The sequence below is a fragment of the Bacillus sp. ISL-78 genome (assembly GCF_018613455.1).
Lineage (GTDB): Bacteria > Bacillota > Bacilli > Bacillales > DSM-1321 > Peribacillus > Peribacillus frigoritolerans.
The window spans coordinates 1-57,671 of the sequence record NZ_JAGGQC010000017.1; the positions used below are offsets into that span (position 1 = coordinate 1).

Annotated in this window: 55 protein-coding genes and 1 riboswitch (1 of these 56 running past the window's edge); of the genes, 8 read left to right on the forward strand and 47 right to left on the reverse strand. The window is 38.5% G+C overall.

The window, feature by feature from the left end; all coding sequences use genetic code 11:
- Positions 1-594 precede the first annotated feature (594 nt).
- Positions 595-1,212: a hypothetical protein gene (locus J7I96_RS16855; RefSeq protein WP_214772856.1), complete on the reverse strand. Its 618-nt coding sequence runs from the start codon at positions 1,210-1,212 to the stop codon at positions 595-597.
- A gap of 876 nt (positions 1,213-2,088) precedes the next feature.
- A complete protein-coding gene (locus J7I96_RS16860) occupies positions 2,089-2,685 on the reverse strand; it encodes a serine/threonine protein kinase (RefSeq protein WP_214772855.1) in 597 nt (198 codons plus the stop codon).
- 296 nt (positions 2,686-2,981) lie between these two features.
- Between J7I96_RS16860 and J7I96_RS16865 the strand changes: the two genes are divergently transcribed.
- The 3 genes from J7I96_RS16865 to J7I96_RS16875 all read left to right on the forward strand — a co-directional run bounded on the left by J7I96_RS16865 (position 2,982) and on the right by J7I96_RS16875 (position 5,885).
- On the forward strand, positions 2,982-3,455 hold the full coding sequence (locus tag J7I96_RS16865) for an NUDIX hydrolase (protein ID WP_057277580.1): 474 nt from the start codon (positions 2,982-2,984) through the stop codon (positions 3,453-3,455).
- Entirely contained in the window at positions 3,455-4,543 is a 1,089-nt protein-coding gene (locus J7I96_RS16870) for a glycosyltransferase (RefSeq protein WP_311315189.1), read from the forward strand. The genes J7I96_RS16865 and J7I96_RS16870 overlap by 1 nt, the downstream gene beginning before the upstream one ends.
- Positions 4,544-5,096: 553 nt before the next feature.
- Positions 5,097-5,885: a HipA family kinase gene (locus J7I96_RS16875; RefSeq protein WP_214772854.1), complete on the forward strand. Its 789-nt coding sequence runs from the start codon at positions 5,097-5,099 to the stop codon at positions 5,883-5,885.
- Between the two features lie 61 nt (positions 5,886-5,946).
- Here the strand turns inward: J7I96_RS16875 and J7I96_RS16880 are convergent, their stop codons facing one another.
- On the reverse strand, positions 5,947-6,516 hold the full coding sequence (locus tag J7I96_RS16880) for a protein kinase family protein (protein ID WP_214772853.1): 570 nt from the start codon (positions 6,514-6,516) through the stop codon (positions 5,947-5,949).
- 513 nt (positions 6,517-7,029) lie between these two features.
- Between J7I96_RS16880 and J7I96_RS16885 the strand changes: the two genes are divergently transcribed.
- A complete protein-coding gene (locus J7I96_RS16885) occupies positions 7,030-7,683 on the forward strand; it encodes a 2OG-Fe(II) oxygenase (protein WP_214772852.1) in 654 nt (217 codons plus the stop codon).
- Between the two features lie 179 nt (positions 7,684-7,862).
- On the opposite strand, the gene J7I96_RS16890 is transcribed toward J7I96_RS16885, so the two are convergent.
- From J7I96_RS16890 to J7I96_RS16925, 8 genes are all read right to left on the reverse strand, one after another.
- Entirely contained in the window at positions 7,863-8,642 is a 780-nt protein-coding gene (locus J7I96_RS16890; RefSeq protein ID WP_214772851.1) for a hypothetical protein, read from the reverse strand.
- A 519-nt stretch (positions 8,643-9,161) separates the two neighbouring features.
- Positions 9,162-9,587 (reverse strand): VOC family protein, encoded by a 426-nt coding sequence (locus J7I96_RS16895; RefSeq protein WP_057277574.1) that lies wholly within the window; start codon positions 9,585-9,587, stop codon positions 9,162-9,164.
- Between the two features lie 391 nt (positions 9,588-9,978).
- On the reverse strand, positions 9,979-10,407 hold the full coding sequence (locus J7I96_RS16900; protein ID WP_214772850.1) for a DoxX family protein: 429 nt from the start codon (positions 10,405-10,407) through the stop codon (positions 9,979-9,981).
- 71 nt (positions 10,408-10,478) lie between these two features.
- The gene (locus J7I96_RS16905; protein ID WP_214923033.1) at positions 10,479-11,330 is read right to left on the reverse strand and encodes a M56 family metallopeptidase; all 852 of its coding nucleotides are present in this window, start codon (positions 11,328-11,330) and stop codon (positions 10,479-10,481) included.
- Positions 11,330-11,746: a BlaI/MecI/CopY family transcriptional regulator gene (locus J7I96_RS16910; protein ID WP_048680873.1), complete on the reverse strand. Its 417-nt coding sequence runs from the start codon at positions 11,744-11,746 to the stop codon at positions 11,330-11,332. The genes J7I96_RS16905 and J7I96_RS16910 overlap by 1 nt, the downstream gene beginning before the upstream one ends.
- Positions 11,747-12,598: 852 nt before the next feature.
- Complete coding sequence (locus tag J7I96_RS16915) at positions 12,599-13,306, reverse strand: oxidoreductase (RefSeq protein ID WP_214772848.1); 708 nt, start codon at positions 13,304-13,306, stop codon at positions 12,599-12,601.
- A 69-nt stretch (positions 13,307-13,375) separates the two neighbouring features.
- The gene (locus J7I96_RS16920; protein WP_214772877.1) at positions 13,376-13,945 is read right to left on the reverse strand and encodes a histidine phosphatase family protein; all 570 of its coding nucleotides are present in this window, start codon (positions 13,943-13,945) and stop codon (positions 13,376-13,378) included.
- 27 nt (positions 13,946-13,972) lie between these two features.
- Positions 13,973-14,317, reverse strand: a complete 345-nt coding sequence (locus J7I96_RS16925) for an avidin-fold protein (RefSeq protein WP_214772847.1) — start codon at positions 14,315-14,317, stop codon at positions 13,973-13,975.
- Between the two features lie 242 nt (positions 14,318-14,559).
- Here J7I96_RS16925 and J7I96_RS16930 point away from each other — a divergent pair, with 242 nt between their 5' ends.
- Entirely contained in the window at positions 14,560-15,081 is a 522-nt protein-coding gene (locus J7I96_RS16930) for a DUF2179 domain-containing protein (protein ID WP_034306915.1), read from the forward strand.
- Positions 15,082-15,124: 43 nt separating this feature from the next.
- Here J7I96_RS16930 and J7I96_RS16935 read toward each other — a convergent pair whose 3' ends face one another.
- From J7I96_RS16935 to pdxS, 25 genes are all read right to left on the reverse strand, one after another.
- Positions 15,125-15,403: an HNH endonuclease gene (locus J7I96_RS16935; protein WP_214772846.1), complete on the reverse strand. Its 279-nt coding sequence runs from the start codon at positions 15,401-15,403 to the stop codon at positions 15,125-15,127.
- A gap of 15 nt (positions 15,404-15,418) precedes the next feature.
- Positions 15,419-15,823: a cytosolic protein gene (locus J7I96_RS16940; RefSeq protein ID WP_214772845.1), complete on the reverse strand. Its 405-nt coding sequence runs from the start codon at positions 15,821-15,823 to the stop codon at positions 15,419-15,421.
- 63 nt (positions 15,824-15,886) lie between these two features.
- Entirely contained in the window at positions 15,887-16,642 is a 756-nt protein-coding gene (locus J7I96_RS16945) for an exodeoxyribonuclease III (protein WP_214772844.1), read from the reverse strand.
- Positions 16,643-16,717: 75 nt separating this feature from the next.
- Complete coding sequence (gene cls, locus J7I96_RS16950) at positions 16,718-18,223, reverse strand: cardiolipin synthase (protein ID WP_214923035.1); 1,506 nt, start codon at positions 18,221-18,223, stop codon at positions 16,718-16,720.
- 123 nt (positions 18,224-18,346) lie between these two features.
- On the reverse strand, positions 18,347-19,786 hold the full coding sequence (glgA, locus tag J7I96_RS16955) for a glycogen synthase GlgA (protein WP_214772842.1): 1,440 nt from the start codon (positions 19,784-19,786) through the stop codon (positions 18,347-18,349).
- 23 nt (positions 19,787-19,809) lie between these two features.
- Positions 19,810-20,916 carry a glucose-1-phosphate adenylyltransferase subunit GlgD gene (gene glgD / locus J7I96_RS16960; protein ID WP_214772841.1) on the reverse strand — a complete coding sequence of 369 codons (1,107 nt, stop codon included), beginning with the start codon at positions 20,914-20,916 and terminating at the stop codon, positions 19,810-19,812.
- A gap of 17 nt (positions 20,917-20,933) precedes the next feature.
- Complete coding sequence (locus tag J7I96_RS16965) at positions 20,934-22,100, reverse strand: glucose-1-phosphate adenylyltransferase (protein ID WP_053535126.1); 1,167 nt, start codon at positions 22,098-22,100, stop codon at positions 20,934-20,936.
- Entirely contained in the window at positions 22,100-24,040 is a 1,941-nt protein-coding gene (glgB, locus tag J7I96_RS16970; protein ID WP_214772840.1) for a 1,4-alpha-glucan branching protein GlgB, read from the reverse strand. Before glgB ends, J7I96_RS16965 begins: the two co-directional genes overlap by 1 nt.
- A 245-nt stretch (positions 24,041-24,285) precedes the next feature.
- A complete protein-coding gene (locus tag J7I96_RS16975) occupies positions 24,286-25,299 on the reverse strand; it encodes a glycoside hydrolase family 15 protein (protein ID WP_214772839.1) in 1,014 nt (337 codons plus the stop codon).
- Between the two features lie 740 nt (positions 25,300-26,039).
- On the reverse strand, positions 26,040-26,558 hold the full coding sequence (locus J7I96_RS16980; protein WP_214923036.1) for a mismatch-specific DNA-glycosylase: 519 nt from the start codon (positions 26,556-26,558) through the stop codon (positions 26,040-26,042).
- Between the two features lie 677 nt (positions 26,559-27,235).
- Positions 27,236-28,135, reverse strand: a complete 900-nt coding sequence (locus J7I96_RS16985; protein ID WP_214772837.1) for a sulfite exporter TauE/SafE family protein — start codon at positions 28,133-28,135, stop codon at positions 27,236-27,238.
- A 152-nt stretch (positions 28,136-28,287) separates the two neighbouring features.
- Complete coding sequence (locus J7I96_RS16990; protein WP_214772836.1) at positions 28,288-28,920, reverse strand: NAD(P)-binding protein; 633 nt, start codon at positions 28,918-28,920, stop codon at positions 28,288-28,290.
- Positions 28,901-29,662: a sirohydrochlorin chelatase gene (locus J7I96_RS16995; RefSeq protein WP_214772835.1), complete on the reverse strand. Its 762-nt coding sequence runs from the start codon at positions 29,660-29,662 to the stop codon at positions 28,901-28,903. Before J7I96_RS16995 ends, J7I96_RS16990 begins: the two co-directional genes overlap by 20 nt.
- The gene (gene cobA, locus J7I96_RS17000) at positions 29,662-30,438 is read right to left on the reverse strand and encodes a uroporphyrinogen-III C-methyltransferase (protein ID WP_057277558.1); all 777 of its coding nucleotides are present in this window, start codon (positions 30,436-30,438) and stop codon (positions 29,662-29,664) included. Before cobA ends, J7I96_RS16995 begins: the two co-directional genes overlap by 1 nt.
- 19 nt (positions 30,439-30,457) lie before the next feature.
- A complete protein-coding gene (locus J7I96_RS17005) occupies positions 30,458-30,673 on the reverse strand; it encodes a DUF3906 family protein (RefSeq protein ID WP_034306935.1) in 216 nt (71 codons plus the stop codon).
- Between the two features lie 20 nt (positions 30,674-30,693).
- Positions 30,694-32,319: a nitrite/sulfite reductase gene (locus J7I96_RS17010; RefSeq protein ID WP_214772834.1), complete on the reverse strand. Its 1,626-nt coding sequence runs from the start codon at positions 32,317-32,319 to the stop codon at positions 30,694-30,696.
- A gap of 16 nt (positions 32,320-32,335) precedes the next feature.
- Positions 32,336-32,935, reverse strand: coding sequence for an adenylyl-sulfate kinase (gene cysC, locus J7I96_RS17015; RefSeq protein ID WP_214772833.1), 600 nt, complete (start codon positions 32,933-32,935; stop codon positions 32,336-32,338).
- A gap of 43 nt (positions 32,936-32,978) precedes the next feature.
- Complete coding sequence (gene sat / locus J7I96_RS17020) at positions 32,979-34,127, reverse strand: sulfate adenylyltransferase (protein ID WP_214772832.1); 1,149 nt, start codon at positions 34,125-34,127, stop codon at positions 32,979-32,981.
- A 57-nt stretch (positions 34,128-34,184) separates the two neighbouring features.
- Positions 34,185-34,901, reverse strand: coding sequence for a phosphoadenylyl-sulfate reductase (locus J7I96_RS17025; protein ID WP_214772831.1), 717 nt, complete (start codon positions 34,899-34,901; stop codon positions 34,185-34,187).
- 169 nt (positions 34,902-35,070) lie between these two features.
- Entirely contained in the window at positions 35,071-35,214 is a 144-nt protein-coding gene (locus J7I96_RS17030) for a YezD family protein (protein ID WP_082609336.1), read from the reverse strand.
- Positions 35,215-35,369: 155 nt separating this feature from the next.
- A riboswitch (SAM riboswitch) is annotated at positions 35,370-35,475 on the reverse strand.
- Between the two features lie 278 nt (positions 35,476-35,753).
- Entirely contained in the window at positions 35,754-36,287 is a 534-nt protein-coding gene (ssuE, locus tag J7I96_RS17035; RefSeq protein WP_214772830.1) for an NADPH-dependent FMN reductase, read from the reverse strand.
- A 188-nt stretch (positions 36,288-36,475) separates the two neighbouring features.
- Positions 36,476-37,063: a TetR/AcrR family transcriptional regulator gene (locus J7I96_RS17040; protein WP_214772829.1), complete on the reverse strand. Its 588-nt coding sequence runs from the start codon at positions 37,061-37,063 to the stop codon at positions 36,476-36,478.
- Between the two features lie 177 nt (positions 37,064-37,240).
- Positions 37,241-37,984 (reverse strand): SDR family NAD(P)-dependent oxidoreductase, encoded by a 744-nt coding sequence (locus tag J7I96_RS17045; RefSeq protein ID WP_214923037.1) that lies wholly within the window; start codon positions 37,982-37,984, stop codon positions 37,241-37,243.
- A gap of 144 nt (positions 37,985-38,128) precedes the next feature.
- Positions 38,129-38,728 (reverse strand): pyridoxal 5'-phosphate synthase glutaminase subunit PdxT, encoded by a 600-nt coding sequence (gene pdxT, locus J7I96_RS17050; protein WP_214772875.1) that lies wholly within the window; start codon positions 38,726-38,728, stop codon positions 38,129-38,131.
- 1 nt (position 38,729) lies between these two features.
- A complete protein-coding gene (gene pdxS / locus J7I96_RS17055; protein WP_214772827.1) occupies positions 38,730-39,617 on the reverse strand; it encodes a pyridoxal 5'-phosphate synthase lyase subunit PdxS in 888 nt (295 codons plus the stop codon).
- Positions 39,618-39,752: 135 nt separating this feature from the next.
- Between pdxS and pdxR the strand changes: the two genes are divergently transcribed.
- A complete protein-coding gene (gene pdxR, locus J7I96_RS17060; RefSeq protein WP_214772826.1) occupies positions 39,753-41,147 on the forward strand; it encodes a MocR-like pyridoxine biosynthesis transcription factor PdxR in 1,395 nt (464 codons plus the stop codon).
- 422 nt (positions 41,148-41,569) lie between these two features.
- On the opposite strand, the gene J7I96_RS17065 is transcribed toward pdxR, so the two are convergent.
- The 8 genes from J7I96_RS17065 to J7I96_RS17100 form a co-directional block, all read right to left on the reverse strand.
- Complete coding sequence (locus tag J7I96_RS17065) at positions 41,570-42,901, reverse strand: D-serine ammonia-lyase (RefSeq protein WP_285289438.1); 1,332 nt, start codon at positions 42,899-42,901, stop codon at positions 41,570-41,572.
- Positions 42,902-43,002: 101 nt separating this feature from the next.
- The gene (pabB, locus tag J7I96_RS17070; protein WP_214923038.1) at positions 43,003-44,751 is read right to left on the reverse strand and encodes an aminodeoxychorismate synthase component I; all 1,749 of its coding nucleotides are present in this window, start codon (positions 44,749-44,751) and stop codon (positions 43,003-43,005) included.
- Between the two features lie 93 nt (positions 44,752-44,844).
- The gene (locus J7I96_RS17075; RefSeq protein ID WP_214772824.1) at positions 44,845-45,867 is read right to left on the reverse strand and encodes an LLM class flavin-dependent oxidoreductase; all 1,023 of its coding nucleotides are present in this window, start codon (positions 45,865-45,867) and stop codon (positions 44,845-44,847) included.
- Positions 45,868-45,960: 93 nt separating this feature from the next.
- Complete coding sequence (locus tag J7I96_RS17080; RefSeq protein WP_214772823.1) at positions 45,961-46,959, reverse strand: LLM class flavin-dependent oxidoreductase; 999 nt, start codon at positions 46,957-46,959, stop codon at positions 45,961-45,963.
- A gap of 282 nt (positions 46,960-47,241) precedes the next feature.
- Positions 47,242-49,488, reverse strand: a complete 2,247-nt coding sequence (locus tag J7I96_RS17085; protein ID WP_214772822.1) for an AAA domain-containing protein — start codon at positions 49,486-49,488, stop codon at positions 47,242-47,244.
- 232 nt (positions 49,489-49,720) lie between these two features.
- Positions 49,721-51,517, reverse strand: coding sequence for an oligoendopeptidase F (gene pepF / locus J7I96_RS17090; protein WP_214772821.1), 1,797 nt, complete (start codon positions 51,515-51,517; stop codon positions 49,721-49,723).
- A gap of 116 nt (positions 51,518-51,633) precedes the next feature.
- Positions 51,634-52,260 (reverse strand): FMN-dependent NADH-azoreductase, encoded by a 627-nt coding sequence (locus J7I96_RS17095; RefSeq protein WP_052137253.1) that lies wholly within the window; start codon positions 52,258-52,260, stop codon positions 51,634-51,636.
- Positions 52,261-52,433: 173 nt separating this feature from the next.
- Positions 52,434-53,168: a YqcI/YcgG family protein gene (locus tag J7I96_RS17100; RefSeq protein ID WP_214772819.1), complete on the reverse strand. Its 735-nt coding sequence runs from the start codon at positions 53,166-53,168 to the stop codon at positions 52,434-52,436.
- 137 nt (positions 53,169-53,305) lie between these two features.
- Here J7I96_RS17100 and J7I96_RS17105 point away from each other — a divergent pair, with 137 nt between their 5' ends.
- Positions 53,306-53,560, forward strand: coding sequence for an alpha/beta-type small acid-soluble spore protein (locus tag J7I96_RS17105; RefSeq protein WP_214923039.1), 255 nt, complete (start codon positions 53,306-53,308; stop codon positions 53,558-53,560).
- A gap of 124 nt (positions 53,561-53,684) precedes the next feature.
- Here J7I96_RS17105 and J7I96_RS17110 read toward each other — a convergent pair whose 3' ends face one another.
- Both J7I96_RS17110 and J7I96_RS17115 read right to left on the reverse strand, forming a co-directional pair.
- A complete protein-coding gene (locus J7I96_RS17110) occupies positions 53,685-54,896 on the reverse strand; it encodes an iron-containing alcohol dehydrogenase (RefSeq protein ID WP_214772818.1) in 1,212 nt (403 codons plus the stop codon).
- A gap of 129 nt (positions 54,897-55,025) precedes the next feature.
- Positions 55,026-55,913 carry a R2-like ligand-binding oxidase gene (locus J7I96_RS17115; protein ID WP_214923040.1) on the reverse strand — a complete coding sequence of 296 codons (888 nt, stop codon included), beginning with the start codon at positions 55,911-55,913 and terminating at the stop codon, positions 55,026-55,028.
- A gap of 138 nt (positions 55,914-56,051) precedes the next feature.
- Here J7I96_RS17115 and J7I96_RS28075 point away from each other — a divergent pair, with 138 nt between their 5' ends.
- Positions 56,052-56,738, forward strand: coding sequence for a response regulator transcription factor (locus J7I96_RS28075; RefSeq protein ID WP_251025312.1), 687 nt, complete (start codon positions 56,052-56,054; stop codon positions 56,736-56,738).
- Between the two features lie 40 nt (positions 56,739-56,778).
- Here J7I96_RS28075 and J7I96_RS17125 read toward each other — a convergent pair whose 3' ends face one another.
- Positions 56,779-57,671, reverse strand: partial view of a branched-chain amino acid aminotransferase gene (locus J7I96_RS17125; protein ID WP_214772817.1) — the 3' portion only. It continues 196 nt past the right edge of the window; 893 of the gene's 1,089 nt are visible here — the last part of the coding sequence; its start codon lies beyond the right edge, outside the window — the gene reads right to left on this strand; the stop codon is at positions 56,779-56,781.

A 57,671-nucleotide genomic window follows, 5' to 3' on the forward strand; every position in this document is an offset into this window, starting at 1 on the left:
ATTTTAAACAAAGGCTCTTTTCGTAAAGATTGTTGTTTTTAAAACGAAACTATTTAAGGTTGATTGGAGCGGAAGTGCGAGACTCCTGCGGGAGCAGCGGGACAGGTGAGACCCCACAGGCGTTTACGCCGAGGAGGCTCACCGCCCGCCCCGCGGAAAGCGAGCATCTGGAGGGGAAATCAACCACACCTCACTACTTGGTAAATAGCAACAAAGTATGTGAAAACAGCCATTTTAAAATATATGACGGACTGTATTCATGATTTTGAGGTGGGAATTTTCAAATGAAAGGGGAGGTTTTTTTAACCCCATCCATTTTTAATAAGAATTCGATCTATGTTGAATGGATATAGTTAAGGAATTTCACTCCTAAAGCAACAACACTAATCATCCTTTTAGAGGCTATTGCAACACTTTTACTTTCTTTGTACGTGAAGAGCAAAACTTAGCATATTGGATACAATTCTAATGAATCATTTCGCTCCATTTGCAACCTTCGTCTAGTTTCGACGTATGGCAACTACTGTGCACCGAAATCCGATGAAAATGAACTTGTTTTCAAATAAAGAAGAAGAGGCTTTAACAGCCTCTTCTTTATTGAGTTTCATCTTCTTTATTATTACTTTTACTGCTATTTGCTATAAACATCGCAATTTGCGCCTTTTTTTCTACATCTAAATCAAGGGTATCGATTATGCTAAAAGGTGATTTTAATAAGGGGGGGTGTGGTTGTGAAATCTTCGTTATTTCTTGCAAGATTTTATCTGAAGTTTGATCTTGTTGTTTAATTAACTGATTCTGAAGTTGAATCTGAAGTTCCTTCTGTTGTTCTTCTTGGTGTTGGAGTTGGTCTTGAATTTTCTCTAGTGGCAGTGAACGCTTCGATATTTCGTGTAAGACTTTATCTAAATGCTCATCTTGTTGTTTAGATAATTTATTCTGGAGTTGAACCTGAAGATCCTTCTGTTTTTGTTCTTGGAGTTGGAGTTGGTCTTGAATTTTTTCCAGTGGTTGTGAAATCTTCGTTATTTCTTGTAAGATTTTATTTAAAGTATCATTTTGTTGTTTAATTAATTGATTCTGAAGTTGAACCTGAAGATCCTTCTGTTTTTGTTCTTGGAGTTGGAGTTGGCCTTGAATATTTTCTAATATATGGTTATATTTTTTCCTGTTGTCTTCCTTGTGATTATCTGTTTGATCATTTTTACCCATTAGGTTCCCACCCTTTTCACTATTTATTGGTTATGGAGGCACATTGTATTACATATTGTGTAGTTGGAAAAATCGTCTTCCCAATTGAAATTACTTTCACCTTTTTATGTTTCAAATAACTTTTGTTGCAGAATCAGTATATGGACAATCGGAGATAGGCTATTTCACTATTTCTTAGTATTGTCGACATGATTGTGTTGCCGTTGCCGATCATAATGATAGCAATGTACTGTAATTTATTGTGTCGGGACAACAACTGATCCATCGTAATCATTCTGGTCTATACTTCAAGAGTAATGGAAGCCCAAAAAATGGTACAGTTTAAGCAGTCTTAATCTAAATGTTTGGTATCAAATTTAGGGATGTTTGAAAATGATTCACCTCATTTTAGTTTAGGAAACCATACATGTGGTTTCCGATTTTTTTATTTGCATAGACAGATCTTTCATAGATAAATAACCATCACTTTCTTTCTATAGTTATTCAACACGCCTTTGAATGACTGAGCGTTTGTCATGTATAGACGTTAAACTTATACCATCATCAAAAAAAAATAAAAAAACCACTTTAATAAGGAAAAATCGTTATCTGGTTGTAAAAATGGTTTTACGAATATTGTAATTTGTCCTAATAAATGCCGAACGTGCACTTTTAGGAACGGGAGAAATAATGCATTTCCGCCCATATTGCGAATTTTAGAGTCTGGAGAATTCCAAACTAAAAAGTCGAACTCCTTTATGTTTAGGGTTCGACTTTCCTCTGTTGAATTTCCCTGCTTGTACAACATAATTGGTTTTGTAGGCAATTATCATGCACTTTTAGCGATACTGGCCAGCCCAAAATTTCGCATATTCTCATTTATACCGGTTTGGTTTCCTATACCGCATTGAAGTCGATATTTTTTTGCCATTCTTCATACGATTCAGGATCGATTTTCTTTGCTTGTTTCAGGAAAGTATCCAATAACCCCAATTTCTTTAAATCACGAAACATCTTTGGATTATATGGATCATTCATTGTGAGGCCATCTGAATGATCGATTGCTTTCAGCACATTTCCCTTTGTTACAACAAAATGTCCGATTGAGGTCTTGATTCTAATAAATCCAACTCTCTTCAGTTCCTTTCGAATCATTATGATTTGTTCTGTAATCGATTCGGGAATATCTTGCTTCCCTTTCAAAAAATCTTTTAGATTAGGACCTTTTAAATATTCCATAATTACATAGTTTGGTCCGACTTCATATAACCTCGGAACAATATGAGTATCCTTAGCTGCTTCAAGTGCTTTCCCCTCTTTAGTTGCTGCATTTGGATTGACATAGAGTTTTACGCAAATATCTTCATCAAGCTGAAAAACTGCACCTTGACTTCCTGCCCCAATTAGTTTTAATGTGGTTGGATTATGAATAAGAAGTTCCTTTTTACCGTTCTTTTCAATTCTTTCAACCCTAATTAATTTAAAATCATTCATCTGATCTACCACCTCTTTGCTACTTATTAATAACCATAATATCTATACTATGAAATCATCGAATAGTTGCTTTAGGATAATAACACTTTTTCATAAAATTAAGTCATACCTTCTTTTATTGAGTTCTTAAGGAAAGCCTTTCCTAGCATTTCTTCAGATTCTTATGCTCATACACATACAAATAAGAATTTTACAAAAAACAAACAAATATATGTACTTGTCCGTTTCAAATCTTTTCCATTTTGCATTTACTATAAAAGTGGATTAACCAGAAAATATCAGAAAGGGGACTTGAGATGGGGTACATTGAAGATTTACGTGCTCTCGTTGGAACTAGAGCTTTGATACTTACTGGGGTCACCGTTTTGGTTATCGATCAGAACAGCCGTTTTCTAATGGTACAATCCGAAAAAATGTGGAAATTGCCGGGCGGCTTCATCGAATTAGGAGAATCTGCGGAAGAGGCATGCAGACGTGAAATTTTGGAGGAAACAGGAATTAACATCGGAAACCTTCAATTAATTGGCGTTTTTTCAGGGAAGGACTATTTTACGAAGCTGCCTAATGGTGATCAATACTTTTCAGTCAACATTGCTTACGTTACCGAAGAAATACTCAGCGGAGATTTAAAACCTGATGATATAGAAATACAAAAAGTACAATTTTTTAAATGGTCCGCTTTTCCGAATGATCTTTCTGAACGAGATCGCCAAATATTTCAAAGTTTTATCGAAAATTTGATTTTAGATAGAAGAAAGGGATTGAAATAGTGAAGACAATCGCTTTTTACATTAGAGAACCTATAAAAATCAATCAAGGATTTATGTACAATCAAATCATTATGCTGGATCAATATCGTCCTATTGTTATAGGACCTTACCCAAATTGCGACAATGTTCAATATCAGTTTGAACACTATTATAATTTGAACGAAATTCAAGACCTTGGAGCCTTCTTTAAGGAGCAGAATGTCGTCGCGATTCACGCTCATCAGGGGAAACATTCCATCGATATATTACCAGCAGCTATTGAGTATGATATACCTTTGGTTGTTCATTTTCGAGGGCGTGATTCCTCCACTCAAACATATAAGCGGTTTCGCAAAAATGTCCTCCGATATCAAAATTTAGTAAAACATGGAGCTGCTTGTTTTACAGTTTGCCATTTCTTGGCAGATGAATTAAAAAAATTAGGGTTTAAAGAAGATAAGATACATGTATTATATGGCGGTCTAAATTTAGATCTATACCCATATGTCCAACGTTCCCTGCCTAAGGAAGGAGAAATTCGAATATTGTCTGTTGCCAGACTTGTCGAGAAAAAAGGATTCCTTACGCTTTTGAAGGCCTTTCAACGGATTCATCAGGAATACCCAAGAACGACACTGCACATCATTGGGACAGGTAAAGATGAAGAGAAGATAAGAGTTTTCATTGATGAAAATCAATTAAACGAACGCGTTTTTCTTAGGGGGCCAATGGATTCTAACCAAATTTCTAAGGAATTAAGTGACTCGCATCTCTTTTGCCTCGCCAGTGAAACAGGCGAAGATGGCGATGTAGAAGGGATTCCAAATGCATTAAAAGAAGCCATGGCAAGCGGTTTACCAGTCATCTCCACCTTTCACGGTGGGATTCCGGAATTGATTGAGCATAAAAAAACAGGTTACCTTGTTCCTGAGAAAGATGATTTAAAATTGTCTCAAGGTCTAAAATATTTCCTGAGTCATCCAAGAGTATGGAAGAGATATACCAGAAGTGCAAGACAGGTAATTGATGAAAATTTCGATTTGAATAAACAAATTATCGAACAACAACGGCTATACAGCTTAATAGAAAAAAATAACGGGGTTAATTGACATGGGAACTATGGGTCGTTGAGCTCGTATAAACATGTTCCTTCCCTTCCTTTTGTCCTCTTCGGACTAGTAATACCCAAGACGAAATCATAAAAATACTCCCAAGTTACATTCCAAAAATACAAATTTAGTTCAGATGCCAATATTCGTGTTTATTATTGAAAACTCTACTAGAACTTAGTGAAGGCGCCCATTTTGTCCATATGTTTGGCCCAGGACTCGGGTGATATTGAGTATGCAAAATGCGTTCCCAGGTACTGTATCACTTCCAAAGAAACTTACCCAATGGCCTTCTCTATGATAAATGAAGGGATTTAACATCATTTGTATTCCTTCCCATAAGAATTAACTTTACCTAATCCTTCCCTGTAGAGTGGGGAGTCCAAAAGGAGAAAGTGAAGCGCTGTACAAATTTTTTTTAGTAAAGAAAAGTCATTTACCGAACCTTATAACCAATTTCATCAATCAATCCAGAATTCAATAATGTTAATAAAAAAGATAAGGTGAAAATGAAAAAAAGCTAGACAAATATTTTTAAAGGAGACAAAGTGATATGACAAAATATCCAGTTCGATATGTACAAACATTAAGGGGCGGAACCGCACATGTCATTCTTTTCAGCGATGGTAAAGAATATGTCGTGAAGTGGTTTGATACTAAGAAAGGCAGGGAAAAAGAAGTGGTCAATGAATACCTGATTGGAAAGTTGGCCGAGCTCCTTTCACTTCCCGTTATCCCATTTGACCTTGTATATATACCGGAAGAATTCATCAAGAAAACGCCTGAATTACAATCCACTGAACACAATTATAGATCTGGATACCAATATGGCTGTGTTTTTATTAAAAACAGTACCGTTTTCGAGAATGTTAGAGAAAATCCTCCCACAAAGACGGATGTTAAAAACCGAGATATGCTTGCCGGTATAACGGTATTCGACCAATGGGTGAATAACTCTGACCGAGGTACGATGAATGTCATTTTGGAAAATCTCAGTGATGGGGGCTATTATGTCCATATGATTGATCATGGCAGGGTTTTTCCAGGACGCTACCAATGGTCTGCTCAAACGCTAAGTGAAACACCGGTTTATAACTACCATTGGCCTTTTTATAAATGGGCCTTCTCTCTTCTCGATGATAACAAAGAGCTTACATCGTTTATTGAAAAAATAGAGAAATTGCCGAACAAATCGATCTATCAAGTAATAGAATCCATCCCTAAAGAGTGGAATGTCAAAACGAAGGACAGAGATGCTCTCTACAAGTTTCTTTTAGAACAGAAAAATAAATTGCCTGATATCGTAGAACGTATCATCCAGCATCATAACAATCCCAAATAATAACGCTGGTTTTTTCCATAGAAAAAAGTACCTTTTGCTTTAAAGGAGGTACTTTTTTTATTTATAAATCTTTCCATTCCATATAGGATTCGGGATCCATTTCTTTTAACTTTTCCAAGAACAATGGTAATAGTCCCAACTTCTTTAAACCTTTGAATATCAACTCTGGCTTGTTTCGAATCCTTGTATAGGAGCTATAATGATCTATTACTTTTAATTCCTCTTCCTTAGTGACAATAATGTGGCGTAAATCGGCATCCATTCTGGTAAACTTTAAACGCTTCATTTCATTGAGCACAAAAAGAATTTGCCCCATCAAATTTTCGGATAGGATCCCCCCAGATTCTAAATACTGAAATAAAGTTGGCCCTTCGAGATATTCCATAATAATATAGTTATGCCCCACTTCATAAAGCCGTGGAATAGTGGGTGACTCCTGTGCCATTTTTAATACATTCCCCTCTATAGCCGCATATTCTGGTTTTGCACAAATTTTCACACATTTGATTGAAGTAATTTTAAAAACGGCCCCTTGCGCTCCATTTCCAATCAATGGAAACAAAGTTGGATTTTTTATGACATCCACTTTTTTAATTCCTTCAGTTACAAAGATAGATTTAAAGTCCTCCACTTTCGATCACTCCTTCACATTCGCTATCGTACTATTGCTTTTTATTCTTTGTTTCTTTTTCTCTAAGCTTTTTAGTGATAAACCTCCGTCCCCTTATCATTGTGCACATTCCGAAAGGAAACGTCTTTGATTATAAGGTTAAGAGAATAGATTATATAAACCCTTCTATAATAAAGGTGGAATGATATACCTTTCACAAAAATGAGAACTAGTAAGCATCATTTTTACTCTTATTTGATCAGAAAGAAAAATTCGCGTAAGGGTTTTAGTGAAAATACACACATGAAAAATCTATGCAAAAAGACTTGTTCATATTGTGAGCTTCCTATATTTTATGTAAAAGATTAAAGTTTGCTATAGTCAAGCGCCAGTTCATACAGTAATTTTTACTTGTCGACGGAAATAAGTAACAGATACATAACAATGTCATGGTATAATTAACATAGGAAAACGCTTACAGAATAATCCAAACTTTTTGTTCTGAAAATTCATTCTTTTGGGAGTCGATGAAAGTTGACAGTGGATAATAAAACAAGTAAAGAACAAACGATTTTTAATCATATTGGAAATAAAATCAAAACGGAAGACAGAGAAATCAATGTAGTTGCTAGATTAGAAGAACCTCTAATTGCTGTTTTAGAAAATGTTTTGAGTGACGATGAATGTGACAAACTTATTGAATTGTCAAAAGACAAAATGAATCGTTCCAAAATTGGAGTTACGCACGAAGTAAATGAGATAAGAACAAGCAGCAGTATGTTTTTTCAAGAAAATGAAAATGACATCATTACCAAAATTGAAAAAAGGATATCAACAATCATGAATATACCCGTTGAACATGGAGAGGGTATTCAAATTCTTAAATACAATCCTGGACAAGAGTATAAAGCTCATTTTGATTTTTTTACATCTTCAAGTAATGCAGCAAAAAATAATAGAATTAGCACAATCATCTTGTACTTAAATGATGTGGAGCATGGAGGGGAAACTTTTTTTCCTAAATTGAATTTTTCAGTATTCCCGCGAAAGGGAATGGCTGTGTATTTCGAATATTTCTACAACGATAAAAACCTAAACGAACTAACCTTACACGGTGGGGCGCCCGTTATCACTGGGGAAAAATGGGTTGCAACACAATGGATGAGGAGACAAAGTAGCCGCTCATGATGTGTAAACGATAGACTTTAATAGCCTCAATTTTAGGTGCCTTATGAACAAAGGCACCTATTCGTTCATTTAAAAATAAAATCGCCAAACAAAAAATAATCATCAATGTTTCAAATTACGCTTTACCCTAGGTTTGTCTTTAGGTTTGATGTAAAAACATCATTGCAAGCATTCACTATTCATTTACCTTTGCTGCTCTTTCTAAAATTATCGTAATCAGTCTTAATGTAATGAAATACCTTCGCATTGCCATTATGGTCTGGATGAGTTATTTTTAGTAACCCTTTATATTCTGCCAATACTTCTTTATCGCTCGCCATTTTAGAGAGCCCTAATTTTTCACTATAATCATTTGATAAGGTAGTGGAGTCAATCATGTAATTGTTTCTGATTTTTTCTTTTAATTTTATCAATTCATTACCTAATTCAATATTTTCTTTTAATAGATCCTTTGACTCATTCTGCAATTCTTTTTTCTCATTCTTTAGAATCGCAACTTCCTTTTTGAACATATCCCTTTGCTGAATCAATATTCTTTTTGCAGTCTCATGAAGCTCTTCGATACCTTCTATATGCTTTTCTTGAGCTTGTATTTTTAATTTTAATCGGTGTATGATTTCGTCCTTATTTTGCTTTATCATATCATTTATAGCCAGCTTTGAAGCTGTGTCATCGCTTATGTATCCGGTGCTCCTCTTTCCGTTCCCCGCGTATTTAATCTTACCTTCGCCAAGCCAGCGCCTGACAGTCTGTACACTATTACTTTCTGTTACTCCTGCATCTTTTAACATTTCAAATGCTTGATCTGCGTCATCCATTAAGTATCCAGTTTTCCTATTCCCGTTACCTCCCTCATATTTAATCTTACCTTCACGAAGCCAGCGTCTAACAGTTTGTATACTACTGCTTTCTGTTACTCCTGCATCCTTTAACAGGTCGAAAGCTTGATCTGTGTTCACATTGTTCCCCCTTTCCCCTTATTACGTAATGAAATGTTACTTGAATGATATGATAGTACCTTTAAAAATGGAGAATTTTACAAATAAGGAGCCTGATTTGTATGTCAATGTTTTAAATAATAGCATAGCCATTTTCTAAACAAAGAACAAATTGATGAAGAATATATGACGAATATCACAGGGAGATAACGATAATGTATCAAATTTAAAAGTGTGGAAGAAAAAGTTTTCAGTAACTACGTAATCATGATATCAATAGTGGAGTTAATTGGAATATATACATTCAGATAGGATCCAGAAACCAGGGACAGTGAGAATGGGCGACTACATAAGATATAAACGTGATGTTATCTTATAAGCTACCATGGGGGTCTTTTGATGCCCTATGAAATGAGATAAGGGTCATAGTAAAAAAATCCCTATCTCTCAGTGATATTAGCGAGAAATCGAGATTTTTTTATTCACAAATTACAGCTGCAACTATTCACCAACACAGCTTCTATTTTTAACTAGAAAAATTTATTTTTCACCCTCTGTATAAATTTGAAAGGTTACACCGAATTTGTCTGTTACAATCCCATAAGCAGGGCTGAAAAAAGCTTCCTGTAGAGGCATTTTCACTTCTCCACCTTGCGACAAAGTTTCAAAGATCCGTTTTGATTTTTCAATTTCGTTAATTGAAATGCAGATCGTGACTTGATCTCCAGATTGACTGGTTTGACCTGGAAACGTATCCGAAAACATGAAGTCCGTTTCCCCAACCTTTAACATTGCGTGTGCAACAAGATCCTTTGCTTCTTCTGGCAGAGGAAATTCAGGATTTTCTGGCATTTCTCCAAAAGTTTGATTAAAGAGGACTTTTGCATCCAATGCTTTTTCATAAAATTGGATCGCCTCCTTCGCATTTCCGTTCATCATTAAATATGGAGATAATCGCATGGTCATAATTTAATAACTCCTTTTGCTCTGATTTTTTACTAAGCTTGGGAAATTTCCAAGCTTGCTTTTGAACTGTCAATGGCAATAATCACTATACCATTATTACCCATGATTGAATTTTATAACACAGAACATGCGTTCGTCAACAGAAATTTACTGAAAACTATCAAATTTTTTTAAATGTTGAATTGAAAATTCCAAGGTTCTTGATGTATTGTCAAAGTATGTCACGTTATAGCAGTCATGGAAAACTTCTTTTATTAGTGGCTTTCAAATCATGAAGCATTTCAAATAAGAATAGGTGAAATGTAAAAGGCATGACCCTAGTAGATTAACGGGATCATGCCTCAAGACTGCTTAAAAAGTGTTTGAATTTTTGTAATGTCGCTTAATGTTATTAACCTGCTATCATTTCGGAATCCTGTGTTTTTTTAAGTTTTGGTAACTTAGAGTCTATAGACAGGAAGCGGCTTCCATTCAATACCAAGTGAAGGGCAATAATCATAAGAACTAGATCCAGTTCATACCCTGAGCCTTCTCCATTCCCCATAAAACCTGCTGGGAATTTCACATAAACAATTGCACCAGCCATGATGAATACAAGTAGCGCAGAAATTATTCTTGTTCCAAGGCCTATTATTAAAGCAATTCCTCCAACCAATTCAATCATACCGACTACATAGGCCATGAATCCCGGAATGCCTATACTTTGAAACCACCCTGAAGTGTTTTCCAATCCACCTTTGAATTTTGACAAACCATGCAAGAAAAAAGAAATTCCCAACATAACTCTTAATAAAAAGGTACCGATTTCTTGTTTATTCATGACACATCTCCTTTTTTTATTTAACACTACAAAGTGTAGTGTAAAGTGGTAAAAAAATCAAGTGAAAGTCATCAGACAATCACTATCGTCATTCCTATAAGGATAACCAAAACATAAATGGAAACAAAAATCGTGGTAGTTTCAGCCCTTAAAGGAATCGTTTTATGGGGATCAATTAATTGCTGTAGTCTATAGTTAACTGATTCATTCGAGAAATAAACAAGGACAGGAGAGGATTTATCAGTGCACCCATGTTTAATTAACTTCAATAAAGCGGCACTTATTCCTAATTCAGTCCCCATTTTATGAATCGCATTTTCGTCGGCTGATAATTCACTTATTATTTTGTAATTTTTATGACACCATTTTGTCAGTGGGACAAACCATAACGCATTTGAAATCAACTGTAAAATAAAGATGACCAGTGGATCATATTTCTTTTGGTGAAAAGCTTCATGCTCCACTACCGCTTCTAGTTCATCAAAGTCCAGTAATTGAATTAAAGCCGTGCTGAACACAATGAAAGGCCGCCTGAAACCAAGCGTAAACGCAAGAGGCTGTTCAGCGTTCACAACCAAGATATCATTGTTGTCCCGATTGAATGTTTCATTTACATTCCTTGTCATATCAACGTTTTTTGAAAGAAAAAGCTTTTGTTTAAACCTTCTGGATAAGAAAAATTGCTCAGCAATTTTGAATAAGCTGCTTAATATACTATAGGATATTATTATACTGAGCAGTGTGATGACCACAAAGTAGTATACTGAATCTTCCTTGAATAAACTAAAACAAAATTTAAAGAAATTAGCTTTAATATTCACACCAAAAAAGATGTGTACTAAAAAAGCTCCCATTTGGCACCATACTACACAGGCAATTAAAAGACTCAGGCTTATTACAAAATAAGACTTTTTCTTCCACATTATAATTTATCCTTTTTTAACGATTGAATTTTTTGTTCCAATTTTTCAATTAAACCTTGGTCAGCGTCTTTCATGGCATCCAGCATATGGCTTATGACCGCTCCACCAAATTCATCCAGCAAGTTCTCAGTCAGTTTCTTTGACTGCTCTTCAAAAAACTCCTCTTTGGACTGCACCGGGCGAAATAATGAAAGCCTTCCTTCAGACCTCTTTTCAAGAATGCCTTTTTCGACTAAACGATTCATGACGGTCATTACTGTGTTGAAATTGATAGGTTTGTCAAGTTCCAATGATTGTTGAACCGCTTTAATGCTTTGTTCATCTTTATCCCATAAATATTCCATGATATTTGCTTCCAATGGACCAAAGAAACGATTCAGTCCAACTTCATCATATTTAAAATTTTTAATATTCATCCTTTTCCACCTCTCACTACAAATTGTAGTGGAAATCACTGTTACAATCAAGTTTCATCCGGAAGATTTGAACGTTGATTTCCACTCCAGGTACTTATTTTCACCTCAGGAGTCTCCTACCTTCCGTTCCAATCAACTGAAACGTTTATAAATAAAAAAATGTAGATAAACTGGCTTTTATTCGAGTTTGATACACTCTAAAACGAGCCTTTTACAGGCACGTTTCAATAATTAATAGTAATCCTTTGTCCTCCATTTCCTCAAATTTATAAATGTAAAAGGAAGTCAATTTTGTCTAGGGCTTCATTACTTAGATAACCAGCTGAAAGGAACACACTGTACTATTGCTTCAATTATAGTGCCCGGTGATGGAGCATGAATAAAGGTTGCTGAAGCAGCCTTTATTTAAATGATAAGAAATATATACATAAATTTGAATGGAGGAGTGAAGATGATTATAAAAACGACGGAAGCGAATTGCATATCATTGCAACAGCTAATACAGATTCAATCGTACTAACAGATGAGAAAAGTGCATTGGACATTATTATGACGATTAGTAGCAAAACCGGTAGCAGTCGAATAGCACTAAACAAGAAGCAATTTCAGAAGATTTTTTAAAGTTAAGTACAAAAAAGCTAACTCAGCTATAGAAACAACTAAAAACCTTTTGGCATTGTTTATTACCAAGACCTTCTGGTTCTCCACCTTTCTTACACTCCACTTCCTTTTTTTACTTTTAAGGGGGATTAAAATTTGTCTAGGAATTTAAAAACGAGCCTATTTGGGCTCGTTTTCAGTATATCGTCGGCATGGTCTTCCCAAACCTTCATTTTTATAGGAAACTTGCATCTATTTTTTTATTATTTTATCCGGATGATCACTATTAATCGTAACTCTTTGTGCAAGTTCCTCTATTTCAGCAGAATCATAAAAATGATATCCTTTTGCCGTCGTTTGGGCTGCAACGTACATTGCAGCAGCTACTTTGTTTGCTTCTATTGCACGATATGGACGTAAAAGGCCTACAAAGACAAATTTTGCAAAAGTACTTAGCAGCCCAGAAATCTTTTCACCTGCCCTGAATTCCTTTCGTTCTCCAAGAAGTAAGGAAGGACGGAAAATATGTACAGTATTCAATGCCAGATGTTGTAGTGTATCTTCCACCTCACCTTTAACACGGCTGTAGAAGAACTTTGATTTGGAATTGGCACCCATGGCCGTAATGACGAGTATTTTTTCAACATTGGATGTCTTTGCCAATCTAGCTGCTTCAATTACATAGTCATAATCCACTTTACGAAATGCCTCTTTCGATTTAGCCTTTTTAATAGTTGTACCCAAACAAATGAACACATCGGTGACTTTGAACAAATCGGCATACTTGGATAAATTATCGAAATCCACAACATGTCCTATGCATTTGGGATTGGCGAGTTTCAGTGCCCTTCTTGTCAGCAAATGGATTTCACTATAGATTTTGCTTTTGCCTAGCTCTTTAACCAACTGGGTGCCTACCATACCTGTAGCGCCTAAAATCAATGCCTTCTTATTAGTCATGATTTCCTTCTTTCTATAATTAGCTTTTCAATCAACCATTTCCTTTTTATCCAACCTATCTTAATAGGACTAAGATAAATGATTCACTTGATTGAAATCATCAATTATCCAGGAATCAACTTCGAATCTAATCGTACTCAAACATGCATTGAACAAGCGCATTTCGTTGGATACGATTGACTCATTTGACATCAAGCGTAAAATAAAATGAATGACGGCTCCATGTGCAACAAGGATAACTTTCTTCTCAGGATACTCCTTCTGAATTTCCTGGAGCCCATTCATCAGCCTGTTTCGTAGAGATTCATGATTTTCCTGACCAGGATAATCTTTATCCCTGAATGCAGACTTCCTTTCCGCTGCGGTCATTCCTTCAGCGACGCCAAAATTCTTTTCAATGAATTCCATTTTTTCAATAACCGGTACTTCAATATAGTGCGAAATGATATCCGCCGTCTCCCTTGCCCTCTTCAGGGGGCTTGTAATAATTACATCCCAATCATCTTTTGACAAAAATTCACCACATTGCCGTGCCTGTATCTTTCCAAGTTCATTTAAAGGAATATCAGTCTGCCCTTGCAGCTTTCCTAGTGCATTCCAATCTGTTTGACCATGCCGCACTAAACAAATAGTAGTAATTGTCCTCAAACCCCTCTAAGTAGTTTGTTATTTTCTCACTTCTTCAATGATGGAATGTCCTTCAGTCCGTTCAAGATCTGACCATTTCCACTTTTCATGCAAGCGCAACCTTCCATCAGGCAGCATTTCAGGGGTGGAAAAACAGCTGCCTCCTCTAATTTCCCCTTTTTCATTGATATGATTATACCTGAATTCCAGAGTTCCATCCAGATTGACCAGCCCTATTAAAGTCCCTTTAACAATCTCTCCCCCCTGATAACTTGCTGAAAGAATTGAGCCGTCTTGTGAATAGTGGAAGGTAGTATTTCCTGATACTTCTCCATTTTCAGAATTGATTTTAGCTTTGAATATCCGTCCATCATAATTAAACATCATCATTCCCCCATATGAATTTATAAGGATAATGATACCAAATTAATTAAAAAAAGAATATTGAAAAATCTTATAGGATTTTTAATTCTGTGTCCATGGAAATGACACAAAAAATACATAATATTCCCCATTGAATTCCCCTATTATGATGTGGTTATATTAGGGAAGATGTTACTTATGGAATGAACAATCCCCAATTTGAAACGTCTAATTAAACTGGAAGATTTTGGTGAGGTGCTCAAGTGAAAGAAATACTTCTGATTCTACTATTACAACTTATTTATGTTCCGATTTACACATTGCGAACCATTTTCTTAGTAAAAAATATTACCATACTTGCCTCGATTCTGGGTATCGCAGAAATGTTAATATACGTTTTTGGATTATCCCTCGTATTTGGCGGTGACCAAAGCATACTCGCCATGGTTGTATATGCAGTCGGTTTTGGAATCGGAATAATTTTTGGTACGAAAATTGAGCAAAAACTTGCCATCGGTTTTATTAATGTAACCGTTAATACTCAAACCAAAAATGAACATTTAGTAGATACATTGAGGAACAACGGTTTTGGTGTAACTCTTTATACGGGCGAGGGCAGGGACAGCAACCGTTATCGTATGGAAATCTTGACCAAACGCAATCGGGAACAAGAATTGATAGCAACCGTTGAAAAGTTTGAACCTAAGGCTTTCATCATTTCATATGAACCACGTTATTTTAAAGGTGGATTTTTATTGGATCGGTTGAAAAATAAAGCAAGCTGAAAATGAAAAGCAAAAGCCCATCTTATTAAGATGGGCTTTTGCTTTATTTCGTTTTTGATTTTCTAATTCTCACTGCCCTCGTTACCGGTTGTTTTTTAATCCACTTTAAATATTTTTTTAATGCTTCATCATCTTTTAACAAAAGCACGGTATTTAGTCGGATGGCCAGTTCTCGGTTTGAATACAGTGCGTGGATCTGTTTGTGGCAAGATTTACAGAGATAGGCTATCGGTAAATGGCTTCCGCCTAATTCTCTAGGTGTTAAATGATGGATGGTCAGTTCTATCCCATCCCTGTCACAAAGCTCACAAGTACCTATCATTTCATTACTCGGCCATTATGGCTTTACGGATTTTCCTTCTTCAACAATATGAAACATCAAATGGGCAAGATGATGGATTGGTCCGTACTCTTCATTGTCATCATCTTCATCATCTTCCACTTCCACTTCATCCATCCCTTGTAAATAAAGTGCCATGAATTCATAAAAATCATTTTTAGTAAAGGAGTAACAATCACTTGGATCTTGATTATCTTCTTCATACTGTAAAACTAGATGGGATAAATCACCCTCATCATCTTCAGCATCAAAAAATACGAAATAACCGATATTTGTATCCAGTTCAAATAATCTGCGAAATCCGCGTGATGTTGCTTTTTCAAACTCAGCCGACGTCAATTTTTGCACTTGCATGCTGTCTACATTATCTTCTTGATGAAAGCCCACGATAAATGTGTTCATAATCAAACCTCCTGTTGAATATGGATAACCATTAGTATCCCCATTTAACCGAATTTATTCCATTTAGAGGTTTGTTTCCAAAACGACCGGGCAATGATCGCTGCCCATGACATCGCAGTGAATGTTTGCCTCTATTAAAGATTCCTCCAGACGTTTTGAAACAATGAAATAGTCGATTCTCCACCCAATATTCCGCTCCCTGACTTTTGCCATATATGACCACCAAGTATAGGAGCCTTCCTGGTCTGGATAAAAATGGCGAAATGTATCGATAAACCCTGAATCAAGTAATTCAGTCATCTTTCCACGTTCTTCATTTGTAAAACCAGAATTCCCTACATTGGTTTTTGGGTTTTTTAAGTCGATTTCCTGATGTGCGACATTCAGGTCGCCACAAAAGATAACCGGCTTCACCAAGTCCAATTCCTTAAGATATTTTATCATCTCATCTTCCCATTCGAGACGGTAATCCAGTCTGGATAAATCCCTTTTTGCATTTGGGGTATAAACATTCACCATATAAAAACTCTCGAATTCCAGTGTTATGATCCTGCCTTCCGGCTCCTCATCCAGCTCTCCTACACCATATTTCACAGAAAGCGGTTTTTCTTTCGTGAAAATGGCTGTACCTGAATATCCTTTTTTCAGTGCATAATTCCAATATTGATGGTACCCTTCCAACTCAAGTGAAATCTGACCTTCTTGAAGCTTTGTTTCTTGAAGGCAGAAAATATCTGCATCCACATCTTTAAAGTAATCTAAAAATCCTTTTTTAACACAAGCCCTAATTCCATTTACATTCCAGGAAACCAATTTCATATTCTCTAATATTCTCCTTATGGCCAATTAATTTCTTTACATTTCTACTATACTATTTATCTGCTTTTTTTCCCATTAGAGTACATTCGAAAACAATCTGGCAAATGATTCTTTTGAACGTTCCAGTAAACCACGATTGTTATACCCGATAGGATCTAGTTTTTCACTATCCATCATATCCTCTTTGTAATGAGTGATGAGATCTTCAATGGTGCTGCTGCCCATAAGAAAGACATTCACTTCAAAATTCAGATGGAGACTCCTCATATCCATATTTGCGGTTCCTATGGAAGCCATATCACCATCTACGATAATAAGTTTCTGATGTAGAAAACCTTTTTTGTACGAGTAAACCTCTACGCCGAATTGAAGCAGCTCACCGAAATAGGAGCGACTGCCGTATTGGGTTAAAAACCCATCATTTACTGCCGGAACCATAACCCTAACTTGTATCCCCTTAATTGCGGCATGTTTAATTGCTGCTTTAATCGCTTGATTTGGTACAAAGTATGGACTTGCAATCCAGATTGATTTTGTGGCGTTCGTGATAAGTGAATAGTAAAAATCACTCATGATCCCCTGTTGTGTATCAGGTCCGCTTGCTACCACCTGGACAGCTCCATCCCCTTGTACCACTTTATTCGTGAATTCTGGACGTCCTTGCAATACATCTTCACCGCTGACATATTCCCAATCCAAAAGGAAAACGGTATGAAGCATATATACCGCTTCACCCTTAAGGACCATATGTGTATCTCTCCAAAAACCAATGCTTTTATTTCGGCCTAAATATTCCTCTCCTACGTTTAAACCTCCCACAAAGCCAACTTCCCCATCTATGATGATGATTTTGCGGTGATTCCTAAAATTAAATTTTTGATTGAAAAAACCGTGTTTCAATGGCGAAAAGGGATAGGCTTTAATTCCTGCATTTTTCATCCGTTTAACTTCATTATTTGATAGGCTTAAGCTTCCTGCCGCATCAAAAATGAATAAAACCTCCACACCATTTTTTGCTTTTTCAATAAGGATATCTATAATTTCAGTACCAAGCCTGTCGGAACGAAAAATATAGTATTCTATATGGATGAATTTCTCAGCTTTTTTTAACTGTCTTATGATTTCTGTAAACGTTTCGTTGCCATTTTTCAATACTTCCGTTTTCGATGATGTACTAATGGTGGTCTCAGATGCATTTTTGGCAAAAGCTGCGAAAGATTGCTGATGATCATTCAGGAACGATAAATCTGGAGAGGATACCTGTGTAACAAGACTCTTCCATTCTTCTCGATCTTTTTTCCTTTTACTTCGGAATAAATACCCCTTTAAATAGAGCTGACCTGAAAATAGATAAAACACATATCCAAATACCGGGAAAAACAAAAGCACATACATCCATAAAAGTGTCTCGTGGGCAAATCTATTTTCGAGCATGAGTGAAAATAGGGTAATAAACATGACCAAAATATATAATCCAATAAAAAATAGCTTCACATCGAAGCTAACTTGAGTGAACAGGATCATATAAACGGAAGCAATTAAAATAAATAAAAATACAATTTCCATCCTTCTTCTTTTCATCTTTTCATTCTCCTACACAGCAATATTTTATATATAAATAACATATACCCATATTTGATGGTAAAAGAAACAAAACACTTACGAAAACAATGTTCGCAAGTGCTTTGTGTATTACCTATCCAATTATCCCTTCATGATAGGAATCAAACTTTCATACAGCTCCATATACTTTGATGAGGATGATGTCCAACTGAAGTCTAACTTCATTGCATTTTCGGCCATTTTCCTCCATCTTTTCGGCTGGAATTTGTACAGACCAACGGATTGCTCAATTGTATGGAGCATATCGTGTGCATTATAATTCGTAAAGCTGAAGCCATTGCCTTCACCAGTAAATTGATTATACGGTATGACCGTATCACGAAGTCCGCCAGTTTCCCTCACTAAAGGCAGTGTACCATACCGCAGTGCCAAGAGTTGGCCAATACCACATGGTTCGAATTGTGACGGCATCAGGAATAAATCAGAACCTGCATATATCCTTCTAGCCAACCCCTCATCAAAATATGTGTGGACTGAAACCTGATTTGGATATTGGTCAGCTAAATGACGAAATGCCGATTCATATTGCTCTTCACCCGTACCTAAAAGAATGAATTGAACTCCTTGGTTCATCATTTCATGAAAAACATGGAGTACAAGATCTATTCCTTTTTGATCAACAAGCCTCGTTACCATTGATAAAACCGGGACGTCATCATTGACAGGAAGACCCAGCGATTCCTGTAGCTGACGTTTATTCTCCATCTTACCCTCATAAGAATCGAATGGAACAGCAAGATGTTCATCTGCTGCAGGATTATATTCCTCATAATCGATTCCGTTGATAATACCTTTAAGTTCACCATTTCTCTTACGTAAAAATCCATCCAGATTTTCCCCGAAATAAGGAATCTGAATTTCTTCCGCATAACTTGGGCTGACAGTTGTAACTATGTCAGAAAAAGCTAGACCGGCCTTCAAATAACTTACATTCCCATGAAATTCAAGACCATCGATATTAAAATATAACTCACTCAAATCGAGTAATTCAGCTAAAACAGCTTTTGGATAAACTCCTTGATAGCGTAAATTATGTATCGTAAATATCGTTTTAATATCCTGATAGAATGGATGGTTATGATAATGGGCTTTCCTCAAAACGCTGACAAGGCCCGTTTGCCAATCATGGCAGTGTATAACATCCGGTTTTTCTTCTAAATAGGGTAATGCCTCTAAAATGGCACGGGAAAAGAAGGCGAACCTTTCGCCATCATCGAAGAAACCATAACTACCATGTCTTTTGAAATAATATTCATTATCCAGAAAATAATATGTAATTCCGTTAGCAACAAGTTTTTCGATGCCACAAAATTGCTGGCGCCAACCAACAGGAACTTCAATGCTCGTCATATGTTCCAATTCCTGTTTGTATTGGTTAGGGAGATCCCCGTATTTAGGTAGGATGACACTTACATGGACTCCCTGTTTTTTCAGCGCTTTCGGGAGCGCGCCTATTACGTCTCCGAGCCCTCCCGTTTTTATAAAAGGGGCGCATTCTGAAGCAGCAAATACAACATTCATTGCCGCACCTCCTCTGTCCTCTATTAAATTACTTCCGCTTTTTTTATTACAGTAGGCTGTTTTAAACCAATTACTGATTTTTCACTAGTAACTCTCACTTCTTTATCAGTTATGATATTTTCAACGATGGCTCCTTCTTCAATCACGCCTTTTTGCATGATGATGCTATTTCTTACTATCGCACCCTTTTTCACCTTTACACCACGGAAGAGTATACTGTTTTCGACAATCCCTTCAATATCACAACCGTTGGCTATCAATGAATTGGTAACCTTCGAAGAACTCGAATATTTGGTCGGTGCCTCATGTTTGATTTTCGTATAAACATCCCATGTATCCCCGAAGAAAGAACGGATTACCGAAGGGTTCAGGAAATTCATATTACTGGCATGAAAGCTTTCAATGGAATGGATGAATGGCATATCACCAGTAAAGTTATAGCCTTTTACGGTAAAACGATGAAGATTTGCTTTCACAGCGTCTTTCAAAAAGTCATATTCCCCACTGGCAACACAGCTTTTGATCAAGTTCACCAATAGCGTTTTACTTATGATGAAAGTTTCTAGACAAACATGGTCACCAGGTCTAGGGATGGTATAAAAGCTAATGTCAGTTATGTCTTCATCCGAATCTACCGAGCAGGTGTGATAGATTGGTTTTTCAATCAATTCCCCTACATAATCCTTATATACCATCGTGATATCCGCTTTATGTTTTTTGTGATAATCAAGCACTTCATTAAAATCCAATTTGCATACATGGCTTCCTGGGGAAATGATGACAGTATCTGCCTCTGCACGTTCGAAAAAGCTGAGATGATCATAGAATTGCTTCATATCGCCTGTTACCGTTTCATCCGGATGGATAGGGGGCAAGATGTATAAGCCTCCTGAACGCCGATCCAAGTTCCATTCTTTACCTGAGCCAAGGTGATCCATAACTGAAAGATACTTTTCTTTTGGAAAAACGGCTACTTTTGATACATCTGCATTAATGAGATTCGACATAGTAAAGTCAATCAAACGGTAGCGTCCACCAAATGGCACAGATGCTACATTACGGTGAGCAGTCAGATCTTTTAAATGTTGTCTTTCATTGATTAAATTAATAATACCCAACACATTTTCCATAGCATCTTCCCCTTTTTCTAGTTAAGAGTGATCTTTTTTTTGTTTGGATTGATAATGGTCTGATTTTCACCAATTAAGGTAATATCGGATGTCACCGCTGAATTGCCAACTACGGCCCCATCTTCTATAACACAATTACTGGCTATGATGCTTCTTTCTATATGAACGTTTTCACCAATCGTGACATTAGGCATGATGACTGAATCTTTTATGGTTGACCCATAGCCCACCTGTACATTATAGGATAAAACCGAATGTTCAATGTTCCCATGTATCATGCATCCTTCATTGATAAGTGACTGACTGACCTCGGCATCCGGTGATATATATTGCGGCGGATGATTTGCATTGCGGGCGAAAATTTTCCATTGCTGATCATCCAGCTGGAAATTTGGCGTATCCTCCAATAAGTCCATATGTGCCTGCCAAAGGCTTTCGACCGTTCCAACATCTTTCCAATAATCATTAAAACGGTAGGCATATAGCTTTTTTCGATCTTCAAGCATTTTTGGGATGATGTTGCTGCCAAAATCATTGGAAGAATTTTCGTCTTTTTCATCATTGATTAAATACCGTCTTAGCGTTTTCCAATTGAAAAGGTAAACTCCCATGGAAGCGAGATTACTTTTAGGATATTTTGGTTTTTCGTCAAATTGTGTGACTTTATCATCATCATTGGTATTCATGATTCCGAAACGACTTGCTTCCTGCCACGGCACTTGAATGACCGCTATTGTTGCCTCTGCATTTTTTTCGATGTGATAATCAAGCATCTTACTGTAGTCCATCTTATAAATATGGTCACCAGAGAGAATCAGTACATGTTCCGGATCATAGTTATCAATGTATTGGATATTTTGATAAACTGCATTTGCCGTCCCTTTATACCATTCACCGCCTTCTTTCCCTTGATAAGGGGGAAGTACGGAAACTCCGCCAACATCCAAATCAAGGTCCCAAGCTTTGCCATTACCAACATAATCATTTAGAATCAAAGGCTGGTATTGGGTCAGTACCCCAACAGTATCTATACCAGAATGAGTGCAGTTACTTAATGGAAAATCGATGATTCTATATTTACCGCCAAAGGGAACAGCTGGTTTTGCCAAACCAATCGTCAATTCACCTAACCTTGAACCCTGGCCTCCTGCCAATAACATTGCTATCCATTTTTTCGCTCCCATTATTCGGTCACTCTCCCCCGTCTTTTTTTTGTTTGCTTCATGAAAATTGAAATGCCTAAAGGAGGTACAGTTATTTCCATGCTGTATGGTTGATTATGGTATGGTATCTTTTTGACATTAATGGGTTCTTCATTGATCTGACCCGATCCTCCGAAAGCTGCTGAATCACTGCTGAAAACTTCTATATATTTGCCTTGGGATGGTACACCTATTTGATAGTGAGCATGAGCCTGTGCAGAAAAATTACAGACAACAATGCAATAATCGCCTTTGCGTTTACCTTTTCTCATAAAGGTGATGATACTTTGTTCACTATTGTTCGGATCGATCCATTCAAAACCTTCCTGGACATGATCCAGTCTCCAAAGGGAGGAAGTTTGGCTATAAAAGTCCTGAAGAGTACGGAAGTAATATGCCATCTTTTCGTGGGATTCATATTCCAAAAGCAGCCAATCCAATTGTTCCTCATCTTTCCATTCTATGAATTGACCAAATTCACCTCCCATAAATAGAAGCTTCTTTCCAGGATGCGTCATGAAATACCCAAAAAGCAGCCGTAAATTTGCGAACTTCTGCCAATAGTCACCTGGCATTTTATTCAATAATGACTTCTTGCCATGAACCACTTCATCATGGGAAAAGGGCAAGACGAAATTTTCTGAAAAAGCATAGAAAAATGAAAATGTTAAGAGGTTATGATGATATGGCCTTTCATTTGTTTCAAGTTTCATATAACGAAGGATATCGTTAGTCCATCCCATATTCCATTTGTAATTAAAACCCAGGCCGCCTATATCGGTAGGCGAAGTTATAAGTGGCCGGTCTGTCGCTTCTTCAGCCATCATTAATGCATTGGGATATTTCTTGAAAACCACTTCGTTAAGTTTTTGTAAAAATTGTATGGCTTCCAGGTTTTCCTCACCGCCAAACTGGTTTTTCAGCTTGACAGGCAATGGATTATCATGATTCAAGTAAACCATTGACGATACCGCATCGACACGGACCCCATCAATATGGTATTCATCCATCCAAAACATTACATTTGATATAAGGAAACTGATTACTTCTGGTTTAGTAAAATCAAAGTTGTATGTCCCCCATAACGGGCGATCTGCTCTCGTGTAATCAATTGGTTCATAGAGAGGCGTACCATCAAAACGGGAAAGTCCATGCGCATCTTTACAAAAATGGGCGGGAACCCAATCAAGGATTACACCTATCCCCTTTTGGTGGCAAAGGTTAACTAAATATTTAAAATCTTCCGGTGAGCCGTACCTACTGTTTACGGAATAATAACCCGTGACCTGGTATCCCCACGATTTATCAAAAGGGTGTTCCATTATGGCCATGATTTCAATATGTGTAAAACTATTATCAATCACATATTCAACTAATCTATCAGCCAATTCACGGTACGAATAAAATTCACCATCTTCTTTCTGTTTCCAGGTTCCGGGGTGCACTTCATAAATGGACATGGGTTTTTGATAAATATTTTCCTTTTTCCTATCGGCTATCCACTTCGAATCTTGCCATTCGAAATTATCCAGCCTTTTAATGACCGAAGCAGTATTTGGTCTGACCTCCGAATAAAAGGCATATGGATCGGCTTTTAGGATGCGTTTATTTCCGGGTGTATGTATTTCATATTTATAGAGTTCCCCTTCTTGTAATCCTGGTACGAACAACACCCAGATACCTGAACGCTCGATCCGTTTCATCACATGATCTTTTCCGTCCCAATTATTAAAATTACCGACTACTGAAACTTGCTTGGCATGGGGGGCCCAAACGGTGAAGCGTACTCCTTCATTACCTAATGTTGTCACAATGTGTGCCCCAAGCATTTTATAGCTTTCATAAAGGGTGCCTTCATGAAACAAATACAAATCGAAATCGCTTGGATAAATCTCTTGTAGCTGGTCAATAATTGTACTCAATAAAACCCCTCCATCAGTATTAACTCGATAGTATTTTACCCATCCTTCCCCAGTTATTATATATATTCGGTGAAAATGATATTAATCCTTCAAATGGAGGTGAAGTTATTGTAATAAATGCCCGTTTTTTTAAAAAATAAAACATTTATTCGCGAAAAATAGTCATTTAATGTAAAAAAAATATTATACCAATAAAAGCTCTCCCCTTTTTTGGGAAGAGCTTTAAGGTATCCAGTATGAATGCTTCATGTTATTTGTTCAGTTCGAATCATGGAAGTCTTCGTCAAGAATAGATAGGATAATGATACTGACCATGCCAAAGGAGTATTCCCGTTTGGTATATTTCTGCCTCCAATATATAACTCAGGAACTTCCCAATTTTCCGGAATGATCATTTTTGTTTTATCTATATATTCATTAACTTTGTTCATCATGCCAAGTTCAAGGTAGCATAAGCCCAACCATGGAAGTCCGAAGCACCATTCCGCTTCTTGGCCGTCATTATAATAAAGGTCCTTCTCATATCTAATGCAACCATTTGTTCTTTCTAGTCTCTCTGTGACGTTCTTCAATATTTCAAGTGCTATTTCACGGTCTACCAGCCGATACGGATAAATCAGCGATAAAAGGGCTAAATCCGTCTCTTTTGAATAACTTTCCCTTGGAAGCAGGAAACGAAGTGTTTCTTCTCCCTTTTTAATCAGTTCTTCCTTGACGTTTACCAGCATCTTGACTGAATTCAAACCAGCTACGCATGCACCTATGCTTGAAGCGTGGATTTCTATATTTTCTTCCCACATCCCGTTATCTTCCGACTGCCAATATTGCAGGCATTCCAAATAATTGACCAGCTTTTGGACAATTTCTAAATCACGTTGGTTCCTTATCACCTTTTTACCATGCCTATATCCTTCACCGACACCCCATAAAAAGGCACCTACCGCATCATTTTGGGCATGCCCCCACTCATCGGGCAGTTCTTTAAGCTCAGTGGAATACCTTGCATGGATATGTTCAAATAGAAACTGGGGTTTCTGAACCGTATGAATATCTATCTTCCACTCATAGGTTTGAAATAAGTCGAATAAAGCATGATATGCTTTTTCGTAACGATTGGACGGATCATTTATAAAAGGTATTACTGTATAAACGACATCCCTTATCCAGACATAATTATAATCATCGGAAATGCTTGCAGTATATGCACCATTAGGAAGCCGCATGCGATCAAGAACCTCTAGGGCACCATTAACATTCATTAATTGAACACCTCCATAGTTATTTGCTTATTCCCATTGTAGACAGACTCCCGTTTTCTAAACGTTGGTTGTTGCTTTTTCAATTAGAAGCGCTTTCATTTCTGCTAACCAAAACGACCATTCAGAAGTACATTCACCCTAGTTTATGTAATCATTGGCCTTTTTGATAATCAAGCTTCCAATGTTCATTAAAAAGCGGCATTTGCCTAACCGTAATGAACGAACTCAAAAAGTTTGCGGTTTATGAAATAGGTTCTTGAGAAATAAAAACCCAGTAATGGCAAATCCATTACTGGTTATATCGGCCTATCATTAAAATGTTTAGTAATTATTAAAAGAAATTTCGTAATTTCATCAAGGCAAGCAAGCCAATCATAACCGTACCCAATAGTCTTTTCGTGAAAACGGCAACCAGGCAAGCTGGTAAAGATGCGGCCAAATTCACCCCATTATCCTAAAGTGTAAAGACCTGTTCTATGTGCAAAAGCGCCGCCATTAAGGCTACTTGCTCAAGCTTTAGCCAATCGATGCCCCCCATTCAGGAATCTGCATATTACTAAGCAGTGCAAAAGGACCGATGGTATGAAAGTTCCTATCGAAGACCCTGTTAGCAAAACCGATACTTAGGTATCCCATAAAATAGGTAAACAATCCTTAATTCTTACCTCGGAAAAACCACCGCTTTTCCATTCAGCATTATCCTGACTCGTATAATTTCACCGTTGTTTTAAGAAGTTCCTTCAATTGCTTTTCAGCTGGCCAAGCAGAATGGGCAACTCACTATATATTTCGATGATCTCATTTATCGGCATTCTAACTAAACCACTGGAAGAAGGGGCAACGAATTCCATGGTCTCATTGGATGTGGTTTCTTCTTGCAGCCCCCATGAGATTTTTCGTAATTGACGATATTCCTGATAGACACCCTTTCCTACAAAACAGACAAGTTTAGGTTTATACTTTTTTATTTTCCTTTTTAATTGTTTCCTTCCTTTAATGTACTCTTCTTTAGTGATATCGTCCGCTCCTTTTGTAGGCCTGGAAACGATATTGGTAAAACCATAACCTAAATCCAGCAATGACGAGTCTTCAGTCGGTTCATATTTCCTTGGTGTCAGCCCGGACTCGAAGAGGATTTTCCAAAAGCGATTATTTGGATTCGCATAATGATGACCAGTCTCACCTGAACGAATGCTTGGATTGAAACCTACGAACAAAATATTCAAATTTTCCTTCAAATGATCAGAGATGCTTTCCATATTAAAACTCCTTTTCAAATTTGCTATTTAATCATTGTACAAAACTGAAAAATATTTAACTACCTTTTGAATGGTGACGGCTCCATAGTATGGGTGCAGACCTGACAAATTGTATAGGGAAGACCTTTTGCTCCTAAAACATTACGTTCGCCTTCACTGGACACACTACTAGATATGAAAAGGATACCACAGTGGGTTGGTAAAGATTTTTTTCCTAGGAATAAATTGATAACCGATTTTTCCGATGTTCCGACATAAAGCAAAAACCTGCATGCTTTTCAAAGCTTGCAGGGATTTAAATTCGATAGAGTAAAAGAAATAGTTCCTCCTATTATATTATGTGAAAGTGTAAATCACCATTTTAACAGTAGGAGCTATAAATTATTGATTCTGCTTCTTTTCTAAAATCATTCAAATCTCTCCGATGGCTTACTTTAGTAAGGGGTACTATGAATTATTAAACATTGGAGTGATAAGTCTCTCAATTTTTAGGAAACCTTAAAAAATGGTAATGAATCTATTAAATAAGATTAAGATCCTTTATTAAAACCGCAGCAACTTTATTGTCGGAATTCCATTTGGAAACGACTTTACTCGTAGGTACATACATACCTACGAGTTTATTTACGCATCGGAATATGCTTCTTGTGTACATTCGCTTCTTTCAAACTCGGGAATCACGAAACATTCTGGTGGCGTTCGATATGATCATATTTTCTCGCATTGGCCATCTTTTTGATGGTAAGAAGAATTCCAGAAAACCATATTATCACGATGCCAGTATAGATGTATATATGGGCTTCAATTGGAACCCATGTAGCTAATAATGTTTTTACATTAATTAAGATAATGAAACCGCCCACTAAAACACCCATTAATTGGGCAGGAAGCATCCTGACGAGCCAGGCTGCAATTGGTGCGGCAACCACTCCACCAATTATCAACGCTACCACCCAAAGCCAATTGACAGCTTCCCATCCAAGAGAAATGATAAAACCAAGACTTCCAAAGAAAGCAATGGCAAATTCACTCGTATCTACAGTTCCTACAGCTTTTCTTGCCGTCATTCCTTTTTTTGACAATAAAACAGGTGTGGCAATCGGTCCCCAACCGCCTCCGCCTGTTGCATCACAAAAGCCTGCAAAAAGGCCTAACGGAATGGATTGTTTTGCGGTCAATGGCCTTACGGTTTCATTTTCCTTTGACGGTTTAAAAATAAATAAAAAGCGGAATAAAACGTAAACACCAAGACCAAATAAAAATATGGCAATATACGGTTTTGCTAATTCGGCTGGCAGGTTACTCAGGAAACATGCACCTATAAATGCACCAACAGAACCTGGAATGATCAAGCGATAGACCATATTTTTATCCACGTTCCCAAACTTTATATGTGAAGCTCCGGATACTGCCGTTGTCACTACTTCCGATAAATGAACGGATGCTGATGCTACTGCAGGGGCAATCCCGAATGTCAACAATAAGGACGTGGAACTCACTCCATAGCCCATTCCAAGCGAACCATCGATTAATTGGGCTAAAAACCCGATAAAGGCCAAAACGATTAACTTTTTCATGACATTCCCCTTTTTTCACTAAAATAGAACCTATATCATCGACCCGATGGTACCGTTTGCCTGCATAAATCATTTAGATTTCCTTTAAGACACAAAGAGGCACCTAACCAAAATGAAATGACATGTTGGTTAAGTGCCTTCAGTTTTTCTGATCAGCCCAATGATATATTTTCTTCAGCTTCTACTGGTAAAAGCCTAGCTAAAAAACGATATCTTTCTTTTAAGGAATATTTATAAATATCCTCTATTGAGTCTTTCAATAATTTAGATTTTTCTTCTTTTGAAAATGACCCATTCTTTATAATCATTCTTGCTTCAAAAAGGAATTCAAGATATTCTTCATATGATTCTTCATATACTTTACCTAGGTCATTCCGTATTTTTTTTGCGAGCGTTGGACTTGCTCCATTGGTAGAAACGCTTATGGAAAGCATGCCTCTATTCAATGTGGCCGGTATATGAAAATTACCCAACTCATGATTGCTGATTACGTTAACCAACTGACTTTCGGATGCGTTCTCGTAAACTCGTTCATTTACTTCAGTAGAATTGGTAGCAACAATGATTAAAAATGCATCTTTATAGTCAGTTTCTTCCACTTCCTTAAGTAAGACCCGAATCTTACCTTCCTTCTCCAACACTTGAAAACCTGTGCATATTTCGGGGCTTACGACGGTAACTTCAGCACCAGCTTCCAATAAGGGGCCCGCTTTAAAGTAAGCTATTTTACCACCGCCGATGATGACACACTTTCTGTTCTCGATATTAAGCGTAATTGGATACATAGGCTCCCTCCCCACTCACTTCATGAATTCGTTCCGATATTGCTAGTTCAATCTTTGGGTGATAACCTAAATATCGGCAAAGTATGATTTTTTGCTTCCCCTTTTTTTGGATCTTTTTTATACTATTTTCAATCGATTGCATTAAGAGCCCTGTAAACAATAGGTAAGGAATGATAAATACTTGGTTTGATCGAGATTCCTCTGCAAATTCCAATGCTTCTGCAAAGCTTGGTGTGGCAGCTGTCAAATAACACTCTTGCACCCGGATTTTTGAAAACCTGTTCCTTAGCAAATCGGCCAGTCGTGACAAATCCCTTTTCACGTCGGGATCACTGCTGCCCCTTCCAACCAATAAAACCAAGGAATCCTCCGTAACACTTACATTTGTTTCCTCCAACCGTTCCACTAAAATGTCAACCATTTTCTCACTGACACCAATCGGCCTTCCGTATTTCAAGTCAACAGCAGGGTAGCGTTCTTTCATTTTATTCAATATGACTGGAATATCATGTTTTGCATGTACAGCTGTCAGCAATAGAACTGGAATGGCCAATATTCTCGTCGCACCTTTTTGGATGCATCTTTCGTAGGCCTCTTCAATCGTAGGGGTTTCCAATTCCAAGAAGCAATACTCTTGAATGGAATAGGGCTGTGCCTGCATACAAACTTTAATAAAATCAATGGCTTGGGCTGAAGCTTCTTTAACACGGCTGCCATGGCAAATATATAAAATGGCTTCCATTAAAAAGCCTCATTCGCCAACAAATTTTCGGTTTGTTTTCCTTCAAACCATTTGATCTTTTCCCGTAAATTAACGACATCTCCCACGACTATCATGCAAGGATTCGAAATTTGTTCGTTATTGGCGGTTTCCACTACTTTAGCCAACGTACTGACAGCTGTTTTTTGCGTTGTTAATGTACCCCAATGAATAAGGGCTACCGGAGTTTCCGGACTTTTTCCATGTTCCAGAAGTTTTCCTTGAATATATGGCAGGTTTTTAACACCCATATAAATGGCTAATGTATCGATTCCTTTTGCAAGGGATTCCCACTTGATATTATCCTCTTCATCTTTTTTCCGATGACCGGTAACAATTGCAAATGATGAAGCATGGTCCCTATGTGTAACTGGAATTCCCGCATAGGCTGTAGCGGCGATTCCAGCCGTAATTCCTGGTACGATTTCAAAGCTTACGCCACTTTTGGCAAGGGCTTCCGCTTCCTCACCGCCTCTCCCAAAGACGAATGGATCGCCGCCTTTCAAACGGGTGACTATTTTTCCCTTTTTTGCATATTTCACGAGGAACCGATTGATGGTATCCTGCTGCAACAAATGATAATCCGGCAGTTTACCGCAATTAATCAGCTCGACACCGTCTTTTGCATGATTCAAAAGTTCTTTATTGACAAGTCGATCATATAAAATGACATCAGCTTCTTGGATGCATTTTAATCCTTTTAATGTAATTAAATCTGGATCTCCGGGACCGGCTCCTACTAGATATACTTTCCCCATTTTTGCATCCTGCCTTCCCTTAGAGAATTGTTTCGAATTCCGATAAAACGAAACCTGCTCCATTTTTAATTTTCCTTTTTTCATATAATGAGATGTCATCCACTTCAGGCATTTTCAAATAATGCTTTTCCAGCTCGATATCAACCAGTTCAAACGCCTTTTCATCTGAATCGGCAACAATGATGACATGAATTGGTTTTTCCTTGATAGTGACTTCAAAACGGTATAGATTCATGGAATGCTTACCTTCCCCTATTAAACGGCCACTTCCGCTAATATATCATCCAGTTTACTTTGTAATTCGGCTATCCCTACCCTTTCCACAAAATCGAGAAAGGTTTCGGATAGTAGTTTTGTTTCTTTGAAAAATAGGATTATTTCTTTCAGAACATGATGGAGCTTTTCAGCTTCCACTTTTCCTTTAAGCTTTTCATTGAACTTCCCGCCCTCATTCAGCGTTCCTCCAACGTATATCTCAAAAGCTTCGACCATCTTTTTATCCTGGTTTTTCATTTTTATGCCTTGCAGCCCTATTTCGGCGATGGCTCTTTGACCGCAATTATTCGGACAGCCGACCATATGCATCCTTACAGGCACATCGAGATCTATTTCCTTGTCCAGTGATTCAGAAATGGTCCTCATTCGATTTTTCGTTTCAACGAGAGCAAGGTTGCAATACTCGATGCCTGTACAAGAAACGGAATATCCAATGAATTTCTTTGGTTGATATGGAAATCTTTCAAAGATGGATTCCTGCTTTAATTCCTCAAGTTTTGCATCCGGCACATTAGGAATGATTAGATTTTGAGAATTACAGTTGCGGATTTCACCATTTCCATATTTTTTTGCAAGTTCGGCAAACTCGATCACTTCGTCTGGGTTTAGACGACCAACTGGTATATTGACGCCAACATAGTTCAGACCATATTGCTTTTGTTTATGGATGCCGTAGAAATACCCTGCATTCCATCCCTTCACCGCACTTTCTCCCTTATCAGGAAGCGGACCGGTGTATTCCAGCAATTTTTCCTTGAATTGTTCAGGACCCCAGTCGGCGACAAGGAATTTCAAACGTGAGCGATGACGCTTTTCACGGTACCCAAAGTCACGGAATATCGTCGTGATGGCGGCAGCCACTTCCACAGTTTTTTCGGGTAAAATGAATAAGTCAAGTTCTTCTGCCAGCATCGGAACGGAGGAAAGCCCACCGCCTACTTTTACGTGAAAACCGACTTCCGTTACCCCATCAATTACTTTAGTAGCTGGATTGAATGAAACACAGTTGATTTCAGCATTTGAAGCATTATGGATATTGGCACTTATGGACATTTTATATTTCCTCGGAAGGTTCGAATAGTCTTCGTTAAGGCGGAAATACTCAAATACATCATAAAGTACCTCGCGTGTATCAAAAAGTTCATCAGGATCGATGCCTGCCAATGCATTACCGATGATATTACGGGTTATATCACCACAAGCACCAGCCGTAGTCAATCCAACCTTTTCCAAACGGTTCAATATATCCGGGACCTGTTCGATGGTCAGCCAATGGAATTGAATGGCTTGACGGGTTGTAATGTCATATACATCCCTCCCGTAATCTTTAGCGATGTTAGCTAGAGTTATTTGTTGATCATAAGTCAGGATACCTCCGGGAATAACGACTCGCATCATCCAATAACCAGCTTCTTTTGGCCGTTGCAGGTATAACCCTGCCCACTTGAACATATCCCATTTCTCTTTAGGGATGGAATCAAACCCATTTGCTGCGTAATGTGGAATATCATCAAATATCTTCAATCCGTCTTTTTCCAATTTCCAGATTTCCGTTTTATTTTTAGCGATTAGTGGATTTTCCGACCAAAATTTCTCGTAAACCATTTCATTTCCTCCTTGATTAAATCGCTTTCTTTGCTGTTAAATAACCGATTACCTGTTCAACGCACTCTTCAATGCTGTATTGGTCGGATTCTAAAATGATTTCCGGTTGTTCAGGTTCTTCGTATGGAGAGTCGATTCCGGTAAAATCTTTAATGATGCCTTTACGGGCCTTGTCATAAAGCCCTTTTGGATCACGCACTTCGCACTCTTCGATCGGACACTTTATGTATACTTCAATAAACTCCCCATCTTCGAGTAAATCACGTACAATCTGCCGATCTGCCTTGAAAGGTGATATGAAAGCGGTCAATACGAACTGCCCACTATCCACGAATAACTTGGAAACCTCACCGATGCGCCTAATATTCTCCGTTCTATCCTCTTCAGAAAAACCTAAATCTTTATTTAAACCGTGGCGGATATTATCACCATCCAAAACATAACTTCGAATATTCCGATTGTATAACTCTTTAGCGACCGCGTTTGCAATCGTTGATTTTCCGGAACCAGATAGACCTGTAAACCATAGAACCGTGCTTTCATGCCCGTTCTGCTTCCGTCGGTGCTCCTTGGTCAATGACGTCTCATGCCATGTGACATTCGTACTTTTACTCATTTGATTATCCCCCTCTTTATGTGACCCTTCCATTTATGTCCAATCAGTTATAAACTTCATTTTTTTTTAGACCTTCTATCAACACCTCGATGACTTCCTTACGGCTAAAGGTAGCTGGAGGAATTTCTCCATTACGCAACATTTCCCTAACCTTCGTTCCAGACAGGATGACATGGTCTTCCTTGCCATGCGGACAAGTTTTAGCGGAAGCCATATTGCCACATGCTTTACAGTAAAAACTATGTTCAAAGAATAATAGCGTGATCCCTAACTCATCTGCGTTAAAGTTCCCGAAGATTTTTTGAGCATCGTATGTGCCATAATAATCGCCCACCCCCGCATGATCACGTCCGACGATAAAATGGGTGCAACCATAATTTTTACGGACCATCGCATGGAAAATGGCTTCCCTAGGTCCTGCATAACGCATGGCAGCAGGGAAAACTGCAAGGGAGACGCGATCCTTAGGATAATATTTGTCAAGCAGCACTTTATAGCTTTCCATTCTTACATCTGCCGGAATGTCATCTGATTTAGTGGCACCGACTAGAGGATTTAAGAATAAGCCGTCGACGATTTCCAATGCTGTCTTTTGAATATATTCATGTGCACGGTGAACAGGGTTCCTCGTTTGGAAACCGACAACCGTTTCCCATCCTTTTTCAGCGAAAGCCTTCCTTGTCTCGATTGGATCCAAATAATGAGCTTGAAATAGCGGACGCTCTATTCTCTTGATTAACTTTATTTCCCCACCGACATATACATCCCCACGGTTATATAAATTTTTCACTCCAGGATGCTTCTCATCATCTGTTTGATATACCAATGTCGCTTCCAATTGCTTATCTGGAGTGTAAATATCAGAAACGGCGAGAACCCCGTATGTTTCACCTTCATGGGTTAATGTTACTTCTTCACCTATAGTAAGGCTTTCTGCAGTTTCTTCGGTCAAAGGCAGCGTAATCGGGATGCTCCATACATGTCCGCTGCTAAGCCTCATATCCTTTACCACTGTCTCATAGTCACTTTTTGTAAAGAATCCTTTAATCGGGCTGTAGGCACCAGTGCCTATCAATTCAAGATCGCTTAAAGCAATTTCATCGATTTCGATTGACTTCGTTATTTTACTATAATCATATTTTGGTTCCCAAAGATCGATTAATGTTCCTCCGTGCGGTATACTGATTGTCATGCTAATTTCCCCCTATGGTTTGGTTTCTATTTAGTTAAGCCTATTGTTTTTATTTATTTAAGATAAATGCAATCCGCATTCCGTTTTTTGAGCTCCCTGCCAACGGCCTGAGCGTAAATCATCTGCATTGAAGGCAGGTGCAGTACACGTTTTACAACCAATGCTCGGATATCCATTATCATGCAGGACATTATATGGAAGTCCATTTTTGTGGGCATAGCGCCAAACATCTTTCCAGGTCCAATGTATGAGTGGGCATATTTTAACTGATTTGAACTTATTATCCTTATTGATATACTCGGTCTTTGCCCTTGTTTCGGATTGCTCCCTCCGCAGTCCCGAAAGCCAGGCTGTTGCCGATGAAAGCACATCTGTAAGCGGAATGATTTTACGGATGTTACAGCACTTATTGGAATCACTAAGCCATAATTCATCGCCATATTCCGCCGCTTGTTCCTCAAGCGTCAAGTCAGGTTTCTTCATTTCGATCAAAAGCTTCGGATATCGCTTCTTCACTTCCTCGATCAATTGGTAAGTTTCCTCAAAATGAACATCTGTATCAAGGAAAACTATTTTTGCCGAAGGATTGACCTTCGCCAATAAATCCGTAAGCACGATGCCTTCAATACCAAAACTGCAAGCATAAATCAGTTTGTCTCCATAATGGTCATTCGCCCATTGCAGAACTTCCAAAGCACCTTTTGTCTCACTGTCTTCAGGAAATACGGGGAAGTCCCCTGTATTGAAATTTTCATAGTTTATTAATGCAGCCAACTTTATAGCCCCCTCTAAAAACTTGCTGTATCAGGTTTGGTTAACTGTTGATCAATTCCCGTTGTAATATTCCCCGGGTTAATTGAATCTAGGAAAAAGAGACGAATCTAACCAATACTCTCTTTATATCAGTTAAACCCGCCTCTAGTTTTTCTAGTCAGCAGATACCTTATTTAATTCTTAGTTTTTCATTTCTTTCCATTTGAATGATTTTACCATCCTGAACAATAAGTGTAATGGATCCATATTTCATTGAATTAAGCATTTCTTGAAGTCGTTCAAAAATTTCTTCAAGCTGATTCTCTTTATTCAAACCAGTTCCTCCTTTAAGAAAATCCGCGAATATTTTATTTTAAATTTCTTAGATTTATATAATTCCATACAATCTTACAATGTTATAGTCTTCCTGAATTTTCAAAAAAAACAAAAATCTTTCCATGATGGAAAGATCGCAAGGTAAATATCTTTACCTTATCTTCCAAAATGATCAACATTTTGGTGGTAGCACCTTGCATCCATCATGCAGGTTGCTGGACTTCAAAGGGCCAATTCCCTCCGTCGCTCTGGATAAGTTTTATTATTTTAAATATTAACATATATTTAATCCTTGTCAATGGAGTTTTCTTATAAAATAACTTGGTTTAATATTATGGATGAACTGTTATTTTTATACACACTATTCAATTTATGATTTTATGTTCATATAAATGCGAAAATAGACTCGTCTTTTTAGATAAAATCTCCAAAAAAATGAGTCTATTTTCATTAATGGGCCTATTTTTGACGCGTGTTATTCTAAAAAATTTCTAGGGTTCCAGTCTTTCTATACAAGGAATTAATTTATTGAAGTCATTAATTTCTTAACTGTATCGCTTCTACAAATTCTTGAACCTGACTTTGGACGCGATCAATTAAATGCAAATCATTGATCGGGTTTTCTGGATTCTGTTTATCTATTTCCTTATCAACGAAATAAATCCCCTGCAGCGGCTCTCCTTTTAATATTGAAATTAATGGTTTAAGCGCATAGTCAATCGCCAATAGATGCCTGTTACTTCCACCAATCATGATTGGCAGCACCGGCTTACCCTTAAAAGCACCTTCTGGCAGCAAATCAATCAAGGCTTTCAATACACCTGTATAAGAAGCCTTATAAACCGGTGAACCTATAATGACTCCTCTGGCTGCTTGAATTCTCTCTGAAAGCTTTGAGATTTCTTCGCTATTATATTTCCCTTGTAATAAATCATCTGCTGAGAAATCCGTAATCGAGAAATAAGCTGTAGTAAATCCTGCATTTTCGACTAATGATTGAATATGTTTTAGTGAAATGTCCGTTCTTGATGGAATAGCCGGACTTCCTGATAAAATTACGATATCGCTCATTTGATACCCTCCAATGTTACAAGATTTCCAGATATAATTTTCTTAAAGCATTTCGTGAAGTATGAATTTATCGTAATTGTCTGAAAAATATAAGTCAAATCTTAAACTCTGGACATCTTCTCTGAATGAAAAAAAGAAACGGTCATATTTACGGCTTGATGCTCATGCCATTAAATATGACCGTTTCATTATGTATGATTTTGTTTCCCATGAATACCATATACCAAAAGTTGAGCAATGCTCTTAATTCGTTCAGAAGTAAAATATGGCTCCTTTTTTTGTTGATGGATCTCATAATGTGTAGATAAAGCCAATGTGAAAGAAATGATCCCTACATTAAATAAAATAATATCAGAGATATATTGTATCTCTCCGTTATCTATTCTCTTCTGTATTTCAATATGCCTGGCATTTGGCTTGAAAATCTGATCTACATATTGCTTTGAAATATCTTGATCGAATTGTGTTTCCCTAAATAATATCGAAAACTGTTCTTTATTTTTAAGAATTTTTTCTATCATGGTAGTAACATGATTCTCCACTAGGTCATCTGTGGAGAGATGGCTAGTCCCATCTTCGGTTTCCTCTTTTTCATTAGGGGTAATTGTAGCCAAAAGTAAATCTTTTTTGCTGTCAAAATATTTGTATATAGTAGCTTCGGAAACATTGCATGCAGAGGCAATTTCATTCGTTCTTGTCATGTCAAAACCTTTAGTGGCAAAAAGAGTCCGGGCTACATTTATGATTCGTTCTTTGGTTTGCTGCCCTTTTTTCAAAAATATCAACCTTCTTTTATAAAGATAAGACCGGTTTCACCAATCTATTTCCCATGATATATCGCTGGTATCAATCGGTCAATATTACCTTTGATCTATTAGAATTCAATATTCCCATATATCATAAATGGAAAACATCGTCTGGTTGGAACGATGCTTTCCATTTATGAAAATCACTTAAAAGATGGCATAGCCATCATCGACCATGACTACACTTCCATTGATTGCATCCGCTTCCTCTAACGATAATAGATAGACGGCATTTGCAATGGCTTCTGGCTTAATCAATTCACCGCGCATTTGACTTGCGTTCAATTTATCGATGATTCCCATGTCTTTATAACCTTGTATGATAGGAGTGTCAACGCCGCCCGGCGCAATGCCCACAACGCGTATGCCATAAGCGCCCAATTCCAAAGCTGCTGTCTGTGTCATCATTCTTACAGCGCCTTTAGTCGCCTGATAGGCAAAAGTCCCATGGGAAGCTAAGTAGCCAAACACAGAAGCGGTATTTATAATGACTCCCTTGTTACCCAGTTCCTTCATTTTCCGTCCTGCTGCCATGATTCCAAATGCAACTCCGTGCTGGTTCACTCCAATCGTTTTGTAGTAACCTTCCATATCTTGGTCTAGGATCATACCGCCCGCACCAATGCCGGCATTATTGAACATGATATCGAGCCTTCCGTATGTTTCCACTGCTTTATTGATTAACGATTCAACCTCTTCCTGCTTAGAAACATCCGTTTTAACAAAAATGGCATCTCCACCATTAGCTGTTATCTGATCAACGGTTTCCCGGCCCATTTCTTCATTAAAATCCGAAACAACGACCTTGTCCCCTTTTGCTGCGAATTTCAGGCATGTGGCTCGGCCTATACCGCTTGCTCCCCCTGTAATAACTGCAACTCTTGCTGTCATATACATTCCCCTTTCAAATAAGTAAGTGATTACTTACTTTTTATTATAAAAGTAAAGAATAGTAAATTCAAGCAATATGTATTTTTATAGAGTTTTGAGCTTTCAAAAGTAAAGCTGTCCTATTAATAGGACAGCTCCATTTGTTTAGCAGGTTTTCAATTCGGCCTTACTTACGGATGTCTTCACCATTTCAATGAAAAGTTGAAGGAAGCGATCATCACCTGTTAATTCTGGATGAAATGCACTTACGAGGACATGGTCTTGTCTCGCAGCCACTACATTCTCTTCATAAACGGCCAATACTTCTACACCTTCTCCAACTTCATCAGCAAATGGCGCCCGGATGAATACTGCCTTATAAGGGTATTCCATTCCTTTGATGGATAGGTCAGCCTCGAAACTTTCCCGTTGACGTCCAAATCCGTTCCTTATCACGGAAATGTCCATTAGTCCGAGATATGCCTCCTCATCGCCAGTCAATTCATTGGCTGCCAATACCATTCCCGCACATGTACCGAAAATAGGTTTTTTACCTTCGAAGAAAGTTTTGATCGGTTCCATAAATCCATAACGATCCATTAGCTTCCTCATCGTCGTGCTTTCTCCGCCTGGAATGATCAAGCCATCGATTTCCCGCAACTGTTCCGGTTTTTTTACTATAATCGCTTGTTCGCCGGCAGCTTTGATTTGGTTCAAGTGTTCTTCAACCGCTCCCTGTAACCCCAAAACACCGATCGTTATCATATTACCATCCACGTTCCTGCATCCGTTCTGCCGGAGCCAGTTTGGAAATATCAATGCCTTTCATTGCACTGCCCAATTCTTTGGACAACTTGCCAATCAATTCATAATCGGTGAAATATGTAGTCGCTTGAACGATTGCTGATGCGAATTTTTCCGGATTTTCAGATTTAAAAATACCAGACCCTACGAAAACGCCATCTGCTCCCAATTCCATCATCAATGCTGCATCTGCTGGAGTGGCAATTCCGCCAGCTGCAAAGTTAACTACAGGCAATTTACCTGTGCGTTTGATTTCTCTTAAAATTTCAAATGGGGCTCCAAGATTTTTTGCCTCAGTCATTAATTCATCATCACTCATGATGCTCACTTTGCGAATTTGTGACTGTACCTTTCTCATATGACGCACAGCTTCCACAATATTACCTGTTCCTGGTTCTCCTTTTGTACGAAGCATGGATGCTCCTTCACCAATACGGCGCGCAGCTTCGCCTAAATCACGGCAGCCACAAACGAAAGGTACTGTGAAATCACTTTTTAGGATATGGTATTCTTCATCCGCGGGTGTCAGCACTTCACTTTCATCGATATAATCCACTCCCATGGATTCCAGGACCCTTGATTCAACGATATGGCCAATCCTTGCTTTAGCCATGACCGGGATTGAGACAGCATTCATTACTTCCTCGACAATTCGCGGATCTGCCATTCTTGCTACGCCGCCAGCCGCACGGATGTCAGAAGGAACCCTTTCCAATGCCATGACAGCGACCGCACCGGATGCTTCTGCGATTTTTGCTTGTTCTGCGTTAATGACGTCCATAATTACGCCACCCTTTTGCATTTGTGCCATTCCTCTTTTTACTGTGTCAGTTCCTAATAATTTTTCCATTTTTTTCTTCCCCCTAATATTTTCATTTTTTAGATTTGTTAGGCTTAGTATAAAAAAGAGTTGACCGCATTGAAAGTGTCAGTTTTAATAAATTTAATAGGGTCAGTAATATTTTTCAAAAAGGTGGCAAAAAAAATGAATATGCTTTCATGTGATTTAAATCGATTAAGTGAAGTAGCTTTGTACGAACAATTATATTCATATATTAAAAAAGAAATCATTGATGGCCGTCTTCTTTACGGCACAAAACTGCCTTCCAAACGGAAATTGGCAGAATTCCTTCAAATAAGTCAAAATACTGTCGAGACTGCATATGAACAACTGACTGCTGAGGGATACGTTGAAGTCATACCAAGAAAAGGGTACTATATTCAAACATTCGAGGATTTAGAGTATACACAAACTAACCAAGTATCATTGGAACAAAGCAATCATAAAGAAAGGGAATTGCTATATCATTTTCATCCCAGCCAAATTGACACGGAACATTTCCCATTTGAAAAATGGAGAAAATACATGAAAAGCAAAATCGATGAATCACATCAAGATCTTCTTTTACTTGGGGATTCCCAAGGGGAATATGAATTAAGATGTGAAATTGCCCATTATTTGTATCATGCACGTGGTGTACAATGTGTTCCCGAACAGATCATCATTGGTGCAGGAATGGAAATTTTATTGCAGCAGCTTGTCCTTCTATTCGATAAAAATGCCATCTATGGTGTTGAAGATCCTGGGTATCACTTGATTCATCGGATTTTACGCAGCTACCCAAATGAAGTCCATCCACTGCGAATTGATGAGGAAGGCGTAAAGGTGAACCAAATTGAAGATTCAAACATCGACGTTGTGTATGTCACTCCCTCACATCACTTCCCAAATGGGACGATCCTATCCGTTAACAGACGGACGAGATTGTTGAACTGGGCTCAAGGGGCATCAAACCGATATATTATCGAAGACGATTATGATAGTGAATTTCGTTATAGTGGAAAAACAATTCCTTCCTTACAAAGTATGGATGCTGGTGATAAGGTGATTTATTTAGGGTCATTTTCCAAATCATTGATGCCATCAATTCGGATCAGTTATATGGTCCTTCCCGCTCCATTGTTACAAATGCACCAACAGGAATTGTCTTTTTACCATTCAACCGTTTCTCGGATTGATCAGCATGTGTTGACACAGTTCATGAAGGAGGGTGATTTCGAAAAGCATTTAAATCGGATGAGGAAAGTGTACCGTCGGAAGTTGGATAAAGTGATTGATCTATTTAAACCCCATGAACAAATAAAAATCATTGGAGAGCGGTCAGGATTGCATATCGTCCTCATCGTCAAGAACGGCATGGATGAACAGACACTTATTCAAAAGGCAAACGAAGATCATATCAAAATTTATGGACTATCGACATATTCGATCGAAAAAATTGACGAACACCCTCCAAAAATCATATTGGGCTTTGCAGGGATTCCTGAATCCGAATTAAAAAACGCCATTCACCTTTTATTGAACTCATGGGGGATATAAATAAAAAGAAGTTCACTGACGTGAACTTCACAGACTGTAGACAAACTTCGATTAAAATCGAGTTTGTCTACAGTTTTTTTAGCTTGGACATATTGAACGTTGATTGGAACGTAGGGCACTCGCTTTCCGCGGGCGGTGTCCGGGAGCCTCCTTGTCGCAATTGCGCCTGTGGGGTCTCCTTTGGACTCGCTATTCCCGCAGATGCAGCTTGACCAGCGATTACAAGGGAATGGAATCATAGACCGCAAAATGTATGCTCCGGGGTTCGAATAATTCGTTGTCGGTCAAATAGAGTGCGGTTTGGACGAAAAACTGCTTCGTCTGAAAACAACTGAGAGGTTTTTCGAATAAAAAGAATCCAGGCAAACTCACTTTTCTAAGAGTTTGCCTGGATTCTGAAAATTTCACTCTTGTGGAATTTTTTAACTTTTAGATAAATACAGTTCCATCATATCTTTTGGTACCATGCTCCCGCCGGTCGCCCAGATGACATGCGTCGACTGGTTCATTTTATCCAGCAGTTTTTGATCCATAAGATATTCCCTTCCTTCTGGAGCTGACAAAAGTTGTATCGGACCAAATGCTCCTGCTAGGGCAGATGGCTCTAAATAATGGCCTTCCGTCTCTGCCATTTCCTTGAGCAGTTCGAATAACCTTTTATCCTCTATGGTATAGCTGCCGCTTAACATGGTCGTCATCATACTGGAAACCAATGCTGAAGGCCTTCCTACTGCAAGACCATCCGCTTCCGTCTTATTATCGATACCAAAGTCCTGAACGGAAACTTTGTCATGAAGGCCTGTCATCAATCCAAGCGTCATGCAGGGTGAATGTGTCGGCTCTGCAAAAAAACAATGTACATCATCTTCAAAGGCTAACTTGAGCCCATATGTTATGCCGCCGGGGCCGCCGCCCACTCCGCATGGTAAGTACACTAACAAAGGATGATCTTCATCTACTGTAATGGACATTTCTTTCAATTGTTTCTTCAGGCGCGTTGCAGCCGTCGCATAACCTAGCAGCAGATCCATGGAATTTTCATCATCAATAAAGTGGCAATCGGGATCAAGTGATGCTTCTTTACGTCCTTCTTCTACAGCTTTACTGTAATCATCATCATATTCCTTTACAATGACACCCAGACTTGTTAATTTATCCTTTTTCCACTGTTTAGCATCTGCAGACATATGAACCGTTACTTTAAATCCCAGCTTCGCGCTTATTATTCCAATACTCATTCCTAAATTACCGGTTGAACCGACAGCAATCGAATATTTTGAAAAAAGCTCCTTATATTCATCACTCGCAAGTACTCCATAATTATCAGTCCGCTTTAAACCGCCATGCTTCATTGCTATTTCCTCAGCACGTTTTAAGACCTCATAAATACCTCCGCGTGCCTTGATTGAACCTGATATAGGTAAATGGCTGTCACATTTCAGCAAAAGTTTTCCCGCAATTTTAGTTCCATAGGATGTTTCCAAGTTTTTTTGCATGAAAGGAATCTCGACTAGGGGTGATTCAATGATCCCCTCCATTGGTTCGGTTTCTGGAAATGCTTTAATTATATAATTGGCAAATCTATTTAATCTTTCTTCAGCCGATTTAACTTGTTCAGCTTGGACGATAGAATTTTCTTGTTCGTTACCGTAATGCGGATTCGTCCAGAAGACTTCATTCATCTCCACCACATTATTAAGTATAGGATCTTTCGCTTTCCAATCCATAATTGATAAACCTGCGATTTTAGGCATCTCCACAGCAGTCCCCTCCGTATATGTAGTATTCATCATCTACTATAACTCAACAAACTGCAATAAAGATTACAATTTTCACTTTTTTACGAATTATCAGCTTAGAAAGTTAAATTCACTTTTAATTTCCCTCGCACACTATTAATGAACCAAATTTCCTCTGCGTTATTGAGGTCAGCCTTAGAAATGTTTTTTACCTTGATTTCCTTCTTCCTGATCAATTCTTGACGAAACGTTCCAGCAAGCAGACCTGATTCCACCGGAGGGGTATAGAGGTCACCATTTATCTTCACCACTACATTTCCGTTCGTGAATTCCGTGATGAATCCTTCTTCATTCCAAAGCAGAACATCCTGGAAGTCGGGATTATTCGTTTGAAAGCTTTCATAGACATCACGATTGGTGGTCTTATGAAATAGAAATGGATTTGCCGTTGATATTGGAACTTCGGCCAGTATGGCCTTGAATTCTGGATCAAGGGGCTTGATTGCTTGTCCCGAGACTTCTAACTCGCCATTTTCATGTAGTAGTACCCTTACTTTTTGCAACGTCCCATGGTTTATTTCCGCATACTTTTGGAGTCGATCTCTAAGATACGATTCAGAGAATCGATAATCGAAGTACTCAGCGGATTGTTTCATCCGGTCGATATGATCATTCAACAAATAATATTCGCCATCGCTGAGCTTTATCGATTCCAATAGTTTGTAAGCAGGCCTTTCCACCGTCAATAATTTGGCTTTTAAAAAGGCTTCGTCATATTCTTCCGATAACTCGGAATCCCAAGTGATCCCCCCGCCTACCCCATACTCGGCTTTCCCTGTTTCCTTATCGATCACGACCGTACGAATCGGCACATTAAAAACAGCTTCGGATTCAGGCGTGATGAACCCGATTGCACCGCAATAAACTTCACGTGGTGAATTCTCGATATCAGCGATGATTTCCATCGTTTTAATTTTAGGTGCCCCTGTTATCGATCCACAAGGAAAAAGGGCCTTGAATATATCAATGATTGTTGTTCCTGGATTCGTATCGGCTGTAATCGTGGATGTCATTTGCCAAACGGTCGGATATTTTTCAATTGCCTTAAGTTGTGGAACTTCGACGCTTCCTGGTTCTGCAATCATTCCCAAATCATTTCTTAGCAGGTCCACAATCATGTAGTTTTCAGCTTGATTCTTTTCCGAGGCTGCCAACCATTCAGCATTGAGCTGATCCCCTTTCAGTGTCGTTCCCCGCTTTACCGTTCCCTTCATGGGCCGAGTAATCAACTGACCATCTTCCCAACGAAAAAACAACTCGGGTGAAGCCGATAGGATTCGATGTGAACCCACGTTCAAATATGCACTATAGTTCGAGCGTTGGGCTCTCTTCAAACGTTCAAAAAACGCGAAGTCATCTCCCTCGAACTGGGATTGCAAACGCATCGTATAATTGACTTGGTATGTGTTGCCTTTCTTGATTTCTGATTTTATTCTTTGAAATCCAGAACGATAGGCATTTGAATCCGTTTCTGATTGCCATTCAGCTAAATTAAATGCCCCGGTCATTTTTTCAGGTATTTCCTCTTCCGGTTTATCAAAAATCCCAAACCATAATAATGGCATTTTGGCTCCATCTTTTACTTTAAAGGATTGTTCAAAAGCAGGGGCCGCTTCATAGGAAACATATCCCGCTGCATAATTCCCCTGTTCGATCGCTTCCTGGACTTTTTGGAATTGGGGAAGGACATCTTCAATTGAATGGGCGGTGATCACTTTTTTCGGATTCGCAAAATATAGTGGCCTGCTGTCACCTTGTTTATCTGTGAAGTGAAATATTAAGGATAAAGGATCTTCTCGTTTCATTACTCTCTCCTAACTTTGTTTATGAAGCCAATCGGTATGTATTTTTATAAAAAAGCTTGCAGACATGGGATCTGCAAGCTCATTCTTTAATAATTATTTCATTCCAGTAACCTCTGCAATGATTTCATAAGAACGAAGGCGTGCTTCCTGATCATAAATGGCAGAGTTTATAATCATTTCATCCGCCTGTGTTTCATTTAAAAATGACTGCAACTGCTCTTTTACCTCTTTAGGATTTCCTATAATGGAAGCATTCAGTTGCTTCATGACAATGGCCTTTTCATATTCTGTCCAAAGGCCTTCCATCGTATCAACTGGAGGAGCAAGTTGACCTGGCGTGTTCCGTATCAAATTCAAGAACTGCTGTTGATAAGATGTAGCAATCCTTTGCGCTTCTTCCGTAGTATCGGCTGCAAAAACATTGATACCAACCATAACATAAGGTTTATCTAGAACGTCGGATGGTTGGAAATTATTGCGGTAGCGGGCTAAAGCTGGTTGAGTATTTTCAGGGGAAAAATGGCTTGCAAATGAAAATGGCAATCCCAGCTGTGCTGATAATGCTGCACTGAACCCACTTGAACCAAGCAGCCAAATCGGGATGTCCTGCCCTTCTCCAGGAATGGCGCGAACACGATTATGTTTAGAATCCGCATCTAAATAGCTACGGAGCTGCGCCAATTGTTCAGGAAAATCCTGACCGTTATTACGTACATCACCCCGAAGTGCCATGGCTGTATATTGGTCGCTTCCCGGAGCACGCCCCAGTCCTAAATCTATTCTGCCAGGATACATTGCTTCCAATGTTCCAAATTGTTCTGCGATAACCAGCGGTGCATGATTCGGTAGCATTATGCCTCCAGAACCCACCCGAATTCTTTCAGTCCTGCCTGCAACATAGCCTATAAGCACTGACGTTGCAGAGCTTGCAATCCCAGGCATGCTATGATGTTCCGCAACCCAGAAACGGTTGTAATTCCATTGCTCCGCATGTTTAGCTAATTCTACTGTATTTTTAAAAGCTCCCGAAACTGTGCCACCCTCAACTATAGAAGCCAAGTCCAGAACGGAAAAAGAAATGTCGCCAAGTTTCTTTGCATGTTGATCAGCATTCATATCTTCATCTTCTTTCTTTCAATTATGATAAATCGGACGCAAAGCCATCATATAGAAAATACACAAAAAATGCACATAAAATGCTTAAGGGGATTAACTGTTAAGGATTTCCCTGGCAATCAATCGAAACGAATTAAGCCGATCCTCCAACTTATGAGTGATGGTTATCAGCATGATTTCATCTGCTTGATATTTCTCCTGAATCGTCAATAGTCGATCCTTAACTTGTGAAGGGGTACCATAAATCAGTTTTTTATGCATGGTTTCCATCTGTGTTTTTTCTTTTTCAGTCCATTCATGATTCCTTACCTCTTCTATACTTGGAACTTGCTTTCTTTCCCCATGTCCACTTTGAATTTTCCATAGGGTGTTGCTGAGGGCGATTTCTTTCGCATATTCTTCCGTTTCAGCACAAATGGCCGATACCGTAATAATCGTTTTAGGTGCTTTGAGTAACCCTTTTTTTTGAAAGTGCTCACGGTACTGTTTAAAACTATGCACACCATCATTTTCGCTCATGAATTCCCCAAACGCGTATCCAGTTCCATTCTCAGCGGCAAGTTTTGCACTTTTCCCGCTTGTTCCCAATATCCATGGTTCAGGGGATACCATTGGAATAGGAGCAGCAGAGACATTTGAAAACGGATGTTCTTTCGGAAATTCATCTCTTAGAAAATTCAACAGTTCTTGAACAAGTTCGGGCATTTTGTATACATTCTGAAGGAAATTATCGGATAAGGCCATAGTTGCTTCGGCAGATCCACCAGGAGCACGTCCCATTCCTATATCAATCCGGCCTGGAAAAAGTGTGGCTAGCATATTATATGTCTCTGCTATTCGGTATGGCTTATAATGTGGAAGCAGCACTGCCCCTGATCCAATCCGGATATTTTTTGTTTGTGCACCAACATAGCTTATCAAAACCTCTGGAACGGAACAGGCCAGGCCAGGCAGATCATGATGTTCAGTTAACCAGATTCTGTAATAACCCAGCCTATCTCCTTCTTGAGCGAGTTGAAGTGAAGCCTGCAAAGCTTCTTGTGCTGATTGTCCGGATGCAATCGGGGATTGATCCAATATGCTCAATTTCATTTTGTTACCTCCTTTCTTGGCTTTCATAACTTAATCGTAAATCATAACCAGTCGAAAGTCGCCTTAAACGCTCGCTTTGTTAGTTTAGTTTGCAGCCTTTAACAGAAAATATAAGGAGTTGAATCCAAATTGGGGAGTAAAAGTAAATAGTATATTCTAGCGAGGTGTTTGGTTTAATACATAAAGGACGAAAGTGGCTCAAAATGGTCTTTATTTATTCTACCGAGTTCATTTAAGGAATATATGTAAAAAAGAAAAGCCCTTTTATAGGGCTTTCCAAAGCTATTCACTTTTTTTGAATTGAGATAGTAATTCATCCGCCATTATTTCCGAATCCAGACGAGCCGCTATAAATGGGGGATGAACCCGATTATTGGACTCTACGGGCAAACCTAGCCAGATAACTCGATGATCAAAGATGATAAAGGAAAAGGAAATAGGTGAACAAATAAAATGATCCGAGTTGATATCAGGATTTCTTTTTGCTGATATGATTGTCAATTTCACTGCAGGGTTCCGTTTCATTAAATATTGCTGCCATTCTTCCGACAAACTGTTCAAATCCGGTATAGCGATAACCATGTCATGTTTGGTTGATTCAATATCTTCCTGAAAGTCCCCCAATTTACGGGCATGCATCCATCGTAATTTCGGGTGCTGGTGGTTAACCCATTTTCCAATGTCTTTCTTTGATACAATCTGATCATTTTGAATTTGATGATCGACAAGCTGACGAAGTGTTTTACTGCGATAAACGTGTTTGTTAACAAACGAAGTGTCACATACATGTACAAACTTACCCTTAGTCCTTGTTATGGCCACGTTAATCAGCCTTTCACTTTCTCTTCCTGTCAATAACATTCCAGCCCTGTTTTGCGGATAACTATCTACTGTGTCAAAAATCATCATCTCACGTTCACTTCCCTGGAAACGATGTACAGTTGCAGCGATGATATCCGCAGTTTGCCGTTCTTTTTCATATAAGTCATCCAATAGTTTTTCCATTAATTCTGCCTGAGCCCGATATGGTGCAACATAACCAATTGACCTTGAACCGCCCACATAAGCTTCATGAATCAGCTGAAAAGATAAAAGCAATTGCCATAAATTCATTCGCGAGTGGGATGTCCGTTCAGTGATGCAATATTCCCCTGCTAAGCTAGTATCCAGAAGCACCGCTGCCCTATTGGCAAACGGTTCCGCCAGCATTATGCCCTCCCTGCTAGTCGCAACACTTTTATGATCGCCAACAAAATCATTATAGACGACACGATTAGTGAAAGCCGAAATATCCGGATGCATGCGGCGCTGTTCCTTTAATAGGAATAAATGGGGATGGAGTTCTCCTTCTTCAACAGACTGGGCGACACCGGCCCGATGAAATATGTCTTCCTTCAGCCAAAGTTTCACGAGGGAATCACGAGCCGAAGCAATGGGCGGCAATTGTTTGAAATCACCACAAACGATAATATGCTTGGCTAACGCTGCAGCAAAAGCCACCTGAGGAACGTAAGCCATACTCGCTTCATCCAAGATGACCAGATCATACTCCTTTTGATAAACCGTTTCGTCATTTGCGGCTTTAGCTAAGGTCGTCCCGATTACTTTTGCTTCTTTTACGAATTGAACCTCTTTTTGGCGGATTTTCTCCAAGACTTTGGCCAGCTTTTTCTCTATCTCAATTAACTGATCTGTATCCCTTTTACTGAAGGATCCTGCCAAGTCATATTTTAAAAGGCGTTTCTCTTCGCCAAGTTCTTCTTTTTCTTTAATTAATGTCGGTTCATGTTTACCTAATAATTGCCCCGTAACAATATCATCATGGATAGCTAGTGATTCACCGATTTGAGATCCATAGCGAAGCACATCACCTTCTATGAAACGATCTTTCTTTTTAATGAATGATGAAATTTCAGCCATCAAAACATCCACAGCCTGGTTGCTATGGGACAAAACCAGAACTTTTTTAGCTTGTAAATAATGATTGGCTACTGTACGGGCCAAAGTATAGGTTTTTCCTGTTCCAGGCGGTCCCCAAACAAAAGTGACTGGATTGAGCTTCGAGCGGGCATACAATTCTTTCACGCTGCTTTGTTTTTCAGTTAAAGGATGTTTTTGCGGCATGGACGGATCCATCAGGCGCTTGATTCGAAGCCTTTTCCTTTTACTTCTCTTGATTTCATCCAAGCGGATGATCAATTGCTCCAGCAATTCCCAGGGGTCATGGTATAAAAAGGCTTCTCCGATGATATCGCCTAACGAGCGATCAAAAACAATGATTATACTTTTCCCTTCCGATGAGAGGATCCTTCCATCCTGTTTAATCCCTCCCCATTCAAGTCGAACGAGTGAACCGACAGGGATTTTTACCGATGAACCTGTTTCAAAATAATAGTTGAAGGAACCGTCACTTGTAAGCTGATGGCCGTTCGAAACCAAGTATTTTGTGCTGCCATATTTTTTCAAATGCAGGATTTCAAGTTGAAGTGCCTGCTGCCATTCTTTTATATAATTAACTGTCGTATTCATTTTTCACTTTCCTCACAAAATATGCCATTGTAGTACGAAGAAACTGGCCCATTGGCTAGGCTCCGATGTTGAAAATAACGCTGTCATCATGACTTTTTTCGCGAATTACCTGTTTCTTTTGCATATAAAATAAGGCCCAATCTATTGATTGGGCCTTTCATACGCCAATGTTTTAACTATAGCATTTTTTATACACACATACCATGGGCTCTTTTGGAAGAAATGGTTTAGATTAGCCTTCTGTCAACTCACTGAATTGGTCGACGAGATCACTGAAAATCTTCATTGCATTTTCGATTGGCTCAGGTTTCGTTAAATCCACTCCTGTTTTCTTAAGCAGCTCCAATGGGAAATCGGAACTCCCGCTTTTCAAGAAAGTCAAATAACTTTCAAGTGTTTTTTTGTCCCCAGCAAGGATCTTATCAGCGATCGTAATGGCTGAAACGTAACCAGTAGCATATTTGTAGACATAAAATGGACGATAAAAGTGTGGGATGCGTGACCAGCCATACTTCACTTCTTCATCGAAACTTATTTCGTCTCCATTATATGCACGAAATATCGATTCATAGGCTGTATTAAAAACCTCGGCATTTAGAGGTTCTTCATTTTCAGCTTTTTCATGTACAATCTTTTCGAACTCCGCAAACATCACTTGTGTGAAGAATGTCCCTTTAAAACTATCTATGAAATGGTTAAGTAAATGTTTTTTCTTTTGTACGTCTTTTGTTGTCTTAATTAAATGGCGAATCAAAAGGATTTCATTCACAGTGGAAGCAACTTCAGCGACAAAAATGGAATACCCAGCACTTATTTGCGGTTGGTATTTTGAGCTATAGTATGAATGCATGCCATGTCCAGATTCATGTGCAAGTGTAAATACACTGTCTAAATCATCACGATGATTTAATAGGATGAAAGGGTGAACACCATAAAGTCCTAAATTGTAAGCACCTGAACGTTTTCCAGGTGTTTCCCTGACGTCGATATACCTGTTTTCCTTAAAGGTTTTAAGGATTGTGATATACTCTTCGCCAAGTGGCTTTAGTGCCTCCACCATCAAAGCAAAACCATCATCGTAAGAAATCTCCTCTTTAGCCCCTTCGACTAATGGTACACTTAAATCATAAGCACGCAATTCTTCTACACCCAGCAATTTTTTTCTTAAATGAATGTATTTATGCATGGGTCCGATATTTTGCTTAGTAGACATAATCAGATTATCATAAACCTCTTTTGGAACTTGATCTCCAAATAAGGATTTTTCCAAGGCAGATGGATAATTTCTTAGCTTTGAAAGATTCACATTATTTTTGATTGCCGTTGCAAGTGTGGAAGCGATTGTATTCTTCAATTGTACATATGGCTGATAATATGCGAAATAAGCCTCTTTTCTTTTATTCCGATCATCATCTTCAATCAATTTGGAATACATTCCTCGCGTCAGCTCTACCTTCTCGCCGTCTTCATTCGTAACTTCCCCAAATTTTATATCCGCATTGTTGATCATTCCGAACGTTTTTTGTGGAGCTGAAAAGGCTTCGCCTATTTGGGAAAGCACCTCTTCTTGTTCTTTCGTTAATACATGGGCTTTATAGCGGAAAGAATCCAGTAAATCCTCTTCAAAATATTTCAAACCCTCGACTTCATTTATGTACCCTTTTAATGTTTGTTCTTCCAGGCTTAGTAGAAACGGCATGAAGAATGCAGAAGCATTACTTATTTTCTGCCCTAACTTACCAGCTCGATCCAGCAATGCTTGTGATGAGGTGACCCGTGTATCCAAATCGGCTTGAAGCATGGCAAATACATATAGCTTGTTATAAATGTAGCCAACTTCCTCACTTAACCGTAAATACTCGAATAAATCTTGAGCTGACTGAATATGGCCATCGTAAGTTTTTAATTTTTCTGTCATCTTCAGGACTTCTTGATAATCTTTTTCCCAATTAGCCTGATCTTCGTAAATATCCTTTAAATTCCAAGTTTCTTCTATCTTTAATTCGTCACGTGATTTAAACGTTTGCATATCGTCTGCACTTCCTTTCATGCTTATAGCTTACCCTTTATTATAATCGACTTTCAGAAAAATCTGCATAGAAAAACCAGTATGCTAAAAATACATACTGGTTTTCTTTAAAAAAATTAGAATTTTGCTGCAGTTTCAGCAACTTTCGCCAATCCTTCTGCAACGATATCCTGTGAGCGATCTGGGTATTGATTATGTCCCTCGATTACGACCGTTTCTGGATTTTTAATACCCCATAAGTTTAGATTCATCGTTACGTATTTCTCTGCCATTTCGCCGGCTTCCATTCCAGGCAATGCATAATCGGATCCGCGTGCATTAAGTAAGGCCACTTTTTTATCTCCGGCTAAGCCAACTGGGCCTTCAGCTGTATATTTGAATGTTGTTCCCGCTTGGGCAAGATAAGAAATATAAGTTACCAATGGTGCCGGAACCGTTGCGTTCCATAGCGGGAAGGCAAATACCACTTTATCGGCAGCAAGGAATTGATTCAAGTATTGTTGCACAATATCAGCAATTTCCACTTCTTCTTCAGTCAATTCCATGCCTTGGTTGCGTTTATATAAGGCAGTGATTGCAGTATTTCCGTAATAAGGCAAATTCAATTCAAATAAATCCAATTCAGTTATTTCATCGCTACTATTTGCTTCCTTATATGCGTTCAAAAACGTTTCATACATTTTGACACTGATAGCTTGATCCGCTGGGCGGTCATTTGATTTAACAAACAATACTTTAGACATTTTCGTTCCCCCAATTGTTAATTTTGTATATTTTATAAAAAATAGCATTTAATCCATATATCTCGAATTAACTGCAATTGCTACTTTCACATTATAAAACTGAAAATCCAATAAGGCAAGGATTATGTTTTTTATTTTCAAACGCAAAAAAACCGAGAGCAATTTGCTCACGGTTACGGTAATTGTTTATGATGGAAGGGACACTTACCTTTTATCGGTTCTATATCATCCCCTATGAAAAATTGTTTCCATTCATTATGATTTACATCGCCAAAGTGACTGATATCAGGATGCTTTGGGAGATTATCCCATTTCTCAACTCGTTCCCGGACCTTTTCACGCGACATGATTCCGCCTTTTTCCGTTCCTTCCAAGCCTTCAAAGATCATCCGGGGCTGGAATCCAAGGACGAGGCTATTTCCTAAATCGCGAGTTTTACGCTGTTTATAAGCGGGTGCATTACCAAAGACAAAGATTGGTTCCCCGGCAAAATGATAGTCCCATAAATAATGATCCGGATCTTTAGGCTTTTCAATTGGCCAAGGTTTTACATCCGCTTCATGCAGGTATTGCAGGATCTCCCAAAACCTTTTACGGTAAAATTCTATATCACCCTCAATCGATTCAGGCTCCATAAAAACAAAAAGTCCATGCCTTATATATGGTGGTTCCTGAAATAAATCAAGAAAGCTTTCCACTGCTTTTGGGAGATTGGACCAATCTTCCTGTGTGATATAAGCATAACGAAGTTCCCCTTTATTTTCAGCTTTCATACCAAAATAACAAGGAAAGGTTTTATCGGTCACTGTTTCATGGAATGTTTGATATTCCTTGATTAGCCATTGCGGCACTCGATCGGGATTTGTCATATCTTCTTTTGTTAATAAACTTGAATTCGCAGTCAGCATCATTTTTCTCCTTAAATCGTCGTTTTATTATATGTTACCCGCTTTAAATAAACTAAAACTTCTTCGGACTGCAAATCAGGTTTATCATTTTCACTTCATTAGGATAACCTAAGAAAAAATAGGAGGTTGGTTGCTAAATGGCAAGGAGAAGGAAAATATTGGTATCTGAAGCGCAACAAGGCCTTGATGATTTAAAAGCCAAAATCGCTGGTACAAAGAATCCCGAAGAGGCAAAGTTTGAAGTAGCAAAAGAAATTGGCGTACCGTTGAAAAAAGACTATAACGGTGAACTGACATCCAAGCAGAATGGAAAAATAGGTGGAAAATTAGGCGGGGGCATGGTCAAGGAACTTATAAAGATGGCACAGGAAAACTTAGGAAAAAAACATTAACCAGAGTCTATCACTGTAGTTCTTAGACATCAAATAACGGAATGAACTGTTTGGATGTGAAATTTTGGTGCTTAATCGTTACAACGTAATAAAAGCCAACCTTTACGGGCTGGCTTTTTTAGTATCAGTTAATTCTTACCGGTGAAACTCTTGAAACAACCGACATTATTAATTCCTCCGACATCGGGTAATTAGCGGCAGCTGGATCGGTCATTACTGCTTTCAGAATCCTTTCCATATCCGACTGGTTAATTCCATAGGCGCTGAAGTCGCAGGGCAGCCCAAGATCAAATAGGAAGGCACGTAGCTTTTCTACCACTTTCGCTAAGATTCCTTTTGAATCTTCATCCTGTATTTTCACACTAAAGGCTTCAGCTATCAAATGGGCCTTTTCAAGGTATAAATCCGGGATTGATTCCATGACGACCGGTAATAATACTGCATTGGCCAGTCCATGCGGAATACGGAATAACGCCCCATATGCATGGGCAAAGTTATGAACCGGAATCGCATTCAATGCACTGCAAAATGCAGTGATTCCCATCATGCTTCCATGAAGCATTTCCATTCTAGCTTCAATATTCGTTCCATCCTTTACGGCCCTCGGTAAATTTCTTTCAATAACTCTAATGGCCTGAAATGCATATGCATCGGTTATTGATGTCGCAGCAGGTGAAATGATCGCTTCAATTGCATGTGTCAATGCATCTGCACCAGTAAACGCCGTAATGTCAGACGGCAGTCCGACTGTTAACTCGGGATCTAGAATCGCTACATCCGAACTTAAAAATACATTGTATATATTCATTTTTACTTTTTTATGTTCATTATATATGACTGCGATCGGGGACACTTCAGAACCCGTCCCTGCTGTTGTGGCTACGGAAATATGCGGGATATTCATGGATTGTGCTTTTGGAAAACCCTCATATAGAAAACCGCTTGGTATTGAATCATTTATATCCGTAATGTTTTTATATAATCCGTATTTCAATGCTTTTGCGGTATCGATGACGCTCCCTCCGCCAATGGCAAGGATGGCATCGGCATGAACTTCGCGTGCATAATTCAATGCTTCGTTTACACATTTACTCGCTGCGTCTTGTGTAACATCAATAAACTGTCCAACTATTTCAGCTTTGGCACCTAATTTCTGCTGCTCAAAAGTTTCGGTAACTTTTTTAACGACGCCGGCATTTTCCAAGCCAGCATCGCTCACGAGCAGAATCCTTGTTGCCCCAAGACCATTGAATAGGCCCGGAATGAGTGAACGAGTGTTAGTGCCACTGTAAACAGAAGACCTTAACCAAAAATTCGAATGAGCATTTACCTTCATATCGTTTTTTCACCTCGGATTAAATAGTATATTCGCAGTTAAGGATCGTCCATACGCTGCATTCAAGTTCCTAATGGCCATCCCTTTAACAAATGTAAACTCACAGTATGCTTGTATCTTATTTCTGCATTACAAAACCCCATATTCCTTTTCATTGCTTTGATAGATTTCTTCAATCCCTTTCCCTTTTGCCCTGGCTAATATCTCCATCCGCTCTGATAATTGTTTCAGGGTAAAATTCAATACAGCTTGTTGGTCATTACCAAAGGGATTTCCTAACCGATCATATCCCTCCGTATTTAACGTGATGGCCAGTGGTGAAAGCTCCTCCATCCTCTTTTCAACCTGTTTAAAGATATGTGGATGTTCACTGATGATTCGCTGCAGCAGGAAAGTCCCATATGCAATATGGCGTGATTCATCCTTCTTCAAAAAACCCACACCTTTTAATAAACCAGGCATCATTTTATTAGCTTCGAGAGTCTGATAGAACCCGAAATATCCAGTTTCTGCAAGAACGCCTTCGGTAAACATATTATAAACAGTGGCTGCTTCTGCCAAGGCTTCTGGTGATTGATCGGTTAAAAGTTTCTCCATCGTTTCAGGCAAAATTTCATAAAAAATCGATTTATAAGTGTCTGAGTGATAAACCGTCAAATCACCCGTTTCACCAATTTGATCTAATGTGTAGCGAAAGAACTCCATATGCTTCGCTTCCTCGAACAAAAATGTCGTTAAGTACATTTCTTCTTCGATCCGGCCTTCTTTGGCTATTGTCATTATGAGCGGCAGCAAATCCAAAGTCACGGCTTCTTCCCCGCCCTGAAAAAGGGAAATGATCCGTAATAACACTTCCCTTTCAATGTCAGTAAATGACTTCCAATCTTCTTTATCCTGGCTGAAATCAATGTCTCGAGGATTCCATATACCGAATTTCTTTGCCTTTTGGTAAAGTTTAAATGGTAGGGTATCTTCTCTAAAACTCCTGCTTGTTGTCGTTAAACTCTTTCTTTTCATGGTAATGCCTCCTTGAAATTATGAACTTTAAACTTTTGAATCTCTAAGGATTTTTAAATTTGTAAGAGTTTTCATTATATTGTAAGATATTAGTAGCATTTATCCTAGTACTGAAAATGTAGGGAGGAATTAAGTCGAATGCTTGAGGAAACTCTGATGAAACATGTAAAAAAGATTTCCCAACAAAAAGATATGGCAAATAAATCACAAATGATCGTAAAGGGCTGTGTGGATTTTTTTTCATTTCAACGAGCATCTTTATTCAGTTACTCATGTTTAACAGGAATGGGTGAAGGAATTTGTGCATGTACAGTTGAAGGTACCTTTTCACTACATAATGTCAGGGAAAATATTCATGATATATACCCGATCCACCAAGCAGTCATCCATAACAAGCCCATATACTTAACCATCCAGCATGCGAAATCCTCCATCCCTGCAAAATACGTCAAAAGATTTTCCATCACTTCATTGGCAATCATTCCGATAATTGTGAATGACTTGGCCATCGGTTTAGTGTTGGTTGACCCCATCCACGCCAACAAGCCCGTTACCAAGAATGATTTAATGAAGCTTTCCCATTATTTGAAACTGGCTGTCAGTTCAACATTCGATTCCGCCCCTCCCACTTACCTTCTAAGCAAACGTGAAGTGGAGGTCCTTCAATATTTAGCGAATGGGATGGGATTAAAGCAAATGGCATCTAAAATGAGCGTTAGTGAATTTACTGTCAGAGATCATATTTCTTCTGCCATCAGGAAATTGGGAGTGAATCACCGGACCGAGGCCGTCGCAGTTGCCATAAGGCACAAAATGATTATTTGAAAGCAAAAAAAAAAACCTTCAAAGAAGGTTTTTTTAAGTATCATTGAGTCACTTTTTCTTCAACTTTAGTAGTCCAGTTCAACTCGTCTGCGACTTTACCTGTTTGGACACCTGTCAGTGTATCATAAAGCTTTCTGGAAAGTTCGCCCGTTTCTCCGCTTTGAACAAGCATTTCTTCACCATTCCACAAAAATTCACCAATTGGTGATATGACCGCGGCTGTTCCCGTTCCAAAGGCCTCTTCCAAGTGACCCAATTTATAGGCTTCATGGACTTCCTCCATCGAGATGCGTCTTTCCGACACGGGAAGACCCCAATGTTTCAGCAATTCTATAATGGAATCACGAGTAATACCCGGAAGGATGCTTCCATTTAAAGCAGGGGTGATGATTTCACCATTAATTTTGAAGAAAACATTCATACTTCCAACTTCTTCGATATATTTTTTCTCCACTCCGTCTAACCAAAGAACTTGAGCATAACCCATCTTTTCGGATACTTCCTGGGCTTTTAGGCTCGATGCATAATTACCGCCCGTTTTGGCTTCACCTGTACCTCCATTAACTGCACGTGTAAAAGCTGACTCCACTGCAATTTTAACTGGATGGATGCCTTCTTTATAATACGATCCCACTGGTGACATGATGATGATGAACTGATACTTATTCGATGGAGATACTCCAAGATAAGGCTCAGTAGCTATAATGAATGGCCTGATATATAAAGATGTCCCTTCTGCCTGGGGAACCCAATCCTTATCAACGCTAATTAAAGTCTTTAAGGCCTTCAACGCGAAATCAACGTCGACATCCGGTATGCATAATCGGCTATTCGAACTATTTAAGCGTTGGAAATTCTTTTCCGGACGGAATAAGATAATTTCATCCTCTGGTGTAGCATATGCCTTCAATCCTTCAAAAACGGATTGACCAT

Bases quoted from the DNA above. Each gene is read 5' to 3' on its own strand.
- J7I96_RS16855 (WP_214772856.1), bottom strand. From the start codon at position 1,212: ATGGGTAAAAATGATCAAACAGATAATCACAAGGAAGACAACAGGAAA.
- J7I96_RS16860 (WP_214772855.1), bottom strand. From the start codon at position 2,685: ATGAATGATTTTAAATTAATTAGGGTTGAAAGAATTGAAAAGAACGGT.
- J7I96_RS16865 (WP_057277580.1), top strand. From the start codon at position 2,982: ATGGGGTACATTGAAGATTTACGTGCTCTCGTTGGAACTAGAGCTTTG.
- J7I96_RS16875 (WP_214772854.1), top strand. From the start codon at position 5,097: ATGACAAAATATCCAGTTCGATATGTACAAACATTAAGGGGCGGAACC.
- J7I96_RS16895 (WP_057277574.1), bottom strand. From the start codon at position 9,587: ATGACCATGCGATTATCTCCATATTTAATGATGAACGGAAATGCGAAG.
- J7I96_RS16900 (WP_214772850.1), bottom strand. From the start codon at position 10,407: ATGAATAAACAAGAAATCGGTACCTTTTTATTAAGAGTTATGTTGGGA.
- J7I96_RS16905 (WP_214923033.1), bottom strand. From the start codon at position 11,330: ATGTGGAAGAAAAAGTCTTATTTTGTAATAAGCCTGAGTCTTTTAATT.
- J7I96_RS16910 (WP_048680873.1), bottom strand. From the start codon at position 11,746: ATGAATATTAAAAATTTTAAATATGATGAAGTTGGACTGAATCGTTTC.
- J7I96_RS16915 (WP_214772848.1), bottom strand. From the start codon at position 13,306: ATGACTAATAAGAAGGCATTGATTTTAGGCGCTACAGGTATGGTAGGC.
- J7I96_RS16925 (WP_214772847.1), bottom strand. From the start codon at position 14,317: ATGTTTAATTATGATGGACGGATATTCAAAGCTAAAATCAATTCTGAA.
- J7I96_RS16935 (WP_214772846.1), bottom strand. From the start codon at position 15,403: ATGATAGGTACTTGTGAGCTTTGTGACAGGGATGGGATAGAACTGACC.
- J7I96_RS16940 (WP_214772845.1), bottom strand. From the start codon at position 15,823: ATGAACACATTTATCGTGGGCTTTCATCAAGAAGATAATGTAGACAGC.
- J7I96_RS16945 (WP_214772844.1), bottom strand. From the start codon at position 16,642: ATGAAATTGGTTTCCTGGAATGTAAATGGAATTAGGGCTTGTGTTAAA.
- cls (WP_214923035.1), bottom strand. From the start codon at position 18,223: ATGAAAAGAAGAAGGATGGAAATTGTATTTTTATTTATTTTAATTGCT.
- glgA (WP_214772842.1), bottom strand. From the start codon at position 19,786: ATGAATGTTGTATTTGCTGCTTCAGAATGCGCCCCTTTTATAAAAACG.
- glgD (WP_214772841.1), bottom strand. From the start codon at position 20,916: ATGGAAAATGTGTTGGGTATTATTAATTTAATCAATGAAAGACAACAT.
- J7I96_RS16965 (WP_053535126.1), bottom strand. From the start codon at position 22,100: ATGGGAGCGAAAAAATGGATAGCAATGTTATTGGCAGGAGGCCAGGGT.
- J7I96_RS16975 (WP_214772839.1), bottom strand. From the start codon at position 25,299: ATGAATGTTAATGGTGCCCTAGAGGTTCTTGATCGCATGCGGCTTCCT.
- J7I96_RS16980 (WP_214923036.1), bottom strand. From the start codon at position 26,558: ATGGAAAGCATCTCTGATCATTTGAAGGAAAATTTGAATATTTTGTTC.
- J7I96_RS16985 (WP_214772837.1), bottom strand. From the start codon at position 28,135: ATGAAAAAGTTAATCGTTTTGGCCTTTATCGGGTTTTTAGCCCAATTA.
- J7I96_RS16990 (WP_214772836.1), bottom strand. From the start codon at position 28,920: ATGTATCCAATTACGCTTAATATCGAGAACAGAAAGTGTGTCATCATC.
- J7I96_RS16995 (WP_214772835.1), bottom strand. From the start codon at position 29,662: ATGGAAGCCATTTTATATATTTGCCATGGCAGCCGTGTTAAAGAAGCT.
- cobA (WP_057277558.1), bottom strand. From the start codon at position 30,438: ATGGGGAAAGTATATCTAGTAGGAGCCGGTCCCGGAGATCCAGATTTA.
- J7I96_RS17005 (WP_034306935.1), bottom strand. From the start codon at position 30,673: ATGAATCTATACCGTTTTGAAGTCACTATCAAGGAAAAACCAATTCAT.
- J7I96_RS17010 (WP_214772834.1), bottom strand. From the start codon at position 32,319: ATGGTTTACGAGAAATTTTGGTCGGAAAATCCACTAATCGCTAAAAAT.
- cysC (WP_214772833.1), bottom strand. From the start codon at position 32,935: ATGAGTAAAAGTACGAATGTCACATGGCATGAGACGTCATTGACCAAG.
- sat (WP_214772832.1), bottom strand. From the start codon at position 34,127: ATGACAATCAGTATACCGCACGGAGGAACATTAATCGATCTTTGGGAA.
- ssuE (WP_214772830.1), bottom strand. From the start codon at position 36,287: ATGAGCGATATCGTAATTTTATCAGGAAGTCCGGCTATTCCATCAAGA.
- J7I96_RS17045 (WP_214923037.1), bottom strand. From the start codon at position 37,984: ATGACAGCAAGAGTTGCAGTTATTACAGGGGGAGCAAGCGGTATAGGC.
- pdxT (WP_214772875.1), bottom strand. From the start codon at position 38,728: ATGATAACGATCGGTGTTTTGGGGTTACAGGGAGCGGTTGAAGAACAC.
- pdxS (WP_214772827.1), bottom strand. From the start codon at position 39,617: ATGGAAAAATTATTAGGAACTGACACAGTAAAAAGAGGAATGGCACAA.
- pdxR (WP_214772826.1), top strand. From the start codon at position 39,753: ATGAATATGCTTTCATGTGATTTAAATCGATTAAGTGAAGTAGCTTTG.
- J7I96_RS17065 (WP_285289438.1), bottom strand. From the start codon at position 42,901: ATGCCTAAAATCGCAGGTTTATCAATTATGGATTGGAAAGCGAAAGAT.
- pabB (WP_214923038.1), bottom strand. From the start codon at position 44,751: ATGAAACGAGAAGATCCTTTATCCTTAATATTTCACTTCACAGATAAA.
- J7I96_RS17075 (WP_214772824.1), bottom strand. From the start codon at position 45,867: ATGAATGCTGATCAACATGCAAAGAAACTTGGCGACATTTCTTTTTCC.
- J7I96_RS17080 (WP_214772823.1), bottom strand. From the start codon at position 46,959: ATGAAATTGAGCATATTGGATCAATCCCCGATTGCATCCGGACAATCA.
- J7I96_RS17085 (WP_214772822.1), bottom strand. From the start codon at position 49,488: ATGAATACGACAGTTAATTATATAAAAGAATGGCAGCAGGCACTTCAA.
- pepF (WP_214772821.1), bottom strand. From the start codon at position 51,517: ATGCAAACGTTTAAATCACGTGACGAATTAAAGATAGAAGAAACTTGG.
- J7I96_RS17095 (WP_052137253.1), bottom strand. From the start codon at position 52,260: ATGTCTAAAGTATTGTTTGTTAAATCAAATGACCGCCCAGCGGATCAA.
- J7I96_RS17100 (WP_214772819.1), bottom strand. From the start codon at position 53,168: ATGCTGACTGCGAATTCAAGTTTATTAACAAAAGAAGATATGACAAAT.
- J7I96_RS17105 (WP_214923039.1), top strand. From the start codon at position 53,306: ATGGCAAGGAGAAGGAAAATATTGGTATCTGAAGCGCAACAAGGCCTT.
- J7I96_RS17110 (WP_214772818.1), bottom strand. From the start codon at position 54,896: ATGAAGGTAAATGCTCATTCGAATTTTTGGTTAAGGTCTTCTGTTTAC.
- J7I96_RS17115 (WP_214923040.1), bottom strand. From the start codon at position 55,913: ATGAAAAGAAAGAGTTTAACGACAACAAGCAGGAGTTTTAGAGAAGAT.
- J7I96_RS28075 (WP_251025312.1), top strand. From the start codon at position 56,052: ATGCTTGAGGAAACTCTGATGAAACATGTAAAAAAGATTTCCCAACAA.